Here is a 55578-nt window from a genome sequence, read left to right as displayed (position 1 = left end):
GGCGCCGCAGGCTCGGGCGATTGGACCCACGGTTGTCGCCAAGTCGCTGCGGGATGCACTCGAGGCCGACACCATCATCCTGGCGGTCCCGTTCGGGGAGCATCGCGAGGTTGCGAAGGCCCTGCCGAGCTGGACAGGCAAGACGATCATCGACGCGATGAACGCGTTTCCGGTCCCTGAAGAGCTGCACGGTCTCCCGTCCTCCGCCTTCGTCGCGAAGGCTTTCGCCGGCGCCAAGCTCGTGAAAGGTTTCAATCATCTGGGCGCGGCCAAGCTGGCCGCCGATCCGATCGTCGAGGGCGGCCACCGGGTGATCTTTCTGTCTGGTGACGACGAGGACGCGATCGCTCCGGTGGCGGCCATGGCCAAGCAACTAGGGTTCGCACCCGTGAAACTCGGAAAGCTCAACGAGGGTGGCGCGCTGGTGCACGCACACGGCCGCATTTGGGGTCCGCTCATCTTCCAGGATTTGTTCAAGAAGGAGCAGTAATCGATCGACGACCGTGTGATTTGGCCCGAGAAGTACGGTCCCAAAACGTCGAATTACGGTGACGGTGCATTCAACTCGCAAGCCTTCGTTGGCGAGCGATAGTTAAATGCACTGTCACCGTAATCCTCGATGATCGATCTGGTGCGTCACGCCTCCCCGGCCAACCCGCCCTGCGCGCTTCACCTGTCATCAGGCGCGTATTCGCGCGACCCGTTGGCTCCATCCGGGCTACGTTGCTAGTCAGACGGCTCGCGTTCGGCCAGCGGTTCGGTCAGTTCGAATCCCGGATGAAGCTGCGAGATAATCTTCAGCGCGGTGCTTTCGGGCGCGATCCCCGCGGGATGCACGCCCGACGCATCGAAATACTGATTGCCCAGCACCGCCACACCGCATTGCAGCTCCGGCACGACGATCACGATCGCTTCAAAGCCGCCTCTGCTCGTCGCGCCGTTCTTGGTGAAGACGGTATGGCCTTGCGTGTCGGTGGAAAGTTGCCAGGCGAGGCCCATGGTGACGCTTTTCTTCTTGTTCGCGCAGATGGGGAATGTCCCCTGGTTCTGCTGCGTGAGCGCGATCTGCTTCCCGATCGGCCCGTTCGGAGCCGCGATCTGTGCGGCAAGAAATTTGACCATGTCGTCTCCGGTGGACTTCAGATCAAAAGCCGAGTCGCCGGTCGGGGTATTGCGGTCGAACACGATCGGATATGGCGGCACAGAACTCTTGCTCCAATGCCCGATACATCCCTGCGCGATCTTCCAGGATGAATTGACGACGGCCCCGGTTTGCTTCATGTCGAGCGGACCGGTGACGTATTCGGCCAGGATCTCGTTGTAGTTGTGGCCCTCGTCTTTCGCAAACATCTGCGTGACCGCAAAGCCCAGCGTCACGAAGCCGATATTGGAATACTGCCAGCAGCCCGACGGCGCCATATCGTATTGATTCCACCACGCGACGAGTTCGCTGGAGGGCGGCTCATCCGCAAACAGTTGCTGGCTGTAGCCGGTCAAGCCGTCTCCCGGCTGCTCCGGCATGCCGGATGTATGGGTCGCGAATTGCTGGAGCGTGATGGCGTCCAGCACCGGCGTTCCCACCGGGTTCGGGCTGAAATGGTTGCCAGCGTTCAAATACGGGCCGACGGGGTTGTCAAGAAATGGCCCACCCGCCTCGATGGCCACCGCCAGCAACGTGCTGGTGAAGACCTTGGTCACCGATCCGATCTCGAACACCGTGTCGGTCGTGACAGCAAATGGCGCGGGCGACGAGCCGGCAACGCCCGATAGTCCCTTGGGGTAGACATAGCCCTTGGTGCCGAACGATTTTTGGTCATAGACCGCGATGCAGCAGCCGGGCGCGTTGCTGATAGTGAGATAATCTGCGGCCGCCTGCTGAACGATCTGTGCCGGACTTGTCGTCGCTTCGATCACTTGCTCGCTCATGTCGCCCTCTCGCCGGTGAAGATGCACGATGTTGACCCTTGGTTGCATCATCTCATATAATTCCGTCCGGCGCGAGTGAAATCACCGTTACTTTTTGTTTCAAGTTTGGTCGGTGACCGTTCGTCCGGAAAACAGCGTCACCAGACGTTGGCGTTCGCCGCGCAAGCGATGTGACGGATTACGTTTCGTTCATCCAGTCTTTCGGTGATGGTGTGTATCGTTGCAATACAACGGCAACGACCTCATGGCTCACGCAGCGTTGAGCCGGCGTGAGTGAGGATTGCATTTAACTCCGCCGTTGCTGCGCACAATTATCTGACGAGGCCAGGCTCCTTGGCCCCCTCAACAAAAACGGAGAAACACAATGACGAACGTCAAACTGTTGTCGGCTGCTTTGATCGCGGTTGCCATGATCGCGTCGCCGGCGATCGCGCGCGAAACCCACGCCATGTCCCGCCATGTCGCGGAGGCCAACGCCGCCGCGCCGTCCGAGCCCGTCTACGTTGACGGGCGCGCGTGCATTCCAGCACCGCGCGTCGGTTCATTCGCCACCGCGCCGTGGACCGGCGATAATGTTCCCTGCGAACCGGGTCCGTATTGATCGCGCCATCGCGCATCGATCGGTCGAGCTGCTTAGCAGTTCGACCGGCGCGGCGCCCCATCGCGACACGTAATGACATGGCAGGATTGCCGGGATGGCGGGTTAGCAACACGCAACCCGCCTCCTGCGCACCAATCCATGAAGTGGTAGATTACGCTTCGCCCCACCCTACGCGCTCATTGCTTGAAGCAATTCTCACGGTGCCATCTTAAAAAATGTGGATGCGGACGGTCAGACACGCGTTGCGGCCCAAACGCGTGTCCTGACTTGTTAATTATTGATCGTATGCCTTGCGGATCATTTGTCTGCCGCGAGATCAATATTTCCAAATTGTCAGCCAAGCTGATCAAACCGCGATCAAACATCCAATGGGCGGTCCCTGAAAGCGCGATCCCGTTGCTGACAATGTCCGGCCCGCCTGCCTCCACTGGCCGAATGTGTCCGGCAGCGACTTCGGCGCGCCCTCTTCCATTGATCAGTTTTAGTCCTGTGATCGCGCACCGTTCGTCGTAGGCGCGCAGAACCACACGCCGAAAAACCCGGTCGCGCATGATCCTCGACATGGTAACGCTTACACGGTCGCGTTGCTGGTCATATATGAAGGGCGCTTGTGCTCCTTCGCCAATATCAAGGGACGGCACGTCATTGTCGGAGCGCGGCAACAGAGGCACATCCTCCTCGAAGCCCAGTTCGACTATTCTGGCGAAATCTTCAGGTGAGAGCGGACGAACCGCAGATTGAGCCCGTCCGGAAATGCGTCCTTGCTCATTGAGAACACCTCGCTCTACTGGCCCCGATGCCCCGCTGAAGGGGACCGGGTTTGCGAAGTCGAGATAGGTTCCCGGGTCGATTAGCGCGAGGTACATCCCGGAAACGCCAGGATCGGGGATGACGTGACGAACCTTCGCGATCGCAAAGTAACCTTTTGTCTCGGCCACTTTGCTTGGCTCGTAGTAGACAATCCAGTCACCGACACAGGCCTGAACGCGGCGTAAATACTGGCCGGGGAATTGATACCTCTCCGCTGGGCTATCGTCGTAGATCGAGTCCGACCGATGAATGAATACGCCAAATCCCATAGCTTCTTCGGCTCGACCTCCCCGAATCTATCTGGTCTTCGTGGCAACGCTCCAAGAAGTTATCATGGGATTTGCTTTTGCGAGTGATCTCACTCCCACTCAATCGTCCCCGGCGGCTTGCTCGTCACGTCGTACACCACCCGGTTCACGCCCTTCACCTCGTTGATGATGCGCGTCGCGGTTTCGCCTAAGAATTTCATGTCGAACTGGTAGAAGTCGGCGGTCATGCCGTCGGTCGAGGTGACGGCGCGGAGACCGACGACGTATTCGTAGGTGCGGCCGTCGCCCATCACGCCGACGGTCTTCACCGGCAGCAGCACGGCGAAAGCCTGCCAGATCGCGTCATAGAGGCCGTGCTTGCGGATCTGGTCGATATAGACCGCATCCGCATTGCGCAGGATGTCGAGTTTTTCCCGGGTGATGTCGCCGGGGCAACGGATCGCAAGCCCCGGGCCCGGGAACGGGTGGCGACCGACGAACACTTCGGGCAGGCCGAGCTCGCGGCCGAGCACGCGCACCTCGTCCTTGAACAATTCGCGCAGCGGCTCGACCAGCTTCATGTTCATGCGCGCCGGGAGGCCGCCGACATTGTGGTGCGACTTGATTGTGACAGACGGGCCGCCGGTGAAGGAGACGCTCTCGATCACGTCGGGATAAAGCGTGCCCTGCGCCAGGAATTGCGCCCCGCCGATCTTCTTCGCTTCCGCCTCGAACACGTCGATGAACAGGCGCCCGATGGTCTTGCGCTTCACCTCGGGGTCGGTGACGCCTGCGAGCTCGCCGAGAAACTCTTTCGACGCGTCCACATGGACCAGCGGGATGTTGTAGTGGTTGCGGAACAGGTCGACGACGGTCTTGGCCTCGTCGAGCCGCAGCAGGCCGTGATCGACGAACACGCAGGTGAGCTGGTCGCCGATCGCCTCGTGGATCAGCACCGCCGCCACGGCGGAATCGACGCCGCCGGACAGGCCGCAGATCACCTTGCCGCTACCGACCTGGGCGCGGATCTTCTCGATCGCCTCCTCGCGGAAGGCGCGCATGGTCCAGTCGCCGGTCAGGCCGGCGACCTTGCGGACGAAGTTGCGCAAGAGTTTTGCGCCATCGGGCGTATGCACCACCTCGGGATGGAACATCAGCCCGTAATATTTGCGCGTCTCGTCCTGGATGATAGCGAACGGCGCGTTCGGCGAGGTGCCGGCCACCGAGAAACCGGGCGGCATCCTGGTGATGCGGTCGCCATGGCTCATCCACACCTGATGCTTTTCGCCGTGGCCCCAGACGCCGTCGAACAGCTGGCTGTCGGTCTTCACTTCGACATCGGCGCGGCCGAATTCGCGGTGATGCCCGCCTTCGACCTCGCCGCCGAGCTGAGCGGCCAGGGTCATCTGGCCGTAGCAGATGCCGAGCACGGGAACGCCGGATTCGAAGATCAGCTGCGGCGCGCGCGGCGAGCCGGTCTCGTGCACGGACTCAGGCCCGCCGGAGAGGATCACCGCTTTCGGCTTCATCTCCTTGAAGGCCGCCTCCGCCTTCTGGAACGGCACGATCTCGGAATAGACGCCCATCTCGCGGACGCGGCGGGCGATCAGTTGCGTCACCTGGCTGCCGAAATCGACAATCAGAATCTTGTCATGCGCCGAGGCCACCGTGGGCGCCGACGCGTCATGGGCTGTGTGCTGGGCTGTCATGGCAAGCAGATACGCGACACCGCCCGCCCCCGCAACCGCGCATCGCGGGGCGCCCACATTCTTCTTTGGGCATGGACAAATCGATATAGGTCAGTATTATTGACCTAATTTGGCCAGAACCAATGGGAGGAAACCGATGCCAGATTTTCACGAACCGTCCCGCCTCGCAGCGCTCGGCCACGACTGGATCGCCGCCTGGAACGCGCGCGATCTCGAGCGCGTGCTGGCGATGTATTCGGAGGATACCGAAATGGCCTCCGATCGGATCCCGGCGTTCGGCTTCGGTCCCTCCGGCACCGTGCGCGGCAAGGCGCAGCTGCGGGCCTATTGGAGCGCCGCGCTCGCCAAGCTGCCCGAGCTGCATTTCGAGCTGATCGACCTCTATGTCTCGCCCGACAGCGTCGTCGTGTTCTATCAGAACGAACGCGGCAAGAAGATCTGCGAGTATCTGAGGCTCGATGTCGAAGGCAAGATCAGGCAGGGTTCGGCGAACCATCTGGTGGGTTGAGGCTGCAGTCGAATCGTAGGGTGGGTTAGCCGATCGCGTCGGCGGTTGTTCAACGAGCCAAGGCCCAAGGCGTAACCCACCGAGCCACACGACGAGAAAGTTGGTGGGTGACGCCTTCGGCTAACCCACCCTACGATACCGAGCTTGAGGACCCCGCCCATGAAAATCCCGACCCTGCCCTTCACCGTCACCGACTGGAGCCAGGTCGAACCCACCGTGCATCTCGGCGAGACCGGGCAAGCGTTGTGGCGCACGCTCAACATCGGCGAGCTGCGGGTGCGGATGGTCGAATATTCGCCAGGCTATCTCGCCGATCACTGGTGCGATCGCGGCCATGTGCTCTTTGTCGTCACGGGCGAGCTCGACACCGAGCTGCGCGACGGCCGCAAATTCACGCTGAAGCCGGGCATGAGCTACCGGGTCTCCGATTTCGGCGACGCCGCGCACCGCTCATCGACCGCGACGGGCGCGACGCTGTTTATTGTGGATTGAGTAGATGTCATCCGTCACCCTGAGGAGCGCGTAGCGCGTCTCGAAGGGCGACGGCCCGGCTCCATCCCCATCTTCGAGGCTCGCAAGAGCTCGGACCTCAGGATGACGCCTGCGCATGGGGCACGCACTCACCGCCTCCGCGCCGCAACTTTCTTCACCTTGGTATCCGCCCAGCTCAGCGGCTTGCCGCTCTTCGACGGCAGCACGAGTTGCCCGACCGCCTGCCCGGCCTGGTCCAGCAGCACCGAATGCGCTTCGCCCCGCGCATAGAGATGCGCCTCGCCCCATTGCCTCAAGGAGACCACGATCGGGAACAGGTCGTGGCCCCGCTTCGTCAGCACATATTCCTGGTAGGCGGTGCCGTCGGAGGCCGCGACCTGCTCGAGCACACCAAGCTCCACCAGTTTGCGCAGCCGCGCCGTCAGCATGCCCTTGGCGATGCCGAGGTTCTTCTGGAAGTCGCCGAACCGGCGCAGGCCGTCGAACGCGTCGCGCACGATCAACAGCGACCACCAGTCGCCGATCGCATCCAGCGCGCGCGCCACCGGGCAGTCCGCCTTTGCGAATCCGGTCCGCTGCATCGCGCTCCACCTCCCTCGATCACGATTTCGATCTGGTCTTAAAATAGGACTAGACAGCCCCCGGCGCAACTGGTCTCATCATAAGACCAGATTGCGAATTGCAGCGGAGGCAAGATGACGAACCAGACCGTGATGAAGGCCCGGCCGGCGGAGGTGGGACCGGCTAAGGAGGATCACAAGGCGGGCCACGCAACGGCAGGTGCGCTGCCACCCGCCGTGGTGCTGCTGTTCGCGGTCGCCTGCGGGCTCAGCGTCGCCAACATCTATTTCGCGCAGCCGCTGCTCGACACCATGGCGCGGGATCTTGCCATCACGCCGGCCGTGATCGGCGGCATCGTGACGCTCACACAGATCGGCTACGCCTTCGGCCTGGTGCTGATCGTGCCGCTCGGCGACCTCTGGGACCGCCGCAGGCTGATCGTCGGCCAGACCGCGCTATCGGCGATTGCGCTCACGATCGTCGGCACCGCGCCGAACGCCGCGATGCTGCTCGCGGGCATGGTCCTGGTCGGGCTGCTCGCGGTCGTGATCCAGGTGCTGGTCGCCTACGCCGCGACGCTGGCCGCGCCGGCCGACCGCGGCCGCACCATCGGGACCGTCACCAGCAGCGTGGTGTCGGGCATTTTGCTGGCACGTTTTGCCGCCGGGGCGCTGGCCGATCTCGCCGGCTGGCGCGTGGTCTATCTCACGTCGGCCGCGCTGACGCTGGTGCTGGCGGCACTCCTGGCCCGCGCGCTGCCGCGCCATGCGCCGCGGCCGATGGCCGGCGCGTCCTACGCCAAATTGTTGCGCTCGACGGCCGCGCTGTTCGCCGAGGAGCCGGTGCTGCGCGAGCGCGCCGTATTCGCGTTGCTGATTTTCGCGAGCTTCAGCGCGTTCTGGAGCTCGGTCGTGCTGCCGCTCGCCGCGCCGCCACTGTCGCTGTCGCACACCGCGATCGGAATGCTCGGCATTGCCGGCCTCGCCGGCGCGCTGGCGGCGCGCAATTCCGGCCGCCTCGCCGATCGCGGCTGGGGCCAGCGCACCACCGGATTGTCGCTGCTGCTGATGCTCGCCGGCTGGGCCCCGATTGCCTGCCTGCACGCTTCGCTGTGGCTGGTGCTCGCCGGCGTCGTCATGATCGACTTCGCGGTGCAGGCGATCCACGTCACCAACCAGAGCCTGATCGTCGCGGCGCGCCCCGAGGCGTCGAGCCGCCTGATCGGCGTCTACATGGTGTTCTATTCGATCGGCAGCGGGCTCGGCGCGATCTGTTCGACGATGGCCTATGCCGCCGCGGGCTGGCTCGGCGTCTGCGCGCTGGGCGCTGCGATCAGCACCTGCGCGCTGCTGTACTGGGTCATCGTGGTGAGCAGGACGCCGGTGCCGGCGGGTGCGTGCTCCGAGGCGTAGGTTACTCAAGTCGTCATTGCGAGCGGAGCGAAGCAATCCATCGCGCCGCACGTGCGGAGCCATGGATTGCTTCGTCGCTACCGCGCAAAATTGCTTCGCAATTTTGTCGCGAGCTCCTCGCAATGACGGCGGAGAAAGCGTCACGCCTTCTTCAGCACCGAGACGAAGAACCCGTCCGTGCCGGTGCGGCGCGGCGTCATCAGCAGGCCCTCCGCCGATTGCAACGCGGCTTCCGCAAATGGCTCGGCCTTGTCCCATAGCACCGATGCGGTCTGCTCCGGCGGCTGCACCGAGAACTCCGGATGCCGCGCGATGAACGCCTTGACCTGCTCGCCGTTCTCCTCGGCCAGCACCGAGCAGGTGATGTAGGCGATCCGGCCGCCGGACTTGACCAGCGGCGCGGCGCGCGCCAGCACCTCGGCCTGATCCTTCAGCCGCACCTCGAGCGCGCCGGGGCGCATCCGCCATTTGGCGTCGGGATTGCGGCGCCAGGTGCCGGTGCCGGTGCACGGCGCGTCGATCAGCACGACGTCGGCGGAGGCCTTGATGTCGGACAGCACCTCCTCCTCGCCGCGCGGCGTGCGCACGTCGCAATTGTGCACGCCCGCGCGCGACAGCCGCTCATGGATCGGCACGAGCTGGCGCTTGTCGCTGTCGGTCGCGATCAGCCGGCCCTTGCCGTCCATCATGGCGGCCAGCGCCAGCGTCTTGCCGCCGGCGCCGGCGCAGAGATCGATCACCTGCTCGCCGGGCTTGGCCGCCGAGAACAAAGCGGCGAGTTGCGAGCCCTCGTCCTGGACCTCGATGGCGCCCTTGATGAAATCCTCCTCGGCATGGATGCCGGGATTGCGCGCATCGGCGCCGAGCTCGATGCGCAGGCCAAGCGGCGACCACGGCGTTTCCTTCGCACCCAGATGCGACAGCCGCGGCAGCACCTTCTCGCGCTTGCCGCGCAGCGTGTTGACGCGCAGATCGAGCGGCGCGCGGCTCGCCATCGCGGTCGCCTCCGCGGCGCGGTCATCGCCGAACACTTTTGCCAGATACGGATCGAGCCAGCCCGGATAATCGCCGGCGACATGCGCCGGCGCATCCTTGAGCGAGCGCGAGGCCAATGCAGCCTTCTCGGCCGCGGTCAGCGGATCCGGCGCAAAGCGGCCGCCGTCGCACAGCGCCGAGATCGTCGGGATGTCCATGCCGCGCTCGAGCTTGAGCACGCCCAGCACCCGCGACCGAGGGCTGTCGTCGTCCATCAGCCAGGCCGCGGAGGATTGCCGGCGCAGCACGTCCCAGATCAGGCCGGAGATCGCGGCGCGATCGCCGGAGCCGGCATAGCGGTGCGCGGTGCCCCATTCCTTCAGCGCTTTCGCGGCGGGAATGCGCTGTGCGTCGATGGTAGCGATCAGCTCGATCGCGGCGGAAAGCCGGGCAGCGGGGGTCATCGATCTCTTTCGGTTGGGCGCGTCAAATCAGCAGCAGGAGCTTGAGCGCGAAATACAGCCACATCGCCGCCAGCACCAGCACGCCGGCGAACCAGGCGAGCGAGCGCGGCCGCACGTCGTTGGAGGTGACGAATACCCCCGCATGGGCAAACCGCGTCACCACGAACACCCAGGACATCAGCACGATGAACAGATCGGCACGGCGCAGCGGCAGCGCAATGGCGATCAGGACATAGAACAGCACCGGCAGCTCGAACTGGTTGGCGAAGCAATTGCCGAGCTGGGTGGCGCGCTCCGGCCAGTTCGGCTGGCGCAGCGCGATATCGGCCATCTTGGTCTCACCGCTCGCCAGCGTCCGCGTGCGCAGCGTGGCCATCCCAAGCAGAAGCGCGAAGGTGAGTCCAATCTGGATGAAGACCGGCAGCAGAACCATTTGAACCGACATCAAGAATCTCCCTTAAGCCGGGCGTCCGGCCGCCTCTTAGCCGCCACGGCCGCTCCTGACAATGAAGCGCGCCAATAACGCGCCTGGGTCACCCATTGAACCATCATCCGAGCCCGGGTGACCAACTCCCGAGAATAATGGCGGTTTCAGTTCCTCACGGCTGACGCGATGGGCATCATCACCCCGATCCTGGACGGCGCGGCCCTGGCGGCCGCAGGCCTCGGCGATCTCGTCACTTCCCTATTGAAGGCGATCGACCCCGGCATCGGCTGGTTCGACGACGCGGCGGATGGCGGGCTCGGCATGGTGCTGTCGGGGCTCGCCGGCGTCGCCGCAGCGCTCCTGGCCGCGATCCTGCTCTCGGTCTATTTCCGCAGCGGCTATCGCTCGACGCGCGACATCCTCAGGCACAGCCTCGCCACGGCGCTGGTGCTCAGCCTGCTCGGCTATGCGGCCTACGACATCGGGCACGAGGCGCTCGCCTATCTCGGGCTCAACGCATTGCCAGCCGTGACGGGAACAAACCCGCCGAACACCGGGCTGCTCGGAGGTCGCGGCGGTCCGCCTGCCCTGCCCATCCGCGCGGACAAGCAGCTTGCGATCTAGCGACCTGCGCCGCCGGATCAAACAAGGCATCAAACAACGCATCAAACAGAGCGGCGAAGAACTCGCTGAAATCGTCATCGTTCCGACTTCGCGCCGACACTATAATTCGGCCGAAAGGATCGATGCATGCCCCAGTTTCGCCTGACCCAAATCTCCGACACCCACCTCGCGCGTCGCTTCAAGCCGCTCGTCGACAACTTTCATCGCGTCAGCGAGCACATCGACGCGACGCGTCCCGATCTCGTGCTCAACTCCGGCGACGTCGCGTTCGATGGGCCGACCAGCCGCGACGATCTGGTGTTCGCCAAGGAACTGCACAGCGCGCTGCCGGTGGATTGCCTCTATCTGCCGGGCAATCACGACATCGGCGACAATCCGACCGCGGTCGGCCCGGAGCCGGCGCAACTGCCGACCGAAGAGACGCGCCGCGCCTTCACCTCGGTGCTCGGCGAGGATCGCTGGCATTTCGACGCCGCCGGCTGGTGCTTCATCGGCCTCAATTCGCTGATCATGAACACCGGCCTCGACAGCGAGGCCGTGCAGTTCGACTGGCTCGCAGGCGCGCTCGACAAGGCCGTCGGCAGACCGGTCGCGCTGTTTCTGCACAAGCCGCTGTATCTCGACGTTCCCTACGATGCCGAGCGCGTCGAGACCGCAATCCGTTTCGTGCCGCAGCCGGCGCGCCGCCGCCTGATCGAGATGTTCGGCAAGGTCGACTGGCGCCTGGTCGGCAGCGGCCACGTGCACCAGCGCCGCGATTACACGTTCGAGCATGTCAGACAGATCTGGGCGCCCTCGGCCGGCTTCATCATCTCAGATGCGAGGCAGGAAGTGATCGGCATCAAGGAAACCGGTCTGGTCGAATACCGCTTCCAGCCGGACAGTTTTGAAGTCCGCCACGTCAGGGCCAAGGGCCAGGTCGATGTCGACCTGGACATGCTGCTCGGCAAGCAGCCGGCGTGAGCCGTCTCAGCTCCGCGCCGCGTCATGCAGATCCTGCTTGATGACGGTCAGCAGCGCCTGCAGCGAGTCCTTGTTCGGCTGTGCCGCCGCCGGCGTGGCCCGTATGCGCGGCACCTGCGGCATGAAGCGGACCGGCTCGGCGGCCGGCTCGTCCTCGACAAATTTTCCATGCAAGACGTCGTCGCGGCGGCCCATGACGAACATCGTCGCCCAATAGCCGAGGGCGAGGAGAATGACCCCGGAAACAATCGCTTCAAAAACCATGGCTACACCTGAAATATAGCCATATTGAATCAACTGCTCCGGGTCCCCGTCAAGCAAATGGGGGCCGAAAAGCCCCCAAAGGCCCGCCATTGTGGCGTTTTTGATACTCTGTTGCGGGGAACGGGAGCTGGAATGCCTCGTTTTGACGCGTTTTCTTAACGCGAACCGGTGCCCATCCCGGATCAAGTCCGGGACAGGCTTCGCTCGAAAACGCTATCGCTCAGGCCTTATCCGGCCCGATCCGGACCAGCTGCTTGCCGAAATTGGCGCCCTTGAGCAGGCCCATGAAGGCCTCCGGCGCGCTGTCCAGGCCCTCGGTCACGAACTCCTTGTACTTGACCTTGCCCTCGCGCACCCATTGCGACATGTCGCGCAGGAAGTCGCCATGCATGGCAGCGAAGTCGCTGACGATGAAGCCGCGGAAGGTCAGCCGCTTGGTCAGGATGTTGCGCATCATCGCGCCGGCCCATTTCGGGGCGTGCGCCTCGGTGTCGTTGTAATGCGCGATCAGGCCGCACACCGGAATCCGCGCGAACGCATTGAGCAGCGGAAACGCCGCGTCGAACACCGCGCCGCCGACATTCTCGAAATAGACGTCGATGCCCTTCGGGCAGGCTTCCTTGAGCTTGGCCGCAAGATTGGGATCGCGGTGATCGAGGCACTCGTCGAAGCCGAGCTCGTTCTTGACGTAGGCGCATTTGTCCTTGCCGCCGGCGATGCCGACCGCCCGCGCGCCCTTGATCTTCGCGATCTGCCCGACCGCCGAGCCGACGGCGCCGGACGCAGCCGCAACCACCACCGTCTCGCCCGCCTGCGGCTTGCCGATCTCGAGCAGTCCCGTATAGGCGGTCATGCCGGGCATGCCGAGCACACCGACCGCGGTCGAGATCGGCGCGATCTTCGGATCGATCTTGGCGAGGCCCTTGCCGTCGGACAGCACATGCGTCTGCCAGCCCGCGCGCGACAGCACGATATCGCCCTTGGCAAAGGCGGGATTGTTGGACGCGATCACCTCGCTCACCGTGCCGCCTTCCATCACGCCGCCGACCGGCACCGGTGCGGCATACGACGGACCGTCGGCCATGCGGCCGCGCATATAGGGATCGAGCGACAGCCAGATGGTGCGGAGCAGCACTTCGCCCGCGCCTGGCGTCGGCGGCGTGTAGTCCTCGAGCCTGAAATTGGCCGGCGTGGGCTCGCCATGCGGTCGCGAGGCCAGAACGATGCGCTTTCCTTGGGCGTTTCCTTGGGACATGTTTTCCTCTTGGGGTGGTTGGTTCGTGGCGCACACGTAGTCACGCAATCCAGCTCCCCGCAAGGGAGATGGATTTGCTGTTTCGCGCGCGCCTGTTTGAAATGTTGTTTGAAATGACGAGCGTCATGCCGGGAACATGCCGCGGAGCGGACCCGTCATTGGGCGGCAGTCCGCCTTGCTTCCGCGCGATTGCTAGTCAGCCGGGATGAAACGGAGGGTGCCTGCGCGACGCGTTGGCTTGCCGGTGTCGTTGGTATGATTGACGCCGTCCATGACAGGCACCTCAGGGAAATCGAATGGGCTTACGCCGTCGAGGCACGCCACGTTGACGGCATACAGGCTCTGGTTCGATCGTCGCTGATGATGCGTGTAGATTCCGCAGCGAGAACAGAAGAAGTGCTGTGCCGATCCGGTGTGGAAGCGGTAGCTTGTCAGCGCCTCCTCGCCCTGCAGGAACTTGATTCCACCCATCTCCGCCATGACGACGACGGCACCGCGCATCCGGCAGTAAGAGCAGGTGCAGCGGCGGATCGAACTGAAACCGTCGCTGAGCGTCGCCTCGAAGCGCACCGCGCCGCAATGGCACTGGCCGGCCCGAACGTTCGTGTCGCTCACCATGTCACCTGGGTCCCCTGTCAAGAGATTCCGGGATCGGTCCCGTGGACCGACCCGGAATGACGAACGAGGTGCTTACACCCCGCCCGGATAGTTCGGAGCTTCGCGCGTGATGGTCACGTCGTGGACGTGGCTCTCGCGCAGGCCGGCGCCGGTGATGCGGACGAACTCGGCCTTGTCGTGGAAGTCCTTGATGTCCTTCGCACCGACATAACCCATCGCCGCGCGCAGGCCGCCGGCGAGCTGGTGCATCACGTTGCCGACCGGGCCCTTGTAAGGCACCTGGCCCTCGATGCCTTCAGGGACCAACTTCAGCGTGTCCTTGATGTCCTGCTGGAAGTAGCGGTCGGCCGAGCCGCGCGCCATCGCGCCCACCGAGCCCATGCCGCGATAGGCCTTGTAGGAGCGGCCCTGCCACAGGAACACTTCGCCCGGCGTCTCGTCGGTGCCGGCGAGCAGCGAGCCGACCATCGCGATGTCGGCGCCGGCGGCCAGCGCCTTGGCGAGGTCACCGGAATATTTGATGCCGCCGTCGGCGATCACGGGCACGTCGGCCTTCTTTGCCGCCGCCACCGCATCCATGATCGCGGTGAGCTGCGGCACGCCGACGCCGGCGACGATGCGCGTGGTGCAGATCGAGCCCGGGCCGATGCCGACCTTGATGCAGTCGGCGCCCGCATCGATCAGCGCTTGCGCGCCGCCCTCGGTCGCGACGTTGCCTGCCACGACCTGAACGGCGTTGGAGAGCCGCTTGATGCGGTTGACGGCATTGAGCACATGCCGCGAGTGACCATGCGCGGTGTCGACCACGACGACGTCGACGCCGGCATCGATCAGCCGCTCGGTGCGCTCATAGCCGGTCTCGCCGACCGTGGTGGCGGCGGCGACACGCAGCCGGCCCTGCGCGTCCTTGCAGGCCAGCGGATGGGCGACCGCCTTTTCCATGTCCTTCACGGTGATCAGGCCGACGCAGCGATATTGGTCGTCGACGACGACCAGCTTTTCGATGCGATGCTGGTGCAGCATCCGCTTCGCCTCGTCCTGGCCGACACCCTCCCGCACCGTGACGAGGTTTTCGTGTGTCATCAGCTCCGAAACCTTTTGCCGCGGATCGGTTGCGAAGCGCACGTCACGGTTGGTCAGAATGCCGACCAGCTTGCCCGGCACGTTCTTGCCCGCACCGGTCACGACCGGGATGCCGGAGATGCCGTGATCCTTCATCAGCGTCAGCGCGTCCGACAGCGTGGCCTCGGGACCGATGGTGAGCGGATTGACCACCATGCCGGATTCGAATTTCTTGACCTGCCGCACCTGGGCAGCCTGGCCTTCGGGATCGAAATTACGGTGAATGACGCCGAGGCCGCCGGCCTGCGCCATCGCAATCGCCATCCGCGCCTCGGTGACGGTGTCCATCGCGGACGCCATGATCGGGATGTTGAGCTGGATCGCGCGGGTGACCCGCGAGCGAATATCGACTTCCGAGGGAAGAACGTCGGACAGACCGGGCTTCAGAAGCACATCGTCGAACGTGTAGGCTTCGCGGATAGCCTGAAATCCCGTGGCCATTGCCAACTCCTTATCTGCGGCCGCAGCCGCGAGGGTCTTACGGATGAGCGCTACCTGCGGCGACGCTCGCTGCGTCACCGTCGAATCGGCGCCCATCGGTGGGGTTGACGCTGGTCGATAGCATGGCGGCATGACGAATCAAAGTGTTTGCCAGCCATGCACAGGCTTTTTACGGGCCGGTTCAGCGGGCTCGGTAGCCTGCTTAGCGATATCCCTGCGGCGGCCCGTGCCGGCGGATCGCCTCGACCACCTCGCGGTGGCGCCGGTCCTCGCGCTTCATGTGGACCGCGATCACCGCATGAGCCGACGGCACCAGCAGCAAGACGTGGAAAAACAGCCCGAAAATCGCGCAAAACACGATCAGGACCAGATTGAAGATGGCCGAAAACGGCTGTCCGTTCAGGAGCAGCCCGATCGGCGGCAGCAGAGCGGCAAGGAGGTAGATCACGGCGCACACCTCGAGCGCTGGCGGATGCATAGCAGCGTCACGCTGGATTTAGGGCGTTTGCCCGGTTCCGCAATAGCGTGGTCCGGGGCAGGATGATATGGCCCGCTCGCCCGCCTTTTCAGCAAAGCTGTCCTATTTTGATGAACAAGCAACGCCTGATCCCGCTCATCGTCGCCACCGCGCTTTTCATGGAAAACATGGATTCCACGGTGATCGCGACCTCGCTGCCGGCGATCGCCGCCGATATCGGCACCAGCCCCCTGACGCTGAAGCTCGCGATCACGTCCTATCTGCTGTCGCTCGCGGTGTTCATCCCGGCCAGCGGCTGGACCGCGGACCGCTTCGGCGCCCGCATCGTGTTTGCCGGCGCCGTCGCCGTGTTCATGCTGGGCTCGATCGGCTGCGCGCTGTCCTCCTCGGTGACCGATTTCGTGTTCGCCCGCATCCTGCAGGGCCTCGGCGGAGCGATGATGACCCCGGTCGGGCGACTGGTGCTGCTGCGCTCGGTCGACAAGAGCGCGCTGGTCAACGCGATGGCCTGGGTGACGGTACCGGCGCTGATAGGCCCGGTGATCGGGCCGCCGCTCGGCGGCTTCATCACCACCTATTTCTCCTGGCACTGGATCTTCCTGATCAACATCCCGATCGGGCTGCTCGGCATCTTCCTGGCGTTGAAATACATCGACCCGATCAAGAGCGAGGATCCCGAACGTTTCGATCTGGTGGGACTGGTGCTGGCCGGCGTCGGCCTCGCCGGCATCGCTTTCGGGCTGTCGGTCGCAGGCCTCAATCTGTTGCCGTGGCCGATCGTCGCCGCGCTGGTCGGGATCGGCACGGTGTCGATGACGCTCTACATCATCCACGCGCGGCGCACCGGTTCGCCGGTGCTCGATTTCGGACTGCTGCGGCTGCCGACCATGCGGGCGTCGATCGTCGGCGGCTTCATGTTCCGGCTCGGCATCGGCGCGCTGCCGTTCCTGCTGCCGCTGCTGATGCAGGTCGGTTTCGGCCTGTCGCCGTTCCAGTCCGGTCTCGTCACCTTTGCCTCCGCGGTCGGCGCCATGGGCATGAAGACCCTGGCGGCGCGCATCATCAAGGCCTTCGGATTCCGCAACATGATGACCGTCAACGCGGTGGTCAGTTCGGCCTTCCTCGCCGCCTGCGCCCTGTTCACGATCTCGACGCCGCTGATGCTGATCTTCACCATCCTGGTGGTCGGCGGTTTCTTCCGCTCGCTGCAATTCACCGCGATCAACACCGTGGCCTATGCCGAGGTCGAGGCGCCGCAGATGAGCCGCGCCACCACCCTCGTCAGCGTCAACCAGCAGCTCGCGGTGTCCGCGGGCGTCGCGGTCGGCGCGTTCTCCGTCGAAACCACGCTGGCGCTGCATCACCAGACCGAGCTGTCCGCCGATGTGTTTGGACCGGCGTTCATCGTGGTGTCGCTGATCTCGGCGGCCTCCGCCTGGTTCTTCTGGCAAATGCCGGTTGACGCCGGCAACGAGATCGCCGGCCGCAAGGCGATCGACATCTCGAGCCGCAAGGGCGCCGAGAAGCGCGCTGCCGCTGATGCCGTCAAGGCAGCGACCGAGGACACCCAGAACGCGCGCGATCAACGGCTCGGCTAGTTGATCGAACGAGCCGTCTCCGAAGCACGGACACTGCAAGCCGCCGTCCGGTCACGGCCAGGCCCTTAGGGGTGGCCGGTCATTCCGCCTGGCTGTCCTCGATCCGGACGTTCAACAAGTTCGTATGTGGGAACGTGGGTCGCTTCCAGCCACGATTCCAGCGCAGCTCCGCAGACCGTGCAGATCGCGTCACCCGTATGCGGCACCAAGAACTTCTCTTCAGTGCGTCTGTACTCAGCGCCGCATTTGCATTGAACAATGGTCGCCATATGAGAGATATGCGCCTGCAATATCAGATTTTCCAGCCCCGCCAGAAACGGCCCCAGTGCGCGAAACACCAAGGCCGCCAACCCGGTGGGGGTTTTCTCCCGGTGGGCTTGGGGGGGCATTGGCCGGGAGCAATAGAGTCGACTCCGGCCAGGCGCCAAGGTTCCAACGGGTCGCGCTGAAATGTTGTTCTGCGCGCGAGATCAGCAGCTGGGGTGAGTCCCGTCTCCCTCCGTCAATGACAATCTCTACGATGACGGCTGCTGCTGTCCACGAAACCCCGTCGCCAGCACATAACGCTCGGAGGAATCCTGCCGGCTGGCGGACGGCTTGACGTGACGCACGCTGGCGAAATCGCGCTTCAACTGCCCCACCAGCTCGGCGTCGGCGCCGCTCTGAAACACTTTGGCCAGGAACGTCCCGCCGGGATTGAGCACCTCGCCGGCAAAATGCGCGGCGGTCTCGACCAAGCCGATGATGCGCAGCTGATCGGTCTTGCGATGGCCCGTGGTGTTGGCCGCCATGTCCGACATCACGAAATCGGCGCCGCCGCCCATCATCGCGATCAGTTTTTCGGGCGCGTCATGGTCGAGGAAGTCGAGCTGCGCGAACGTCACTCCGGGGATCTCGCCCATCTCCAGGAGATCGATCGCGACCACCTTGCCCTTGCCGTCGGCGGCACCGGTGCGCTTGGCCGCGATCTGGCTCCAGCCGCCGGGTGCTGCGCCGAGGTCGACGACGGTCATGCCCGGCTTGAGCAGGCGATATTTGTCGTCGATCTCGAGCAGCTTGAAGGCCGCGCGCGAACGGTAGCCCATCGCCTTGGCCTTGGCGACATAGGGATCGTTAAGCTGGCGCTCGAGCCAGAGTTTTGACGACAGTTTTCGCTTGCCGCCGCTCTTGACCGTGACGTGCAGCCGCCCGGTGGTGTCTTTCGCCATATTGCTTCTCTACTCCCTCGCCCCGCTCTTGCGGGGAGAGGGTCGGGGTGAGGGGCCGGTTCCGCAATGAGGATGAGAGATGCGCCCGTGGAGAGTCCCCCTCACCCGGATTGCATTGACATGCAATCCGGCCTCTCCCCGCGAGCGGGGCGAGGCTAAGGCAGCTCTAGCACGCCCGCAGCGCGCCGTCCTCGCGCATCATCTCGACCAGCATGCCCTCGCGCAGGCCGCGATCGGCGACGCGAAGCCGCGGCATCGGGAACGCGTTACGGATCGCGTCGAGGATCGCGCAGCCGGCCAGCACTAGATCTGCCCGCTCGACGCTGATGCAGTTGTTGTTGACGCGCGCCTCGTAGTTCATGCCGAGCAGCTTCTGGATCGTCGCGGTGACGTCGCCATCGTTCATCCAGATGCCGTCGATGCGGCGGCGATCGTAGCGCGACAGATTGAGGAACACGCCGGCGAGCGTGGTCACGGTGCCCGAGGTGCCGAGCATGTGCATGTCGCGCAGGTCCTTGCCGTGCTCGGCCGCGAACGGCGCGACGTGGCGGGCGACCTCATCGATCATCCGCGCATACATGTCTCTGGTGACGTTCTTGCCGCCGAAATGTTCGGCCAGCGTGACGACGCCGAGCGGGATCGACATCCACGCCTTGATGCGCGGCGGCGCATCGGGCACGCCGGGATCGCGCTCGATCCGCACCAGCTCGGTCGAGCCGCCGCCGATGTCGAACAGGATGGCGCCCCGCCCCTTCGGGTCGAGCAGCGGCGAGCAGCCGATCACGGCGAGCGTTGCCTCGGTCTCGCGATCGATCACCTCGAGCTCGATGCCGGTCTCGGCTGCGACGCGCGCGCGGAAGCTTTCGGCATTGCCGGCGGCGCGGCAGGCCTCGGTGGCGATCAGCCGCAGCCGGCGGGCCTTGCGATAGCGGATCTTGTCGCTGCAAATGGCCAGCGCGGCGATCGCCCGCTCGATTGCGGCCTCGCTGATCGAGCCGGTCGCGGCGATGCCCTCGCCGAGCCGGATGATCCGCGAGAAGGAATCGACCACGCGGAACCCGTCGCCGGTGGGACAGGCGATCAACAGCCGGCAATTGTTGGTGCCGAGGTCGAGCGCGGCGTAGACGCCGCTCTCCGCGGCCGCTGCAATCAGCCCTGACGGGGCTTCGCCGGCCGGAGGGCCGTCACAAAGCCGCACATAGTCATTCATCAAAACACTGTCTTTCCGCAGGACCCAAAGAGCAATCCAGGGGGATTCTTGGGGCCCGCCGAATAATTGTCCGTTCACGGAAACTTTAGCAGCGTCAAAGCCCTACGCAAACTCCGTTCACATTGGGTCCATGCCCAATCGGGCGTTGTCGTTAAGGGGGGCGTGCGTTATCTCGTCTGCGCCCCCAAACTCCAGCAAATCCGGGCATTTCAGGTCATTTTCGATGCAAGATCATACGCCGCCCGCCTCCCTCGAAAACGCTATCGCACTGCAAAAATACGGTGTCGGACAGCCTGTTCGACGAAAGGAGGACGACACCCTGGTGCGCGGCAAGGGCAAATACACCGACGACTTCTCCCTGCCCGGCCAGGCTTACTGCTGGATGGTCCGCTCCTCCCATGCCCACGGCATCATCAAGGGGATCGATACGGAAGCCGCCAAGGCGATGCCGGGCGTGCTCGGCGTCTGGACCGGCGCCGACCTGGCGGCCGCGGGCTACAACCCCTTCACCTGCGGCCTGCCGCTGAAGAATCGCGACGGCTCGCCGCTCAAGCAGACCAACCGCCCGGCGCTCGCGACCGACAAGGTGCGCTTCGTCGGCGATCCCGTCGCCTTCGTGGTCGCGGAAACCGCGGCGCAGGCTCGCGATGCGGCTGAAGCCGTCGAGCTCGATATCGAGCCGCTGCCCGCGGTGACGGACGCGGCCGAAGCGACCAAGCCGGGCGCGCCGCAGCTCTATGACAACATCCCCGACAATGTCGCGCTGGACTATCATTATGGCGACACCGCCAGGATCGAGGCCGCGTTCGCTGCCGCCGCGCACGTCACAAAACTCGACATCGTCAACACCCGCGTCGCCGTGGTCTCGATGGAGCCGCGCGTCGCGCTGGCGCATTACGACAAGAAAACCGAACGCTTCACGCTGCAGGTGCCGACCCAGGGGGTCTCCGGCAACAAGGCGATCCTGGCGCGCCTGCTCAACGTGCCCGCCGACAAGGTCCGCATCCTCACCGGCAATGTCGGCGGCTCGTTCGGGATGAAGAACCTCAACTATCCCGAATACACCTGCATCGCGCATGCGGCGCGCGAGCTCGGCCGTCCCGTGAAGTGGCTCGACGAGCGCTCGACCAGCTTCCTGTCCGACAGCCAGGGCCGCGCTCAGCTGATCCATGCCGAGCTCGCGCTCGACGCCGACGGCAAGTTCCTCGCGGTGCGGCTCTCCGGCTACGGCAACCTCGGCGCCTACATCACCGGCGTCGCGCCGGGCCCGCTGTCGCTCAACACCGGCAAGAACCTCGCCAGCGTCTACCGCACGCCCCTGCTCGGCGTCGACATCAAGACGGTCGTGACCAACACCACGCTGATGGGGGCCTATCGCGGCGCCGGCCGGCCCGAGGCCAATTACTACATGGAGCGGCTGATCGACGCCGCCGCCGACGAGATGGGCATCAACCGCCTCACACTGCGCAAGCGCAACTTCATCAAGCCGTCGCAGCTGCCGTTCCCGGCCGCCTCCGGCGTCACCTATGACAGCGGCGATTTCGCCGGCGTGTTCCAGAAGGCGCTGGAAATCTCGGACTACGAGAACTTCGCCAGGCGCAAGAAGGAGAGCAAAAAGAGCGGCAAGCTGCGCGGCATCGCCGTCGGCTCCTATCTCGAGGTCACCGCGCCGCCGAGCGGCGAGCTCGGCAAGATCACCTTCGAGCCCGACGGCTCGGTAAAGCTCACCACCGGCACGCTGGATTATGGCCAGGGCCATGCCACGCCGTTCGCGCAGGTGCTGTCCGAGCAGCTCGGCGTCCCCTTCGAGAAGATCACCCTCGAACAGGGTGACAGCGATCTGGTGCGCTTCGGCAACGGCACCGGCGGCTCGCGCTCGATCACCGCGACCGGACAGGCGATCGTCGAGGCTTCCGCGCTGGTGGTCGAAAAGGGCAAGAAGGCGGCCGCGCACATGCTGGAGGCCTCCGAGGCCGACATCGAATTCGGCCAGGGCCGCTTCACCATCGCCGGCACCGACCGTTCGATCGGCATCATGGAGCTCGCCGAGCGGATGCGCGAAAGCAAGATGCCCGAGGGCACGCCGGAGACGCTCGACGTCGATCACGCCACCAAGGAGACGGCGTCGACCTTCCCGAACGGCTGTCACGTCGCCGAGGTCGAGATCGATCCCGACACCGGCGTGACGCGGATCGTGCGCTACTCGGCCGTCAACGATTTCGGCACCGTGGTCAATCCGATGATCGTCGCCGGCCAGCTCCATGGCGGCGTCGCGCAAGGCATCGGCCAGGCGCTGATGGAGGAAGTCAGCTACGATGGCTCGGGCCAGCCGATCACCGGCTCGTTCATGGACTACGCGCTGCCGCGCGCCGGCGACGTGCCGTCGATGCTGGTCGGCGATCACCCCTCGCCGGCGAAATCCAATCCGCTCGGCACCAAGGGCTGCGGCGAAGCCGGCTGCGCCGGCAGCCTCGTCTGCATCGTCAATGCCGTGGTGGATGCGCTGTCGGAGTACGGCATCAAGCACATCAACATGCCGCTGACGCCGGAACGCGTCTGGCGCGCGATCCAGGACGCCAAGGCGAAGGCGGCGTAAGGCGCCGCTTCAGCATCACTCACCGCTGTCATCGCCCGCGCAAGCGGGTGATCCAGTATTCCAGAGACGTCAGCGATAGAACCGACAGGCTGCGGCGTACTGAATACCCCGCATGCGCGGGGTATGACACCTGTTGGTGCGGACGGGCTTTGCCCCTTCCCTACGCCGCAGCCTGCTCGCGCGGCTGGGTGATGGCGATGTGGTGGCAATGCGCGAGCGGCGTGCCGTTGCCGAGCACCAGCGCGTCGAGCTCGACGAAGCGGTGGCCCTTCTTGTCGTAATTGCCGGTCACCTTGGCGCGCGCGGTCAGCTCCTCGCCGATCTTGCCCGCCGACAACAGCTGCATGCGGGTGCCGACATGGATCCACGGCCCGAGGATCGCATTGTCAACCAGCACCTTGTTCATCACCCGCGGCAGCAGGCCGGGATGGCCGAGACCTTCGCGCAAGTAGATCGGGTCGGTCTCGCGGATATCGGCGAGATATTCCCTGGCGGCATCACCGGACCAGTCGCGCGGGATGGTGCCGAGCCACTTGCCCTCTTCATAGGACGACGCGCTGACCGGCTTGCGCTCGGCGACGGCCGCGACCTGCTTGTAATCGTCGAGCACAAATTTCGGCGCTGAGGCCGGCAGCGACGCGGTGCCGGTGGCGCAGAGCTCGCCGCGGCTATGGAGCTCGATCATGAGCCCATCGCCGGTTTCCTGTCCGGTCAATTCCGCGATCTCGCCGTCATAGACCGGCTTCACGAAGCGGGCCTCGATCAGGCCGCGTTCCAGGAAATCGCGGCCCCACTTCTCGACCGGCAGGTGCATCATGTAGGCCATCACATCGACGCCGGGCACCAGACCGCCGGAAAAGCCGAACTTCCGCGCCACGGTGTCGTCGTGGATCTTGTTCTCGGACAGTTTCGAGGTGTTGTACGCCGAGACGCGGTAGGCCTGCGATCCGGTCTGCGAGTTCATGGGGTTTTCCCTTATTTCCGTTGTTTTTCTGGTGACAATGGTAGTCGAACGAAAAGGCATGGCAAGCCTCTCGTTTTGCTCGCAATTTTCCGCGCCATGGAGTACACGCAGGCCGCGCCCGCCAACCACCAGATCGATGACTGAAACCCCTGCACAGACCCGCATCTATGTCGACGCCGACGCCTGCCCGGTGAAGGACGAAATCTACCGCGTCGCGATCCGGCTCGGGGTGCCCGTCAGCGTGGTCGCGGGCAATTTCATCCGCGTGCCGCAGGATCCCCTGATCGAGCGCATCGCTGCCGGTTCCGGCATGGATGCCGCCGACGACTGGATCGCGGAGCGCGCGCATGAGGGCGACATTGTCATCACCGCGGACATTCCGCTGGCGAGCCGCTGCGTCAAGGCCGGCGCCGATGTGATCGCGCCGAACGGCAAGCCGTTCACCGAACAATCGATCGGCATGACGCTCGCTGTACGCAATCTGATGACCGATCTGCGCTCTTCGGGTGAGATCACCGGCGGGCCGAAATCATACTCGCCGCGCGACCGCTCGAATTTCCTGGCGGCGCTCGACCAGACCATCCGCCGCATCCAGCGCCGTCGCGCCGAGCAGGCGCCGGCAAACGGGAATTAGCGCGATGGCCCCACCGCTCATCCAGCTCAAGGACATCAGCCTGACGTTTGGCGGCACGCCGCTGCTCTCCAGCGTCGAGCTGTCGGTCTCCGCGGGCGAACGCGTCTGCCTGATCGGCCGTAACGGCTCCGGCAAATCGACGCTGCTGCGCATCGCGGCCGGCCTGGTCGAACCTGACTCCGGCAGCCGTTTCGTGCAGCCCGGTGCCACCATCCGCTATCTACCGCAGGAGCCGGATTTCGGCGACCACAAGACGACGCTGGCCTATGTCGAAGCGGGCCTTGGCCCCGGCGACGACCACTACCAGGCGCGTTATCTGCTCGAACAGCTCGGCCTCACCGGCGAGGAAGATCCCGCGCACGTCTCCGGTGGCGAGGCGCGCCGCGCGGCGCTGGCACGGGTGCTGGCGCCTTCGCCCGACATCCTGCTGCTGGACGAGCCGACCAACCATCTCGATTTGCCGACCATCGAATGGCTCGAAGGCGAATTGGAGAGCCGGCGCTGCGCGCTGGTCCTGATCAGCCACGACCGCCGCTTCCTCACCAATCTGTCGCGCACCACCGCCTGGCTCGACCGCGGCCAGATCCGGCAGATCGAGCGCGGCTTCGGCGCCTTCGAGGCGTGGCGCGACGAGGTGCTGGCGGAGGAAGAACGCGAGCAGCACAAGCTCGACCGCAAGATCGTCAACGAAGAGCACTGGCTGCGCTACGGCGTGTCCGGCCGCCGCAAGCGCAACGTCAAGCGGCTCGGCAATCTCTTTGCGCTGCGCGATCAGCGCCGCGACTACCGCGGCGCCACCGGCAATGCCACGCTCGCCGCCGCCGAGGCCGAGAAATCCGGCCGCCTCGTGATCGAAGCGAAGACCATCACCAAGGCCTATGGCGAGCGCACGATCGTCGATACCTTCTCGACCCGGATCCAGCGCGGCGACCGCGTCGGCATCGTCGGCCCGAACGGCGCCGGCAAGACCACGCTGGTGCACCTTCTGATCGGCAACGATCCGCCCGATTCCGGTTCGGTGCGGCTCGGGGCCAATATCGAGATGGCGACGCTCGACCAGCATCGCGAGAGCCTCGATCCGAAGCTGACCTTGGCCGAGGCGTTGACCGGTGGCCGCGGCGACCACGTCATGGTCGGCGACAAGTCGAAGCACGTCATCGGCTACATGAAGGATTTCCTGTTCGCGCAGGAGCAGCGCGGCACGCCGCTGGAAGCCCTCTCCGGCGGCGAGCGCGGCCGCCTGATGCTGGCGCGCGCGCTCGCCAAGCCGTCGAACCTCTTGATCCTGGACGAGCCGACCAACGACCTCGATCTCGAAACCCTCGACGTGCTCGAGGACATGCTCGGCGATTACGACGGCACCGTGATCCTGATCAGCCACGACCGCGATTTCCTCGACCGCGTGGTGACGTCGGTGATCGTGCCCGAAGGCCAGGGCCGCTGGATCGAATACGCCGGCGGCTATTCCGACATGCTGGCGCAGCGCGGCGCCGACGTGAAGCGCGAGACGGTGAAGGCGGACGCTCCGGCCGAGGAGAAAAAGGAAGCCAGGGCCGCGGCACCCGAAGCGGCCCCCAGGCGCCGGCTTAGCTTCAACGAGAAGCACGCGCTGGAAACTTTGCCGAAGACGATCGACAGACTGCACGCCGAGATCGCAAAGCAGCAGAAGCTGCTCGACGATCCCGACCTCTATGCGAAGGATCGCAAGAAGTTCGATGCTGCTTCAGCGGCGATCGCCAAGGCGCAGGACGAGCTCGCCGCCGCCGAGGACCGCTGGCTCGAGCTCGAAGTGCTGCGCGAAGAGATCGAACAAGCATGATGCGTAGCATGGGTAGAGCGCAGCGAAACCCATCATGACGCAACGAAGGAATTCGATGGGTTTCGTTTCGCCCTACCCATCCTACGAGGCCGGAGAAGAGACATCATGACCACGCCCCTCGCCGCCAAGATCGCCAAGGAATACGGCACACCCTGCGCCGTGATCGACATGGACCGTGTCGAGCGCAACATCGCGCGCATCCAGAAGGCCTGCGACGAGGCCGGCGTCGCCAACCGGCCGCACATCAAGACCCATAAGAACCCGATGCTGGCGCAGCTGCAGATCAAGGCAGGCGCCAAGGGCATCACCTGCCAGAAGCTCGGCGAGGCCGAGATCATGGCCGACAGCGGCATCGACGACATCCTGATCAGCTACAATCTGCTCGGCGACGAGAAGATGGCGCGGCTCAGCGCGCTGCAAAGCAAGGCCAACGTCACCGTCGCGGCGGATAATTCGGTCGTGATCGGCGACCTGCCGAAGGCGGCAGCCGCGTCCGGCCGCCCGCTCTCGGTCGTCGTCGAATGCGACACCGGGCGCAAGCGCGCCGGCGTCGAGACCCCGGCCGAGGCGATCGCGCTGGCGCGCGAGATCGCCGGCTCCAAGGGCCTGAGCTTTGCCGGCTTCATGCTGTACCCGACCGAGACCGGTTGGGTGGATGCGCAGAAGTTCTACGACGAGGCGCTGGCCGGCGTGCGCGCCCACGGCCTCGATGCGACAATCGTCTCCACCGGCGGCACGCCGAACCTCGTCAATCTCGGCAGACTGAAGGGCGGCACCGAGCACCGCTTCGGCACCTATATCTACAACGACCGCATGCAGGTCGCCGCCGGCGTCGCCACCTGGGACGATTGCGCGCTGCATATCTATTCCACCGTGGTCAGCCGCGCCGGCCCGGAGCGCGGGATCCTCGATGCCGGCTCCAAGACGCTGACCTCGGACACCGGCGGCCTCGAAGGCCACGGCCTGATCCTCGAACATCCCGAGGCCAAGATCGCACGCTTTGCCGAGGAGCACGGCTTCCTTGATCTGTCCCGCAGCAACACGCGGCCCAATGTCGGCGACGTCGTGCGGATCGTGCCCAACCACGTCTGCGTCGTCGTCAACATGATGGACGAGGTGGTGATGGTGCGCGGCGAGGAGATCATCGGCGCGTTGCCGGTCGCGGCAAGAGGGAAGCTGCGCTAGCGACAATCTGTAGGATGGGTAGAGCGCAGCGAAACCCATCATGCTTCCGCGCGGATCGAAGTCGATGGGTTTCGCTTCGCTCTACCCATCCTACGAATCTACCCCCGGATCAGCGCCTGCAGCTCGCGGTCGAGCGCATCGCGAAACACTTCGATCGGCCGCGCCAGGCGGCCCGCGGGCGGGCGGTGCACGATCCAGGCGCGGACCGCCGGATTGAATTCCGCGATCTTCACGGTCTTGAGCCGGCTGCGGATCGGGCTTCGTTTCAACGCCACCGGCGTGACGAGGCCGATACCGAGCCCGCGCGCCACCAGCGACAGGCGCAATTCGCTGTCGAGCGCCTCGACCGCGATGGTGAACGGCAGATGCGCCGCATCGAAATGGCGCTTCAGCGTCTGGCGGAAACCGCAACCGTCCTGGTTGATCACCCACCCGGTCCGCGACAGCCATTCGAGGTCGACGAATTTCGGCGTCTTCATCTCGCGCGCGACGACGAACACCACCGGCTGCGCGCCGAGATCGGAGGCCACGAGATCGTCGGGCGGCGCGGTGCCGTCGGGCAGGCAGACCGCAGCGGCGTCAAGCTCGTTGCGGCTCACCCGCTCCATATGATTGGGCGACCAGCCCGAGACGACGCGCACCGCAAGCGAAGGGAATTCGCCGCGCACCGCATCGAGCGGTCCGGTCAGCCCCGCCTCCGACAAAAACGGCGTCAGGCCGAGCCTGAACTCGCCGCGTACCACGCCGTCATTGGCGACGCCTGACTTGAGGTCGTCGAGCATGCGCAGCACGCGGCGACCCTGCTCATAGGCCTCGATCCCCGCAGCCGTCGGCTTCAGCGGCTTCGACAGCCGGTCGAGCAGCTGCGCACCCAGCATCTCCTCGAGATTCTGAATCCGCCGCGTCACGCCGGGCTGGGTCAGGTTCAGCCGCGCTGAGGCCGCGACGATCGATCCGGTCTCCACCACGGCGACGAACGCAACAAGGTCATGGGTGTTCATAACAAACTCGCATATTCTTCATCAACTTATTTGAATTGTAGCATATTATGCCGATCCCCTAAAGGGGTCTCGCCACTCCGTCGCGAGGTCCCATGACGATTTCCGAAGCCACCAAGCTCTCCCCGGCGCGCGCCGTCTCCGTGCGTCCCCTGATCTGGATCGGCGCCATCACGACCGGCACCGTCGTCACCAATCTGTTTGCGCCGCAGATCCTGGTTGGCCTGATCAGCCGATCGCTCGACATGACCGCGCTGCAGGCCGGCCTGATCTCGACGCTGACCCTGCTCGGCTACGCGCTCGGGCTGTTGCTGCTGGTGCCACTGGTCGACCTCGTCGAGAACAGGCGGCTGATCCTGCGCACACTCGCCTGCGCCATCATCGCGGCGGTCGGCACCGCGATGGCGCCGACGCCGCTGATTTTGTTGGCCGCCACCTTCATCCTCGGCGCCTCCTGCGCCGCGATCCAGATGGTGGTGCCGCTGGTCGCCTCGATGGTGCCGCCGGAACGCCGGGGACAGGCGATCGGCGATGTCATGAGCGGGTTGATGATCGGCATCCTGCTGTCGCGGCCGATGGCGAGCCTGATCGCCGACAGTTGGAACTGGCGCGGCTACTACCTCACCTCGGCCGTGCTGATGGCCGTGCTCGGTGGCGCGCTGGCGCGCTACCTGCCGACGCTGCAGCCCACGACGAAGGTCAGCTACGGCCCGCTGCTGCGTTCGTTCCCAAGATTGCTGCGCGAGGAACCGGTGCTGCGCGTGCGTGCCTGGACCGCCGCGCTGGTGATGGCATCGTTCACCGCTTTTTGGGCCGCGGTGGCGCTGCGGCTGCCGGATGCGCCGTTCAAGCTCGATGCCAAGGGCATCGCGCTGTTCGCGCTGATCGGCGTGGCCGGGGCGGCGGCGACCCCGATCGCCGGGCGCTGGGGCGACCGAGGTTTCGCGCGGCCGTTGCTGATCGTCTCGCACCTTCTCATCGTCGGCGCGCTCGCGCTGTGCGCTTGGGCAGGCATGACCGAATCGCGGATCACGGCCCTCGCGCTGCTTGGCGTCGGCGCCGTGCTGCTCGATTTCGGCATCACCACCGACCAGACACTCGGCCGCCGCGCCGTCAATTTGTTGCAGCCCGAGGCGCGCGGCCGGATCAACGGCCTGTTCGTGGCGCTGTTCTTCATCGGCGGCGCGGTCGGCGCAGCCGCGGCGTCCGCGGCGTGGAGCTTTGGCGGCTGGACGGCGGTCTGCGCGGTGGCCGCCACGTTCGGCGTGCTGGGGTTCATGACCGACATCGCGACGAAGACGGGATCGGAATGACCAGGTTTACGCGGCGCGTTGCGCGAGCCAGTTCAACGCGCCCTTCCCCGCGGCGCGCCCCGTCGCAAACGATGCCTGCAACAGATAGCCGCCGGTCGGCGCCTCCCAGTCGAGCATCTCGCCGGCGGCGAAAACACCGGGTAGCCGACGCAGCATGAAGTGCGCGTCGAGCTCGTCGAACCTGATCCCGCCGGCGCTCGAGATCGCGCGCGCGATCGGCGCCACGCCCGATATCTCGATCGGCACCGCATTGATTAGCCCGGCCAGTTCAGCCGGCGGCAGCGCGGCCAACGATCGGCCGGAGACCGCTGCTGCCTCCTGCAACAGCCCGATGCCGACGGGCGAGAGCTGCGCCGCCTTGCGCAGGAAGTTGGAGAAGGATTGCTTGCCCTTCGGCTCCGACAGCCGCGCGACCAGTTCGTCGCGTGCAGCATCGGGCCGCAGCGCCACGCTGAGCGTCGCCGTTCCCCTGGCGAGCACCGCCTCGCGCAATTCCGCCGACAGCGCGTAGATCGCGCCGCCCTCGATCCCGGTGCGGGTGACGATCGCCTCGCCGCGCACGGTGTGCGGTCCGATCGTGAGGGCGACGCCCTTGAGCGGCTGGCCCTCAAACCGGTCACGAAAGACATTCGACCATGCGACTGTGAAGCCGGAATTGGCCGGTTTCATCGGCGCCACGGCAATGCAGTTCGCCGCGAGGATCTCCGCCCAGGCGCCATCCGAGCCGAGCCGCGGCCAGCTCGCGCCGCCGAGCGCGAGCACGACTGCGTCAGCGTTGGCCACGCGCGGGCCGTCCGGCGTCTCGAACAGCAGTCCGCCGCGCGCGTCCCAACCGATCCAGCGATGCCGGAATGCGAACGCAACGCCCGCGGCATCGAGCCGCCGCAGCCAGGCTCGCAGTAGCGGCGATGCCTTGAACGCTTTTGGAAACACGCGGCCGCTGGTACCGACGAAGGTCGGCTCCCCCAGCGCCTCGCTCCAGGCCCGTAGCGCATCGGGCGGAAACGCCTCGACCGCGGCCTTCAGGTCCGGCATCGCCTCGCGATAGCGCTTGAGGAAATCGGCCAGCGGCTCGCTGTGGGTGAGATTGAGCCCGCCGCGCCCGGCCATCAGGAACTTGCGGCCCGCCGACGGCATCGCGTCATAGACAGTGACCTGCGCACCGCCCGCCGCAAGCGTTTCCGCCGCCATCAGGCCGGCGGGACCGGCTCCGATGACGGCGACGCTCATGCTCAGAGCTTGATCCCGGCCCGCGCGGCGGCCTGGGCGACATACTTCTGCGTCTGCTCGAACGCGCCCTGCAACGCCTTCGCGGTCGACATATCGCTGATGTCCTTGAAGTGCGCGGCGACGCCGTCGGGGGTCCATTCGGATTGCGGCAGGTTGACGCCTTCGGTCTCCAGCACGCGGATCACCGCGAACGAGCCGGCACCTGCGCCCATGATGGTGCGGGTCGGCGCATCCTCCGAGAGCAGGAATTCGACCGCCGGCGTGATCGCTTCCGGCTTCATCAGCGCCAGCGCCTGCGGCGGCAGCAGCTCCTCGGTCATGCGGGTCGCCGCGGTCGGCGAGATGGTGTTGACCTTGATGTTGTTCTTGCGCCCCTCTTCGGCGAGCACGTTCATCAGGCCGACCATGCCGGCCTTCGCCGCGCCGTAATTGGCCTGGCCGAAATTGCCGAACAGGCCGGACGACGAGGTCGTCAGCACGATGCGACCGTAGTTGCGCTCGCGCATGCCGGCCCACACCGCCTTGCAGCAATAGAAGGTGCCGGTGAGATGCACGTCGAGCACCTTGGCCCAGTCGGCGACCTCGAGCTTGGTGAACGACTTGTCGCGCAGGATGCCGGCATTGGCGCAGAGCAGATCGACGCTGCCCCACTCCTTGGTGGCGCGCTCGACCATCGCGGTGACCTGCTCGAAGTTCGAGACGTCGGCGCCGTCGGCCATCGCGGTGCCGCCGGCCTTGCGGATCTCCTCGACCACGGTCTCGGCCGGCGACAGCGAACCGCCGGTGCCGTCGCGCGCGCCGCCGAAATCGTTGACCACGACCTTGGCGCCGCGGCTGGCGAGCCCCAGCGCGTGCGCCCGCCCAAGACCATTGCCCGCGCCGGTGACGATAGCGACGCGTCCGTCGAACCTGATTGCCATGCCGTTATTCCTGCTCTGACTTCCCTTCTCCCCTTGTGGGAGAAGGTGGCGCGAAGCGCCGGATGAGGGGTTCTCTCCACGGATGAGCACGCGGAGAGAAACCCCTCACCCGGCTCCATCTCGCTCCGCTCGATTGCGCCACCCTCTCCCACAAGGGGAGAGGGTGAGTGCCCGAGCGGCATGAAAAGGTTGGAGACTTTTGAGCAGCGATGGATGGCCGGGTCAAGCCCGGCCAAGACCCAAGAAGGCCAGACCCAAGTCGGCCACCGGGCGCGCTAGACGGAAGGGGTCATCGACCCGCAGGGTTTCAGGCTTTTGAGCAGGTGCCCGCTCCAGCACTCATGATGCTCCTGGGCGTAGCTCAGCGAGCCAATCACAATCAAACCGACTACGACAAGTCCGGCGACGATGTTCTGTACCATGGCTGCCACTCCCGGGACCGCACCGCCTCAACGGGGGCATGATGGACACCAGGGATCAAAGCCGTCAATGCGCTATGTGGATCGGTGGTGCAACGCACCACCTGTGAAGGCGGGTCGAGGCGGGCTCACTCCACCTCTCCCGCTAGCGGGAAAAGTGGAGCTACTCAACCATCCCTCAGCTGAAATAGATCAGGCCGAGCCAGTCTGCGACCAGCGCGGGCTTCTCTTCGCCCTCGATCTCGACCGTGACGTTGGTGCGCGACAGCAGTTCCTTCGGCTTCCGCAGCGTGGCTTCGGCCAGCACGAAGCGGCCGCGGACGCGCTTGCCCGAGCGCACCGGCGAGATGAAGCGCAGCTTGTCGAAGCCGTAATTGACGCCCATCGCGGTGCCCTCGAGCACCGGCATCACCTCGTAGGACATGATCGACAGCAGCGACATCGTGAGGAAGCCATGGGCGATCGTGGTGCCGAACGCAGTCTCCTGCTTCGCGCGCTCGGGATCGACGTGGATGAACTGGTGATCCTCGATTACGTCGGCGTAGGTGTCGATGCGGCCCTGATCCATCAGGTGCCATGAGGACACGCCGATCTCCTTGCCGACCATGCCCTGGTAGGTTTCCAGCGACACCGGCGGCTTCTTCCAGACTTCGTTCATTGGCTAACCTCCGCTAACCGGAGGTCCGCACCTTCTGCAGCTCCGGAAATTCTTCCTCGCGGAACTCGGCTCCGCGCAACGCATCGCTTCTGACATCGTCATGTTCGAGCCGGCGCAACTGCACACGACGGATCTTTCCAGAAATCGTCTTCGGCAGTTCGGTGACCAGCTCGATCTTGCGGATGCGTTTAAACGGTGCGAGCCGCGTGTGCAAATGTTTGAAGATCGACAGCGCCGTCTCCGGGGTGCGCTCGACGCCTGATACCAGCAATATATAGGCCTTCGGGACCGCCAGCCGGATCGGGTCCGGGCTCGGCACCACGGCAGCTTCCGCCACCGCATCATGCTCGAGCAGCACGCTCTCCAGTTCGAACGGCGAGATGCGGTAGTCGGAGGACTTGAACACGTCATCGGTGCGGCCGACGAAGGTGAGATAGCCCTCGTCATCGGTGAACACGACGTCGCCGCTGCGGTAGATCGCGCCGTCGGTGCCGATCAGCTTGCCGTCGTCGCCCTGATAGCCCTGCATCAGGCCCGCCGGCCGCTCAGTGCCGAGCAACAGCGTCACTTCGCCCTCCTTCGCGGCGTGGCCGTCATTATCGGTGACCTGGACGCGATAGCCTGGCAGCGGCCGGCCCATCGAGCCGACCTTCACCTTCTGCCCCGGCGAATTGCCGGCCAGCGCCGTGGTCTCGGTCTGGCCGTAGCCGTCGCGGATGGTCAGGCCCCAGGCCGATTTGACCTGGTCGATGATCTCGGGGTTGAGCGGTTCGCCGGCGCCGCACACTTCACGCAGGCTCATTTTGAAGTCCGACAGTTGCTCCTGGATGAACATCCGCCACACCGTCGGCGGCGCGCACAGCGTGGTGACGCCGCAGCGGCCTATGATCGAGAGCAGTCCTTTCGCCTCGAAGCGTGGCTGGTTGACGATGAAGATCGTCGCACCGGCATTCCATGGCGCGAAGAAGCAGCTCCAGGCATGCTTGGCCCAGCCGGGCGATGAGATGTTGAGATGAATGTCGCCGGGCTGCAGGCCGATCCAGTACATCGTAGAGAGATGGCCGACCGGATAGCTGCGCTGGCTGTGCCGCACCAGTTTCGGCTTTGCCGTGGTGCCCGAGGTGAAATACAGCAGCATCGGGTCGTCGGCCTTGGTCGGGCCATCAGGCGTGAACGCCTCGGGTGCCTTCGCCGCATCCTCGAACGGCAGCCAGCCCTCGTTCGTCTGCGCCGCGCCGACCACGATGCGCACGAGCTTGTCGCCGCCGAGGCCCACGAACTTCGCGACCTGATCCTGCGTGGCAACCACCGCCTTCGCCTTGCCGCGATCGAGCCGGTCGCGCAATTCATCCGCCGTCAACAGCGTGGTGGCGGGGATCACGACCACGCCGAGCTTCATCGCCGCCAGCATGGTCTCCCACAGCGGCACCACATTGCCGAGCAGCAGCAACAGATGATCGCCGCGCTGCAGCCCCTGCGCGCGCAGGAAGTTCGCGACCCTGTTGGAACGGCGCGACAGCTCGGCGAACGACAGCTTGGTCTCGTTGCCGCTGGCCGCATCGACGATCCACAGCGCCGGACGGTCGCGGCTGTCGGCATTGTGCGCCAGTTCGGCGTCGAACCAGTCGAGCGCCCAGTTGAACGGCACGGGATCCGGCCAGCGGAATCCCTTTACCGCTGCATCATAGTCGGTGCGGTGCTTGAGCAGAAAGGCGCGTGCGTCCTGAAATGTGGTCATGGGGTCTCACCGCGTTCACCGCCGTCATCCTGAGGAGCCGCGAAGCGGCGTCTCGAAGGATGGGCCACGGGCACCGCATCCTTCGAGGCTCGCTGGCGCTCGCACCTCCGGATCACGGACCCAACATTATTTCCCAGCGAGGCTCCGAACGTGCTGGATAATTCCGGAAAAGTCGACCCCGCCGTGGCCCGACGCGTCGAATGTCTTATAGAGCTCCTGCGCATGCTTGCCGAGCGGCGTCACCGCGCCGGCGGCATTGGCGGCGTCCTGCGCCAGCGTCAGGTCCTTCACCATCAGGTTGGAGGCGAAACCCGGCTTGTAGTCATTGTTGGCCGGCGAAGTCGGCACCGGGCCGGGAACCGGGCAATAGGTGGTCAGCGACCAGCACTGCCCCGACGAGGTCGAGGCGACGTCGAACAGCGCCTGATGCGACAGGCCGAGCTTTTCGGCCAGCACGAAGGCCTCGCCGACCGCGATCATTGAGATGCCCAGGATCATGTTGTTGCAGATCTTGGCCGCCTGCCCTGCGCCGCCGCCGCCGCAATGCACGATCTTCTTGCCCATGTTGGCCAGCATCGGCTGCGCCGCCGCGAATGCCTCGGCCTCGCCGCCGCACATGAAGGTCAGCGTCGCGCCCTTCGCGCCGCCGGTGCCGCCGGAAACCGGCGCATCGACCGAGGCGATGCCGTGCTTGGCGGCCAGCGCATGCGCCTGCTTGGCGCTCTCGACGTCGATGGTCGAGCAATCGATGATCAGCGTGCCCTTGGCCATCGCCGGGAGCACCTCGTTCCAGACGCCGAGCACATGCTTGCCGGCCGGCAGCATGGTGATGACGACATCGGCGCCCTTCACTGCGCCGACGCCGCTCTCGGCGATCGCGGCGCCGTCGCTTCTGGCCTGATCGCGGGATGCTGCGACCAGATCGAACGCGGTCACCTTGTGGCCGGCCTTGACCAGATTGGCCGCCATCGGCCCGCCCATATTGCCGAGCCCGATGAATGCGACGTTTGCCATGGGAAGTCCTCCGCTTGCGACGTTTCTATTTGCTGTCAGGAAATTTCAGTTCATCGGCGCCGATCTCGGCGAAGTAAGGCGCCAGCATCTCCGGCGTCACGTCCTCGATCCGGGTGGGCTGCCATTTCGGATTGCGGTCCTTGTCGATCACGGCGGCGCGCACGCCCTCGCGGAAATCGTCGCTGGCAAACACTTCGAGCGCCGCGCGATATTCGCGCACCAGGCATTCCTCGAGCGTCTCGGTGGCGCGCGCCAATCGCAACAGTTTCAGTGTCACCACCATGCCGCGTGGGGACTTCTCGCCGAGCGTTTTCAGCGTGGCCTGCGCCAGCTCGGAGCCATCGGCTTTCAGCGCGTCAACGATGTCCTCCATGCGTCCGCGCGCGAACCAGCTGTCGATTTTGGCCTGTAGTGCGGCAACGGGACCGGATTTCTCTGCGGTGGCAAAGCCTGCAATCAGCCGGTCGATCTCGGCCGAGTTGGTGCCCGGCGCAACCTTAGTCAATGCCTCGCGCAGCGCCGGAAGCTTGACGCTCGGCACCACGGCATCGGCGAACTTCGCATAGATCGCGTCGGGTCCGTTCATCGTGGTGCCTGTGAGACCAAAATAGGTGCCGATCTCGCCCGGCGAGCGCGACAGCAGATAGGTGCCGCCGACGTCGGGGAAGAAGCCGAGCCCGACTTCGGGCATCGCAAGCTTGGTTCGCTCGGTCACCACGCGGTGCCGGCTGTGCGCCGACAGCCCGACGCCGCCGCCCATCACGATGCCGTCCATCAAGGCGACATAGGGCTTCGGGAATTGCTTGATCCGCGCGTTGAGGATGTACTCGTCGCGCCACAGGATCTTGCCGAGGTCGCCCTTGACCTTCGAGCTTTCCCAGAGCGCGCGGATATCGCCGCCGGCGCACAGGCCGCGCTCGCCGGCGCCTTCCAGCACGATAACTGCGACATCAGGATCGGCTTCGAACGCGTCCAGCGCCCTGTCGATGTCGTGGAACATCTCCAATGTCACGGCATTGATCGCCTTCGGCCGGTTCAGCCGGATGATGCCGGCCGCCCCTTCCTTGCGTGCAATCAGGTCGCCTTCGGCAGCGGCCACGTCATTCATCGTGCGCCCTCGATCAATTTGCGCGACACGATCAGCCGCATGATTTCATTGGTGCCTTCGAGAATCTGGTGCACGCGAAGATCGCGCACGATCTTCTCGACGCCGTATTCGCTGAGATAGCCGTAACCGCCATGCAGTTGCAGCGCCTGGTTGGCGACCTCGAAGCCGACATCGGTGCCGAACCGTTTCGCCATCGCGCACAGCATGGAGGCGTCAGGATCCTTGCGGTCGAGCGCGGCCGCTGCCCGCCACAGGAAGGTGCGTGCGGCTTCCAGTTCGGTTGCCATGTCGGCGATCTTGAACTGCAGCGCCTGGAATTCGTCGAGGCGTTTTCCAAAGGCCTTGCGGTCTTTCATATAGGCCAGCGCCTTGTCGAGCGCCGTCTGCGCGCCGCCGAGCGAGCATGCCGCGATGTTGAGACGGCCGCCGTCGAGACCGGCCATCGCGATCTTGAAGCCGATGCCCTCCTCGCCGAGCCGGTTTTCGACCGGCACGCGCGCGTTCTCGAACACCACGGCGCGGGTCGGCTGCGCATTCCAGCCCATCTTGCGCTCGTTGGCGCCGAACGACACGCCCGGCGTCTTGCCGTCGACGACGATCGTCGAGACGCCGCCGGGGCCATCGCCGCCGGTCCGCACCATCGCCACCAGGAGATCGGTGCTGCCGGCACCCGAGATGAACTGCTTCTGGCCGTTGAGCACATAATGATCGCCGTCGCGCACCGCGCGGGTGCGCAGCGCAGCGGCATCGGAGCCGGCGCCCGGCTCGGTCAGGCAGTAGCTCGCGAGCATCTCCATCGTGCAGAGCTTCGGTAGCCAGGTGTGGCGCTGGGTGTCGTTGCCATAGGCATCGATCATCCAGGACGCCATGTTGTGAATCGAGATGAAGGCCGAGGTGGTCGGACAGCCCGTCGCCAAGGCCTCGAAGATCAGCGCGGCGTCGAAGCGCGTCATCGCCGAGCCGCCGACATCGTCCTTGATGTAGATGCCGCCGATGCCGAGGCCTGCTGCCTCGCGCATCACCTCGACCGGAAAGTGCTTCTTCTCGTCCCATTCGAGCGCGTGCGGCGCGATCTTTTCCGCCGCAAACGCCCGCGCCATGTCGCGAACCGCGATCTGGTCCTCGTTGAGAGCGAACTGCATCATTGCCTCGCCCTGAACGGACTTACTTCATCGTCGGGATCGAGAACTCCGCACCGTCCTTGACACCGGACGGCCAACGCGAGGTCACCGTCTTGGTCTTGGTGTAGAAGCGGACCGAGTCCGGACCATGCTGGTTGAGATCGCCGAAGCCGGACTTCTTCCAGCCGCCGAAGGTGTAGTAGGCGATCGGCACCGGGATCGGAACGTTGACGCCGACCATGCCGACATTGACCTTGGCCGCGAAATCGCGCGCCGCGTCGCCGTCACGGGTGAAGATCGCAACGCCGTTGCCGTAGTCGTGGTCGGACGGCAGCGCCAGCGCCTCATGATAATCCTTGGCACGCACCACCGAGAGCACCGGGCCAAAAATCTCTTCCTTGTAGATCCGCATGTCCTTGGTGACGTTGTCGAACAGCGAACCGCCGAGATAGAAGCCGTTCTCGTAGCCCTGCATCTTGAAGCCGCGGCCGTCGACAGCGAGCGTCGCGCCTTCCTTGACGCCGATGTCGATGTAGCTCTTCACCTTCTCGACTGCCTCGCGGGTCACCAGCGGACCGTAGTCGGCCGACGGATCGACCGAGGTGCCGATCTTGAGCGACTCGACGCGCGGGATCAGCTTTTCCATCAGCCGGTCGGCGGTGGTCTTGCCGACGGGCACAGCAACCGAGACCGCCATGCAGCGCTCACCGGCCGAGCCGTAGCCGGCGCCGATCAGCGCGTCGACCGCCTGGTCCATGTCGGCGTCGGGCATGATGATGGCGTGGTTCTTGGCGCCGCCGAAGCACTGGCAGCGCTTGCCGGTCTGCGCGGCGCGTTCATAGATATACTGTGCAATGGGCGTCGAGCCGACGAAGCCGATCGCCTTGATATCGGGATCGTCGAGGATGGCGTCGACCGCTTCCTTGTCGCCGTTGACGACGTTGAGGATGCCGGCCGGCAGGCCCGCCTCGATCATCAGTTCGGCAAGCATCATCGGCACGCCCGGATCGCGCTCCGACGGCTTGAGGATGAAGGCGTTGCCGCAGGCGATCGCGGGCGCGAACTTCCACATCGGGATCATCGCCGGGAAGTTGAACGGCGTGATGCCGGCGACGACGCCGAGCGGCTGGCGCATCGAATAGATGTCGATGCCGGGGCCGGCGCCTTCGGTGTACTCGCCCTTCATCAGATGCGGGATGCCGCAGGCGAACTCGGCGACTTCAAGGCCGCGCTGGATGTCGCCCTTGGCGTCGGGGACGGTCTTGCCGTGCTCACGCGCCAGCAGTTCGGCGAGCTTGTCGTAGTCGCGCTGCACCAGCTCGACGAATTTCATCATCACGCGGGCGCGGCGCTGCGGGTTGGTGGCGGCCCATTCGCCCTGCGCAGCGCGGGCGTTTTCCACCGCGGCGCGAACTTCGGCCTTGGAGGCCAGCGCCACCTTGGCCTGGACGTCGCCGGTCATCGGCTCGAAAACGTCGGCCGTACGGCCCGAGGTGCCCTTGACCTCCTTGCCACCGATGAAATGTCCGATCGAGCGCATGAATATCCTCCCTTGAAGACCTGAATCGCCGCTCCTCGCGGCGAGATCGCTTTACAAACCCTAATGACCCTGCATTTTATAGGATTCAAGTCCGATAAATTGCACCTTAGATGTGCGGAAATGCAGGATCAAGGCGGCGACACAATCGACTGGGACGACTTCCGTTTCGTGCTTGCCATCGTGCGCGGCGGGTCGGTGTCGGCTGCCGCCAAGCAGCTCGGCGTCGATCATGCCACAGTGATCCGGCGTGTCGACCGGCTGGAAGGCCGCCTCTCCGCAAAACTGTTTGATCGGCGCAAGACCGGCTACCTGCTGACCGAGGCCGGCCAGCGCGTCGCCGACAGCGCCGAGGCGATGGAATCGACCATCGTCGCCAACCAGGAGGCGGTCGGCGGCTCGCGCGCGCATCTCACCGGCACGGTACGGATCGGCGCACCGGACGGCTTCGGCAGCCATTTCCTGGCCTCGCGGCTGGTTAAGTTCACCGAGCGGTATCCTGATCTCGATTTGCAGCTCGTTGCCACCGCGCGTCTGTTCTCGCTCTCCAAGCGCGAGGCCGACATCGCGATCAGCCTGACCATGCCGAAGGAGGGCCGCATCGTCGGCCGCAAGCTGCTCGACTACACGCTCGGGCTTTATGCCGCACCCAGCTATCTGGCGCAGACGCCAAAGATCGTCGCACGTGCCGACCTGCCGAAGCACCGCTTCGTCGGGTACATCGAGGAACTACTGTTCACGCCAGAACTGGACTATCTGCCGCAGGTCTCGCCGAAGATCTCGGCCAAATTCCGCAGCGCCAACCTGATCGCACAGCTCAACGCCACCATCGCCGGCTTCGGCATCGCGGTGCTGCCGCACTTCATGGCGTCCGCCCACCCCGAGTTGCAGCCGGTGCTGCCCGACGAGGTGCGGATCTCGCGCACCTTCTGGCTCCTGATGCACGCCGACAGCAAGGACCTCGCCCGCATCCGCGCTGTGGCAGACTATATCTACGAGACGGTGGAAGCCGAGCGCGCGCTGTTTGCCGGGCCGACGTGACTAGCGCTGTCCCTCGAGCTCAGTTTGAGAAATGCCTTGGCAGTGTGGCGCTTCATCCTTAAACCGCATTTTGGACGGATCCTGAGTAGGGAGTAACACTGTGCCCGACCCGGAAAGTCTTCCAATCGATCAGATTTACGTGCCCGTTAAGAAACGGAAAACCCTCAGGCCTGAGCTCGTTCAAGAAATCGCGGCGAGTATTCTGGAAGTTGGGCAACAAGTCCCCATTCTCGTTCGGCCTGATGAGGGCCGACTCGTTTTGCTCGAGGGGTTACATCGGCTCGAGGCCTGCAAGGCGCTTGGCGAGACAACCATCATCGGAGTCTGGGGTTCAGCAGAGACTGCTCACCACAAGACGCTGTTGTCCGACGGAGCCGAGACAGAGGCAGAGCGGGACAAAATGGCGAGATTGAAGAAGCTGCGCCTCGAGAGAGAAGCTGCCGAGAGATCGTCGGCTTGCGCAGACGCGATCGTGGGAACTGAATCAGCCGAGCTTCGGTCGGCTCGCTCCGGAACGAGTATCAGACGAGGGCCGTCGGGCGATCCACGATCAAAAACGAGGACGCTATCGGAATGGCTCACACAACAAAAGCGCGATGGCGGTCGCTATTGATTATTGCCTCGGCCGTCAAGGTCGGAGGGAGCATGCGAAGGGCCGTCACTCCGGAAGCCTCGCGGGGCTGAGGCCTTCCAAAGGGTGCCTCATGCCTTCGTTGCCGACGAAAGCTAAACAGGGGAGATCCGGCGCCTCGTCGCAGGAACGCCCCTAATTCGCTCTGGCACGCGGCTTCTTCGTCACCGCCGTCCGGCCGAGCACCGCCTCGCGGCCCGCGCTCAAGATCTCGTCGGACATTTCGCCATTGCCTGCGATCCGCGACATCACGATGGTGCCCAGCATGGTCGCGAGCGTGGCCATCGCCTGCTTGCGCGCGGTCTTGCGCGGCACGTCCTGGATCTGGTCGGTGATCATGTCGATCATCTGGTCGAGCTTGAGCGCAAAGGCCTTGCGGGTCTTCGGGCTTTCGCGGGCGATCTCGGCACCGAGCGCCGGCACCGCGCAGCCCTGGCCGGGATCGTCGCGATGCACCGCCGACAGGTAGCCGTCGACGATGGTCGCAAGCCGCTTCTCCGGCGGCACCTCCGCCGTGACCTTGCGCCAGCGCTCGTTGGCGCGGTCCATGGCGTAGTTGAAGGCCTCGATCACCAGCGCCTCGCGCGAGTCGAAATGCGCGTAGAAGCCACCATGGGTCAGGCCGGCGTCCTTCATCAGGTCGGCGACGCCGATGCCATGGGCGCCCTTCTCGCGCAGCCGCGTCGCGGCCTTCTTCACGATCCGCGCGTGGGTCTCCTGCTTGTGTTCTTTCGAATAGCGCATGCCGCTCTCATGGAATGTTTCTAATCATACAATAACAGATTTGCGCCCGGGATGCTGCAGTTATTTCGCTTTTGGTTCCCCGCCGAGCATGGAAAACGTCGCGGTCGCGTGCACTGCAAGATTGCCCTTGCCGTCGCGGACAAAACCTTCGGCGTAGCTGGTCTGGCGGCCAAGCTTGATTACCTTGCCCTCGGCCGAGATGGTTCCCGAGCGCGCCGAGAGCGGGCGCAGATAGGTCAGCTTGAGGTCGAGCGTGACAGAGGTCTGCCCCGCCGGCAGCAGGGTCGAGATCGCGCAGCCCATCGCGGTATCGAGCAGCGCGGCGGCGGTCGCACCGTGCAAGAGGCCGATGGTGTTCTCGAGGCTCTCATGCGGCTCGAGTTCCATCACGATCCGCCCCTCGTCGACAACCGTCATGCGGAAGCCGATTAGTTTTGCCATCGGCGGCGGCGGCAAGGAGCCGTCGCGGATCGCGCGCATCGCCTCGATCCCGGACATCGGCATCGCCACCCTGGCGACCGGCCCGGGGGCCTGCCATTCCACCACGCGCGTGCGCGTCAGTTCGGGCGAATGCAGGTCTGGTGTCTCGGCGGCGGTCATAACGGCTCCATTTATATGATTACTATAATTCTATAGATCCGCGCCATGCAGCGCAACCACAGGGCCAGTGCCTTGACAGAGACGGGCTTTGTCCGGGACATGGCCGCCATCAATTCCTGCGCCGGGACCTTTCCAATGGACATGCTCAATCCCCACTGCGGCATCGACCGCGACAGCAGAGGCGTCGTCCGCCTCACGATCTGCAACGCCGGCAAGCTGAACATCGTCAGCTCGGCCGTGACCAACGGCGTGTGCGAAGGCTTTGAGCAACTCGCGGCCGATCCGACCATCCGCGCCGTGATCCTGGCCGGCGAAAGCGAGCGCAGCATGATCGGCGGCGCCGACATCAAGGAAATGGCGACGCTCGACCAACGATCCGCGGAAGCATTCATCAGCCGCCTGCGCGATCTCTGCGAGGCCGTGCGCAAGTTCCCCGCGCCGGTGATTGCCCGCCTGCCCGGCTGGTGCCTCGGCGGCGGCCTTGAGGTCGCGGCCGCCTGCGACGTCCGCGTTGCCGCGCATGACGCGATGTTCGGCATGCCCGAGGTCCGCGTCGGCATCCCCTCGGTGATTCATGCCGCTTTGCTGCCGCGCCTGATCGGCTGGGGCCGCGCCCGCTGGCTGATGATGACAGCGGAGAACATCGACGCCCCCACTGCGCTCGCCTGGGGCCTGATCGACACGGTGGCGAAGCCCGGCGGCCTTGATGAGGCTGTCGAGCACACCGTGAAGGCGCTGCTGGAATGCGGCCCCGAGGCGCTGCGCATCCAGAAGGACCTGCTGCGGCAGTGGGAAGAGCTGCCGCTGACCGAGTCGGTGAACCTCAGCGTCGGCGTGTTCGGCAAGTCGTTCCAGACCGGCGAGCCGCAGCGCCTGCTGCAGGGATTTTTGGATCGCAAGCGGTAATATTGACACCTTGTAGCCCGGATGGAGCGCAGCGAAATCCGGGACGCGTCATCTGCGGATCAATCTGCCCCGGATTGCGCTGCGCTCCATCCGGGCTATCTGTGCGCCTTACAGAGTGTTGACCACAAACCCCAGCCGACTAGTCTAACCTCCATCGCGAGACGGGGCGCTCCAGATCGAGAACGTCGATCGGAACATGCTCTCTCGCGGACCGCCGCGCGCGCGGCCAACAACAATCACTTTCGGGACAGACGCACGGGGTCACAACTCAAGAGCTGCAGGAGGACATATGGTCCAAAAGCGCAACGTTCCCGGTATCCGACCCTATGATGCTCCGGCTGGCGGCTGGGGCGCCCTCAAGGCCACTGCGATCGCAGTGCGCGACCAGATGGATCTGGTCGAGGCACCGATCACGCTGCTCCGCACCAACAAGCCCGACGGATTCGATTGTCCGGGCTGCGCCTGGCCGGACAAGGAGCACACTTCCACCTTCCAGTTCTGCGAGAACGGCGCCAAGGCCGTGACCTGGGAGGCGACCAGCAAGCGCGTGACGCCTCAATTTTTCGCCGACCATACCGTCACCGAGCTGCTGACCTGGAGCGACTTCCATCTCGAGAACGAGGGCCGGCTGACCGAGCCCCTCGCCTATGACGCCGCCAGCGACACCTACCAGCCGATCGCCTGGGACGACGCCTTCGCGCGGATCGGCGAGAGCCTGCGCAGCCTGCCCGATCCCAACATGGCCGAATTCTACACCTCCGGCCGCGCCTCGAACGAGGCCGCGTTCCTGTTCCAGATCTTCGCGCGCGAATATGGCAGCAACAATTTCCCCGACTGCTCGAACATGTGCCACGAGGCGACCAGCGTCGGGCTGCCGCAATCGATCGGCATCGGCAAGGGCACGGTGTCGCTGGACGATTTCGACCATTGCGAGCTGATCATCGCGATGGGCCACAACCCCGGCACCAACCATCCGCGCATGATGGGCACGCTGTGGGAGGTCTCGCGCCGCGGGGTGCCGATCATCGTGTTCAATCCGTTGCGCGAACGCGCGCTGGAGCGCTTTGCCGATCCGCAAGACCCGATCGAGATGGCGACCCTTGGCTCGACGCGGATCGCCTCGACCTACTACCAGCCCAAGGTCGGCGCCGACGCCGCGGTGCTGAAAGGCGTCATGAAGGCGCTGATCGAGAAAGATGACGCGACGCACGACGTGCTCGACCACGCCTTCATCACCGAGCACACCAACGGCTTTGCGGCGTTCGCCGCCGACCTGCGTGCCACGGCGTGGGAGGCGATCGAGACCGTCTCCGGTTTCACGCGCGCACAGCTCGGCGAGGTCGCCGCCGCCTATGCGAAATCCAATGCCACCATCGTCACCTACGGCATGGGCATCACCCAGCACAGCCGCGGCACCGATAATGTCCAGCAGATCGCAAACCTGCTGCTGTTGAAGGGCAATTACGGCAAGCCGGGCGCCGGCATCTGCCCGCTGCGCGGCCACTCCAACGTGCAGGGCAACCGCACCGTCGGCATCACCGAGAAACCCAACATCCCGATGTTCGAGGGCATCGAGCGCACCTTCGGCTTCAAGCCGCCGCGCCATCACGGCCATGACGCGGTCGCCGCGATGGAGGCGATCGACGACGGCCGGTCCAAGGTCCTGATCTGTCTCGGCGGCAATTTCGCCATCGCGCTGCCCGATCCCGAGCGTTGCGCGGCCGGCATGCGCAAGCTCGAGCTTGCCGTGCATCTCGGCACCAAGCTCAACCGCTCACATCTCCTGGTCGGCAAGCAGTCGATCATCCTGCCGGTGCTTGGGCGCACCGAGCGCGACATCCAGGCCTCCGGGCCGCAGGTCGTCACCGTCGAGGACTCGATGTCGATGGTTCACGCCTCGCGCGGCAAGCTGACCCCGGCCTCCGAAAACCTGCTTTCGGAATCGGCGATCATTGCGGGCATGGCGATGGCGACCCTGCCTTCGAGCAAGGTGCCGTGGCTGGAGCTAATCGCCGACTACGACCGCATCCGCGACGCCATCGAGGGCGTCTTCCCCGACTTCAAGGATTACAACGCGCGGATCCGGATTCCCGGCGGCTTCCGCCTGCCGCTGCCGCCGACCGAGCGCAAATGGACCACGCCATCGGGCAAGGCCGAATTCCTGATCTTCGACGGCCTCGAAGAGGATCCGGTCTTGTCGGACGAGACCATCCTCAAGCTCGCCACCATCCGCAGCCACGATCAGTACAATACCACCATCTACGGATTGAACGACCGCTATCGCGGCGTGTTCGGGCGGCGCGACGTGCTGTTCGCGAACGAGGCGGACCTCACCGCGCGCGGCCTCGCCCATGGCGATCTCGTCGAGATCGAGACCGCGCTGCCCTCGGGCGCGCCGCGCCGCCTCACCCTGACCGCGATCGTCTACGACATCGCCCGCGGCTCGGTCGCCGCCTACTATCCGGAAGCCAATGGCCTCGTGCCGCTCGACTATCAGGACAAGGAGAGCGGCACGCCGTCGTACAAGTCGGTGCCGGTGCACATCCGTCGCGCGAGCCAGGCCGCGCAGCGGCCTTCGTAGCCCGCATGATCGCAACGACATGCGAGACCATTCGCCCCGGATATCGCTGCGTTCATCCGGGCTTCCCAGCGAAATCGGGGCTGTGCGTACTCCTCACCTTGCATTGGCCGGCGCATGCACCGGCCACAGATCGGCGCGCCAGTGCAGCGCGATCGCGAGCATCGCGACGAAGCCTGCCGCCGCAAGCAGCGTGCCGGTCGCGGTGTAGCCGATCAGGTCGATCAGGCTGCCGGCCGCGAGCAGGCCGAGTGGCAGGCCGTAGATCACCATCATGCGCACGCCCATCACGCGGCCGCGCAGATGAGCGCTGGCATTGCGCATCAGCATCACGGCGGCGGAGATCATCGACATGCTCTGCGCGATCCCGGCCAGCAGCAAGCAGGCCATCGCCACCGGCATGGTCCTGAGCTCGACGAACACCAGGAGCATCGCGTACCAGGCGAGCGTCGCGCCGATCAAGAGCCGCGCGATGCGCACGCCGCCGGCCATGCTGAGCGTGATCGAGCCGATCAGCGAGCCCACCGCAAAACTCGCAGAGAGATAGCCGAGCCCGGTCTGGTCGGTATGGAAGATGTCGCGCGCGACGTAAGGCAGCAGGCCGTTGGTGAGCGGAAACGCGGTGAGGTTGGCCAGGAACGCGACGCAGAGCGCGGCGCGCATGCCCGTGCCGCTCCAGGCATAGACGATGCCCTCCTTGAGGTCGCGCAGTAGCTTTGAGCCCGGCACATCGCCCGCCGCGAGATCGGCTGCGCCGTGCGCTTGCGCCGGACGGCCCATGCAGAGCATCAGGATCGCGGCAACGAAATAGAAGCTCGCGATCCCGACATAGACATAGCCGATGCCGAGCGCCGCGAACAATCCCGCGCCGGTCAGTGCACCGGCGATGCGTGCCGAGTCCTGCGTCGTGCGCGCCAGGCTGATGGCGCCGACCAGCTGCGCCGGCGGCATGATGTCGGCGAGCAGCGCGCCGCGGACGCCGAGGTCCGACGGGCGGATCACGCCCATCAGCGCGACGATGATCATGACCTTCAGCGGCGCCAGATGGCCGGATAGCGCCAGAATCATGATGGTCCCGGCGAGCGCGGTATAGGCAAAGCGCATCACGGCGAGCAGATCGCGATGCCCCATGCGGTCGCCGATCATGCCGACCACAGGCGCGACCAGCGTGCCGACATATTGCAGCGAGGCCATCACGGTCAGCAGCAGCACCGAGCCGGTCTCGACCATGATGTACCAGCCGAGCACCAGCGTCTCGACCTCGAACGCCCAGGAGGTGAGCAGATCGGATGGCCATTGAAAGCGATAGCTGCGGATGCGAAATGGCGCGAGCGCGGAAGTCCGCGTGGTCCCGCTCAAGACGCGATGACGCGTGTCACGGCGTGTCCTGCCCTTTTTCTTGGTTTTTCTGGGTCTTGATTCTGGGTCTTGCTTCCGGATCTTGATCGCGGTCGTTGATTCTCTCTGGAAAACGCCTGTTTCCGCGAGCGTAGCGCCGAGCCTGCCGGTGTCAATCGAAGCCGCCGCATGCGGCCATGCGCGACGGCATCAGCGGCAGCGTGTTGCACTGCCCGCCTGGTTTCGGCCGGGAGCACGCTGCGGATCGGCCGCCCCTCCGCCCGGCGATTGTGCTAGCATGCCTGCTCCGAGACCGCGGAGGACGCCATGAACGCCTTCGAAGTTTTCGCAATCTACGTGACACCCTTTGTGATCATCGGGATCGCAATCAAGCTGCTGATGAAGCGCTACGCCGTCGACCTGCCCGACGTGCAGAAGCAGGCAGGCGCCGCACCGAAGCGACGGTTCTTGCTCGGCGCGTGGCGGTCGGAATAGGCCACATCGTGGGCAAGCCCGGACGCGCCGGCCCCCGCGGAGAAATTCTCAATCACTGAGTTGCCCACCGGCGCAAGCCCGCGCCGCAAAAATATTTCGCTTTATCCGAAAATCAACTCGGTGTATGGTTTGCCCGTCTCACCCGATCGAGGGGCGCTTCGCGGTCGTCACGAACGCGGCGTGGGATGCGGTGGACGCTGAGCGTGCGACTGACGAAGGCACGCGAAGCGGACGGTGAAGTCGTGTGGTCCTGACGCCCTAGCGGCCGGTGTCTCCTCGCAAGATGCAAAACGCGTGTTACGAAGACGGTGACAAGCAAGCCCAGTCTCGCCGGGGAGAGCACGAAGTAAGCCGTAACCCATCGCGCAGGGAAAGCCGGAGTCTCCGGTTACACCTGTGGTCCTACCCCCGAGCTTTCTACCTTTTGCTCGGGGCCCGTGGGTGCGATCGGCACCCGGCTTTCCCTGCGCCCTCTGTCCTCAGAGCGGCGGAATGACAAGCAAAGCTCGGACAAATCATGTCGCGAGAATGCGAAGTTGCGTCCTCATCTTCAACTGTCATCGCCCGGCTCGACCGGGCGATCCAGTACGCCGCGGCCTCTCGGCTCACGCACAGACGCCTCTGGACTACTGGATCACCGGCATGCGCGGGTGATGACACCGCGCTGCTTGATATCTTGACTTGCGCCTCATCCTCATCGTCGTCCTGGCGAAAGCCAGGACCCATTACCCCAAATGGGATTTGCTGCGCGACGCTGGGGCCACAATCCCGTTCGTCATCAAGTGCGGTGGCTATGGGTCCCGGCTTTCGCCGGGACGACGGTGGTGATTGCGGAACTATCCCGGCCCCTCCAACTCATGCGAACACGACATTTTGTCATAGGACGTGGAGTTGCATTTTTTGCATCGCATCATATGATGAGAATAATTCAATCAAATCCCCGGCATTGAAGGGAATCCTGCCATGGCAACCAGCGCCGATCCCGTCGTCATCCTCTCCGCCGCCCGCACCCCGCTCGGCCGCTTCATGGGCGAACTCACGCCGCTCGCGGCCCACAAGCTCGGCGCGCATGTGATCGGCGCGGCGCTGGAGCGCGCCAAGCTCGCGCCCGAGCGGATCGACGAGGTGTTCATGGGTAACGTGCTGCCCGCCGGCCAGGGCCAGGCCCCGGCCCGCCAGGCCGCGCGCGGCGCCGGGCTGCCGGACGCCACCGGCGCCACCACCGTCAACAAGGTCTGCGGCTCCGGCATGAAGGCGACCATGCTGGCCCACGACATCATCAAGGCCGGCTCGGCCGAGATCGTGCTGTCCGGCGGCATGGAGAGCATGAGCAACGCGCCCTATCTGCTGCAGAAGGCCCGCGGCGGCTACCGCGCCGGCCATGACCGCATCATCGACCACATGATGATGGACGGGCTCGAGGACGCCTACGAGACCGGCCGCTCGATGGGCGATTTCGGCGAGGCCACCGCGGAGGCCTATCAGTTCACCCGCGCCGACCAGGACGCTTTCGCGATGGAGACGCTGAGCCGCGCCCGCAAGGCGGTCGAGGGCGGTGCCTTCAAGGCTGAGATCGCACCAATCACGCTTACCGAGAAGGCCGGCCCGCGCGTCATCGCCAATGACGAGCACCCGCTGAAGGTCGATCCGGCAAAGATCCCCGGCCTGAAGCCGGCATTCCGCGCCAATGGCACAATCACGCCGGCCGCCTCCTCGGCCAATGCCGACGGCGCCGCGGCGCTGATCCTGGCGCGGCGCTCGCTCGCCGACCGCGACGGCCTGCCTGTTCTGGCCGAAATCAAGGGCCACGCCACCCACAGCCAGGAGCCGCAATGGTTCACCACCGCGCCGATCCCGGCGATCAGAAAGCTGCTCGACAAGGTCGGCTGGAGCGTCGGCGATGTCGACCTGTTCGAGATCAACGAGGCGTTCGCCGTGGTCGCGATGGCGGCGCAGCGCGATCTCGGCATTCCGCGTGACCGGCTGAACATCAATGGCGGCGCCTGTGCGCTCGGCCATCCGATCGGCGCCACCGGCGCGCGGCTGATCGTGACCTTGCTGCACGCGCTGGAGGCGCAGAACCTGAAGCGCGGCGTTGCCGCTTTGTGCATCGGCGGCGGCGAAGCCACCGCGATCGCGGTCGAGCGGGTCACGCACTAGTTCAAGACGGCTCCACGGCCGAGTCCGAAAACGAGGGAACAATGTCATTTTAGACATGGCTCCCTCGTGCCATATTGCGCATCACGAATAAGATCCTCATCGCTTTTCATCCGGGGCCCAATGATCTCGAACTGGCTTGCTTCCGCCCTCGCCCGCCGCAACATCCATTACGGCTGGGTGATGGTCGCCGTGACCTTCCTGGCCGCGCTGATCTCGGCCGGCACCGTCGGAGCACCCGGCGTCTTCATCGTTCCGCTGCAGAAGGAATTCGGCTGGTCCACCGCGGAAATCTCCTCCGCGCTGTCGATCCGCTTCATCCTGTTCGGGCTGATGGCGCCGTTCGCCGCGGCGCTGATGAACCGCTATGGCCTGCGCAACGTGACGCTGGCGGCGCAATTGATCGTGGTCTTTGGACTGTTGGCCTCGCTCGCCATGACGCAGGTCTGGCAGCTCATCCTGTTGTGGGGCGTCGTGATCGGGATCGGCACCGGCATGACCGCGCTCGTGCTCGGCGCGACGATTGCGACGCGCTGGTTCGTGGCGCGACGCGGCCTCGTGATCGGTATGCTCACTGCGAGCGTCGCGACCGGGCAGCTCGCCTTCCTGCCGCTGCTCGCGACCATCACCGAGCATTACGGCTGGCGTGTCGCGCTTGGCCTCGTCTGCGTCATGCTCGGCGTCGCCGCCTTTGCCGTGCTGATGGTGATGCGCGACCGGCCGAGCGACGTCGGCCTGCGCCCGTTCGGCGACGAGGGCACCGCGCCCCTCCCCGCGCCGCCGCCGGCCAATGCGCCGATCATGGCGGCCGCGCTCGGCACGCTGCGCGATTCCTCGAAGTCGTCGGTGTTCTGGATCCTGTTCGCGACCTTCTTCGTCTGCGGCGCCTCGACCAACGGCCTCGTCCAGGTGCACCTGATCCCGATGTGCCTCGACTACGGCATTCCGCAGGTGCAGGCCGCGAGCCTGCTCGCCGCGATGGGCATCTTCGATTTCTTCGGCACCATCATCTCGGGCTGGCTGTCGGACCGCTTCGACAATCGCCGGCTGCTGTTCTGGTATTACGGCCTGCGCGGGCTGTCGCTGCTGTATCTGCCGTACTCCGACTTCACCTTCTACGGGCTGTCGCTGTTTGCGATGTTCTATGGGCTCGACTGGATCGCGACCGTGCCGCCGACGGTGCGCCTGACCGCGCAGCGCTTCGGCGCCGAGCGCGCCAATCTGGTGTTCGGCTGGATCTTTGCCGGCCACCAGCTCGGCGCCGGCGCCGCCGCGTTCGGCGCCGGGCTGTCGCGCACGCTCTATGCGAGCTATCTGCCGGCCTTCTTCATCGCCGGCGCGCTCTGCGTGATCGCCGCGCTGAGCGTGCTGGCGATCTCGCGGCCGCAGCCCAAGGTCGCGCCGGAGGCGAAACCGGTCGCGGCCTGATCGAGCCTCGCCGCGTGCTACGCCGCGGCGAGACCGGTCGGTGCCGCCGCCTCTGCGACTTCCTTGTTGTAGTCATGCACGACGCGGCCGAACGGCAGCGTCAGGACGTGATGGCCCGCCACAAGGACATCATGTATTCGTCGCGCACCCGCTACAACACCGACGTCTACCGCAAGACCTACAATCTGCGCACCGCCCTGCACAACGCGCTGTCAAAGATTCCCGATGACCATCTGTCGGAAGACGAGCGTCAGCTCAAGAAGGCGAACGCGCGGCTGCCGGGGATCACGCTGCTGCAGCTGATCTATCAGCAGAAGGCCTATGAGGGCGACGCCAAGGACCACGAATTTTCCGGCACCTCGATGCGCGAGCATTGGGCGAGCGGACACGAGGACACCAAGCGCTCGCTGAAGCGGCGCGAATGGATCAAGATGCCCGAGAACGGCATGGGCATCGTGATCCATGACGTGCATCGCGAACCCGAGTAGATGAGGTCGTCATTGCCGGGCTCGACCCGGCAATCCATCCCGCTCCGAATGACTCACTCGTCCGCTGCTGCGGACGATGGATGCGCGGGTCGAGCCCACGCATGACACGTTGGGTTCGCGGCGACGGCCTTACGGCCGCGTCGACATGTTGCTCGGCGGGCCGGCCTTGCGGATCGGCTCGGCGAGACGCGCGAACTCGCAGAGCAGCGAGCGCGTCTTGCGCGGATCGATCACCTCCTCGACCCAGAACTTCTCGGCCGAGCGGAACGGCGAACGCAGCTTGTTGAGACGGTCCTCGATCTCGCGCAGCTTGGCCGCGGGATCGGCGGCCGCGTCGATCTCGGCGCGATAGGCGGCCTCGATGCCGCCCTCGAGCGGCAGCGAGCCCCAATAGGCCGACGGCCAGGCATAGCGCATCGAGAACCGGTTGGCCGGCTGATGCACCACACCGGCGACGCCGAACGCGTTGCGGATGATGATCGTGCACCACGGCACGGTGCTCTGGTTGACCGCCGCCATCGCCCGCACGCCGTGGCGGATGGTCGCCGACTTCTCCGCCTCGAGCCCGATCATGAAGCCCGGACAGTCCATCAGGTAAACCACCGGCAGATGGAAGGTCTCGGCGAAGTCGACCCAGCGGATCACCTTTTGGCAGGCGTCCGCGGTCCAGGAGCCGCCATAGTGGAAGGGATCGCTGGCGAGCAGCAGCACCGCCCTGCCTTCGATCCGCGCCAACCCGGTGATCACAGGCCGGCCGAAATTGCTGGCGACCTCGAAGAACGAGCCCTTGTCGACGACCGCATCGATGATCGGCCGCATCTTGTAGACTTGCTTGCGATTGCGCGGCACGGCCTTCAGCAGCGATTCCTCGGCACGTTCCGGATCGTCGGTGCAGGGAATGGTCGGCGGCAGATCGTAGACCGACGCCGGCAGATAGGACAGGAAGCGTCTGGCGTAGTCGAACGCCTCCTCTTCGGTCTCGACGGCCTGATCGATCGCTCCGGCGCGAGTCTGGATGTCGGCGCCGCCGAGCTCCTGCTTGGTCAGATCCTGACCCAGGCGCTTCACCACCGGCGGACCGGCGACGAACATCGCGGAGCTCTTGGTCATCACCGAGTAATGCGTGGCCGCCAGCCGGGCGGCACCGAGGCCCGCCACCGAGCCGAGCCCGAGCCCGACCACCGGCACGCGTGCCAGATTGGCGGTCGTGTACCAGTACCAGCGCGTGCCGCCGACACCGCCGGGCAGATTGGCCGCACCCCTGGTCTCGATCGTCTTCACCGAGCCGCCACCGCCGGAGCCCTCGATCACCCGAATGATCGGCAGGCGGAAGTCGTGCGCCATCTCCTCCGCCATCAGCGGCTTGGCGGAAATCGATGCATCGGCCGAGCCGCCGCGCACGGTGAAATCGTCGCCGACCACGACCACAGTGCGGCCGTCGACCCGGGCGCGGCCGAACACGCAGTTCGCCGGCGTCAGATGCTTGAGTTCGTTGCTCTCGTCGTATTCGGCGATGCCGGAGATGGCACCGACCTCGTGAAAGCTGTTCTGGTCGACGAGCTTGTCGATGCGCTCACGAACCGTGAGCCGGCCCTGGTCGCGTTGCCGCTTGACCTTGTCAACGCCTCCCATCTCCCGCGCGAACGCTTCGCGCCGGGCGAGGTCGTCGAGTTCCGGCTTCCAGTTCATTCATTGCCTCCGTCTTGATGATTTTGTTGTTGTTATGGGCGGCCACCGGAAGCGACTTGCGTTCGATCCGATTGCTGAAGATGTCGCCGTCGGCGCCTTCGAGCAGGCTGCCGACCGCGGCGGCGAGGTTGACCATCAGCGGCGCGACCTCGCGATGCAGCCGCTGCTCGTCATACATCGCCGAGAGCAGGCCGATCGTGGTGACCACATAGGTCTGGTATTGCGGTGACCACAGCGGCACCGCGACGCCGTTGATGTGCGGGCTCCACAGGCCGCAGGCGACGACGTAGCCGTGCTCCTGCAAATGACGGCGATTGGCCGCGATGCGCGGCGTCAGCATCTTGGCGCTGTCCGGCAATTCGCCTTCCATCTCTGATATCAGCGCATCACCGATCGCAGGATCGAGCGCTGCGGTATAGGCGTGGCCGGCAGCGGTGGTCGCCATCGAGATGCGGCTGCCGGTGGCTTCATGCAGGCCGAGAGCGTTCGCCGCGCGTGCGAACTCCAGATAGACCAGATGAAAACGGTCGGGGATCACGAAGCCCACGGTGCCGGGCAACTGGTCTGCGACATCCTGCAAGCGCAGCCGGATCAGGTTGCGCAGCTGCAGCCCCTTCATCATCGACGTGCTCATCGCGACCGCGCTCGGGCCGATGCGATATTTCTGATCGCGCGGCAGATAGACGAGCTGTCCCATCCGCGTCAGCGTGTGCGTCAAGCGCGACACCGTCGAACGCGGCAGGCCGCAGCGGTTCGAGATTTCGAGATTGCCTAGCCGCGCTTCGTGTCCCTCGAAGCACCGCAACACGTCGAAGGCGCGCGACACCACCTGGATGACATCGCCATCGCCTGTCTCGCTGGCGAGCATTCCCTGCCTGCTTAGCCTCTCCGAGCGCCTTCCCATTTTGTTTGGCTCCGTTCCGTCCCACGGAATAAAATTCCACTTGCAGAAGAAGCTACCTCAGGCAATCTGCCGCCACAACAAAAAGCCGTTCGCCGGATGAAATTTCCGCAAGACGGTATCGGAGAGTGGAATGCCAGAGATCAAGGTTGTGACCGAAGTTGCCGGGCGCGTTTGCGCGCTTCCTGTTGAGGCCGGCAGCAATATCGGCGATGGCGACGAGATCGCGTTCGTCGAAGCGATGAAGATGGAAATACCGGTCACGTCGACGACGGCAGGCAAAATCAAGTCGATTCTGGTCAGGATTGACGAGGTCATTGCCGAAGGTCAGGCCGTCGCGATCGTCGAGACCTGACCGCGGACCGTCCGGCCGCCCCCGCGGACCAAATTCCCACGTGCCTCGTTCTCGGACGGCCACTTCTCTGGAGCAGCGCTGCGTCGGACGGTGCTTTGCTTGCGAAACATTTCCGAGCGAAACGTTTCGCATAACGAAACAAACACCGAGCAATCGCTCGCTTTGTGATCATCGGTTCGGAGACCACAGCGGTCGAATGGCGTCCGATCCGGACCGGTCGCCTCACGCCTGACGTCGGTGCGCGCTCAGTTGCGCGCGTCCTGATTGCGTTGCACAACAGAAGGCGATGAAACGATCGCCTCCTCCCGTCACCGCCACCACCACGGCCTGGTCCAGCTCGAAGCCGCCGCTGCTGCGGTTTCTGCACGCTTGTTACGCAGACTTCCTGCCGGAAGCCGGCGGCGCGGTGGCCGACTACATCCCCGAGCTCGGCAAGGCCGACCCTGCCCATTTTGGCATCAGCCTCGCGACGCTCGACGGCCATGTCTATGAGGTCGGCGACACCAGGGTGCCCTTCACCATCCAGTCGATGTCAAAACCGTTCGTGTTCGCCTTAGCGCTGGACACGCTGGGCGCCGAACGGGTGGAGAGCGTGATCGGCGTCGAGCCGTCCGGCGACCCCTTCAATTCGATCCGGCTCAATGCCCAGAACCACCCGTTCAATGCGATGGTCAATGCCGGCGCGATCGCCTGCTCCGGGCTGCTCCATGCCGACAAGGGCGACGGCGCGTTCGACTATATCCGCCAGGCGCTCGGCCGCTTCGCCGGCCGCGAGCTCGACGTCGACGAGGCGGTCTACGCCTCGGAGAGCGCCACCGGCGACCGCAACCGGGCGATCGGCTATCTCTTGCGCACCAACAGCGTGATCACAGAAAACGTGCCCGCGGTGCTCGACGTCTATTTCCGGCAATGCGCCATCCTCGTCACCGCGCGCGACACCGCCGTGATGGCGGCGACGCTGGCCAACCGCGGCATCAATCCGCTGACCGGCGAGCAGGTGGTGACGCCCTACGCGATCGCGCGCACATTGTCGGTGATGACCTCGTCGGGCATGTACGA

52 protein-coding genes (2 of these 52 running past the window's edge) are annotated in these 55578 nt (G+C 65.1%); 23 read left to right on the top strand and 29 right to left on the bottom strand.

The genetic code is table 11. The features are described from left to right. Positions 1-490, top strand: the 3' portion of a protein-coding gene (locus AC066Y_RS19250; protein ID WP_478275327.1) for an NADPH-dependent F420 reductase. The gene continues 110 nt to the left of window position 1, outside the view; only the last 490 of its 600 coding nucleotides appear in the window; its start codon lies off the left edge, out of view; the stop codon is at positions 488-490. Between the two features lie 236 nt (positions 491-726). Here the strand turns inward: AC066Y_RS19250 and AC066Y_RS19245 are convergent, their stop codons facing one another. Beyond that, the gene (locus AC066Y_RS19245) at positions 727-1926 is read right to left on the bottom strand and encodes a serine hydrolase domain-containing protein (RefSeq protein WP_478275254.1); all 1200 of its coding nucleotides are present in this window, start codon (positions 1924-1926) and stop codon (positions 727-729) included. A gap of 364 nt (positions 1927-2290) precedes the next feature. Between AC066Y_RS19245 and AC066Y_RS19240 the strand changes: the two genes are divergently transcribed. Further along, a complete protein-coding gene (locus AC066Y_RS19240) occupies positions 2291-2527 on the top strand; it encodes a hypothetical protein (RefSeq protein ID WP_478275253.1) in 237 nt (78 codons plus the stop codon). A gap of 176 nt (positions 2528-2703) precedes the next feature. Here the strand turns inward: AC066Y_RS19240 and AC066Y_RS19235 are convergent, their stop codons facing one another. Both AC066Y_RS19235 and guaA read right to left on the bottom strand, forming a co-directional pair. Beyond that, positions 2704-3606, bottom strand: coding sequence for an HNH endonuclease (locus tag AC066Y_RS19235; protein WP_478275252.1), 903 nt, complete (start codon positions 3604-3606; stop codon positions 2704-2706). A gap of 89 nt (positions 3607-3695) precedes the next feature. Beyond that, complete coding sequence (gene guaA / locus AC066Y_RS19230; protein ID WP_478275251.1) at positions 3696-5294, bottom strand: glutamine-hydrolyzing GMP synthase; 1599 nt, start codon at positions 5292-5294, stop codon at positions 3696-3698. 136 nt (positions 5295-5430) lie between these two features. Here guaA and AC066Y_RS19225 point away from each other — a divergent pair, with 136 nt between their 5' ends. Then, positions 5431-5802: a nuclear transport factor 2 family protein gene (locus AC066Y_RS19225; protein ID WP_478275250.1), complete on the top strand. Its 372-nt coding sequence runs from the start codon at positions 5431-5433 to the stop codon at positions 5800-5802. A 159-nt stretch (positions 5803-5961) separates the two neighbouring features. Further along, a complete protein-coding gene (locus AC066Y_RS19220; RefSeq protein ID WP_478275249.1) occupies positions 5962-6294 on the top strand; it encodes a DHCW motif cupin fold protein in 333 nt (110 codons plus the stop codon). 128 nt (positions 6295-6422) lie between these two features. Here AC066Y_RS19220 and AC066Y_RS19215 read toward each other — a convergent pair whose 3' ends face one another. Continuing rightward, positions 6423-6875, bottom strand: a complete 453-nt coding sequence (locus tag AC066Y_RS19215) for a winged helix-turn-helix transcriptional regulator (protein WP_478275248.1) — start codon at positions 6873-6875, stop codon at positions 6423-6425. A 114-nt stretch (positions 6876-6989) separates the two neighbouring features. Here AC066Y_RS19215 and AC066Y_RS19210 point away from each other — a divergent pair, with 114 nt between their 5' ends. Continuing rightward, positions 6990-8267 carry an MFS transporter gene (locus AC066Y_RS19210; protein ID WP_478275247.1) on the top strand — a complete coding sequence of 426 codons (1278 nt, stop codon included), beginning with the start codon at positions 6990-6992 and terminating at the stop codon, positions 8265-8267. Between the two features lie 140 nt (positions 8268-8407). Here the strand turns inward: AC066Y_RS19210 and AC066Y_RS19205 are convergent, their stop codons facing one another. Further along, the gene (locus AC066Y_RS19205) at positions 8408-9706 is read right to left on the bottom strand and encodes an RsmB/NOP family class I SAM-dependent RNA methyltransferase (protein WP_478275246.1); all 1299 of its coding nucleotides are present in this window, start codon (positions 9704-9706) and stop codon (positions 8408-8410) included. 22 nt (positions 9707-9728) lie between these two features. Then, the gene (locus AC066Y_RS19200; RefSeq protein ID WP_478275245.1) at positions 9729-10151 is read right to left on the bottom strand and encodes an MAPEG family protein; all 423 of its coding nucleotides are present in this window, start codon (positions 10149-10151) and stop codon (positions 9729-9731) included. 168 nt (positions 10152-10319) lie between these two features. Between AC066Y_RS19200 and AC066Y_RS19195 the strand changes: the two genes are divergently transcribed. Further along, the gene (locus AC066Y_RS19195; RefSeq protein ID WP_478275244.1) at positions 10320-10757 is read left to right on the top strand and encodes a hypothetical protein; all 438 of its coding nucleotides are present in this window, start codon (positions 10320-10322) and stop codon (positions 10755-10757) included. Positions 10758-10883: 126 nt separating this feature from the next. Beyond that, a complete protein-coding gene (locus tag AC066Y_RS19190; RefSeq protein ID WP_478275243.1) occupies positions 10884-11720 on the top strand; it encodes a metallophosphoesterase family protein in 837 nt (278 codons plus the stop codon). Between the two features lie 6 nt (positions 11721-11726). On the opposite strand, the gene AC066Y_RS19185 is transcribed toward AC066Y_RS19190, so the two are convergent. The 5 genes from AC066Y_RS19185 to AC066Y_RS19165 all read right to left on the bottom strand — a co-directional run bounded on the left by AC066Y_RS19185 (position 11727) and on the right by AC066Y_RS19165 (position 15868). Next, positions 11727-11984 carry a hypothetical protein gene (locus tag AC066Y_RS19185; protein WP_478275326.1) on the bottom strand — a complete coding sequence of 86 codons (258 nt, stop codon included), beginning with the start codon at positions 11982-11984 and terminating at the stop codon, positions 11727-11729. 220 nt (positions 11985-12204) lie between these two features. Continuing rightward, complete coding sequence (locus tag AC066Y_RS19180; RefSeq protein WP_478275242.1) at positions 12205-13239, bottom strand: NADP-dependent oxidoreductase; 1035 nt, start codon at positions 13237-13239, stop codon at positions 12205-12207. Positions 13240-13431: 192 nt separating this feature from the next. Further along, the gene (locus tag AC066Y_RS19175; protein ID WP_092113193.1) at positions 13432-13857 is read right to left on the bottom strand and encodes a GFA family protein; all 426 of its coding nucleotides are present in this window, start codon (positions 13855-13857) and stop codon (positions 13432-13434) included. 72 nt (positions 13858-13929) lie between these two features. Continuing rightward, positions 13930-15420 carry an IMP dehydrogenase gene (guaB, locus tag AC066Y_RS19170; RefSeq protein WP_478275241.1) on the bottom strand — a complete coding sequence of 497 codons (1491 nt, stop codon included), beginning with the start codon at positions 15418-15420 and terminating at the stop codon, positions 13930-13932. Between the two features lie 202 nt (positions 15421-15622). Then, positions 15623-15868, bottom strand: a complete 246-nt coding sequence (locus tag AC066Y_RS19165) for a hypothetical protein (RefSeq protein WP_478275325.1) — start codon at positions 15866-15868, stop codon at positions 15623-15625. Between the two features lie 140 nt (positions 15869-16008). Here AC066Y_RS19165 and AC066Y_RS19160 point away from each other — a divergent pair, with 140 nt between their 5' ends. Beyond that, positions 16009-17496, top strand: coding sequence for a DHA2 family efflux MFS transporter permease subunit (locus AC066Y_RS19160; RefSeq protein ID WP_478275240.1), 1488 nt, complete (start codon positions 16009-16011; stop codon positions 17494-17496). Positions 17497-18011: 515 nt separating this feature from the next. Here the strand turns inward: AC066Y_RS19160 and AC066Y_RS19155 are convergent. Together AC066Y_RS19155 and AC066Y_RS19150 are read right to left on the bottom strand one after the other, a co-directional pair. Beyond that, positions 18012-18704 (bottom strand): RlmE family RNA methyltransferase, encoded by a 693-nt coding sequence (locus AC066Y_RS19155; RefSeq protein ID WP_478275239.1) that lies wholly within the window; start codon positions 18702-18704, stop codon positions 18012-18014. A 166-nt stretch (positions 18705-18870) separates the two neighbouring features. Beyond that, the gene (locus AC066Y_RS19150; RefSeq protein WP_342722501.1) at positions 18871-19914 is read right to left on the bottom strand and encodes a Ppx/GppA phosphatase family protein; all 1044 of its coding nucleotides are present in this window, start codon (positions 19912-19914) and stop codon (positions 18871-18873) included. Between the two features lie 223 nt (positions 19915-20137). Between AC066Y_RS19150 and AC066Y_RS19145 the strand changes: the two genes are divergently transcribed. Continuing rightward, positions 20138-22510 (top strand): xanthine dehydrogenase family protein molybdopterin-binding subunit, encoded by a 2373-nt coding sequence (locus AC066Y_RS19145; protein ID WP_478275238.1) that lies wholly within the window; start codon positions 20138-20140, stop codon positions 22508-22510. A gap of 160 nt (positions 22511-22670) precedes the next feature. Here the strand turns inward: AC066Y_RS19145 and AC066Y_RS19140 are convergent, their stop codons facing one another. After that, positions 22671-23474, bottom strand: coding sequence for a hypothetical protein (locus tag AC066Y_RS19140; protein WP_478275237.1), 804 nt, complete (start codon positions 23472-23474; stop codon positions 22671-22673). A 136-nt stretch (positions 23475-23610) separates the two neighbouring features. Between AC066Y_RS19140 and AC066Y_RS19135 the strand changes: the two genes are divergently transcribed. The 3 genes from AC066Y_RS19135 to AC066Y_RS19125 all read left to right on the top strand — a co-directional run bounded on the left by AC066Y_RS19135 (position 23611) and on the right by AC066Y_RS19125 (position 27112). Beyond that, on the top strand, positions 23611-24108 hold the full coding sequence (locus tag AC066Y_RS19135; RefSeq protein ID WP_478275236.1) for a YaiI/YqxD family protein: 498 nt from the start codon (positions 23611-23613) through the stop codon (positions 24106-24108). A 4-nt stretch (positions 24109-24112) separates the two neighbouring features. Next, positions 24113-25927 carry an ABC-F family ATP-binding cassette domain-containing protein gene (locus AC066Y_RS19130; protein WP_478275235.1) on the top strand — a complete coding sequence of 605 codons (1815 nt, stop codon included), beginning with the start codon at positions 24113-24115 and terminating at the stop codon, positions 25925-25927. A gap of 105 nt (positions 25928-26032) precedes the next feature. After that, positions 26033-27112, top strand: coding sequence for a D-TA family PLP-dependent enzyme (locus AC066Y_RS19125; protein WP_478275234.1), 1080 nt, complete (start codon positions 26033-26035; stop codon positions 27110-27112). Between the two features lie 98 nt (positions 27113-27210). Here AC066Y_RS19125 and AC066Y_RS19120 read toward each other — a convergent pair whose 3' ends face one another. Next, complete coding sequence (locus tag AC066Y_RS19120; RefSeq protein WP_478275233.1) at positions 27211-28113, bottom strand: LysR family transcriptional regulator; 903 nt, start codon at positions 28111-28113, stop codon at positions 27211-27213. A gap of 92 nt (positions 28114-28205) precedes the next feature. Here AC066Y_RS19120 and AC066Y_RS19115 point away from each other — a divergent pair, with 92 nt between their 5' ends. After that, positions 28206-29423 carry an MFS transporter gene (locus tag AC066Y_RS19115; protein ID WP_478275232.1) on the top strand — a complete coding sequence of 406 codons (1218 nt, stop codon included), beginning with the start codon at positions 28206-28208 and terminating at the stop codon, positions 29421-29423. A gap of 6 nt (positions 29424-29429) precedes the next feature. Here the strand turns inward: AC066Y_RS19115 and AC066Y_RS19110 are convergent, their stop codons facing one another. The 9 genes from AC066Y_RS19110 to AC066Y_RS19070 form a co-directional block, all read right to left on the bottom strand. Further along, on the bottom strand, positions 29430-30653 hold the full coding sequence (locus AC066Y_RS19110; RefSeq protein ID WP_478275231.1) for a BaiN/RdsA family NAD(P)/FAD-dependent oxidoreductase: 1224 nt from the start codon (positions 30651-30653) through the stop codon (positions 29430-29432). 2 nt (positions 30654-30655) lie between these two features. Next, the gene (locus AC066Y_RS19105; RefSeq protein ID WP_176531899.1) at positions 30656-31573 is read right to left on the bottom strand and encodes an SDR family NAD(P)-dependent oxidoreductase; all 918 of its coding nucleotides are present in this window, start codon (positions 31571-31573) and stop codon (positions 30656-30658) included. Positions 31574-31848: 275 nt separating this feature from the next. Further along, the gene (locus AC066Y_RS19100; protein WP_171947537.1) at positions 31849-31995 is read right to left on the bottom strand and encodes a hypothetical protein; all 147 of its coding nucleotides are present in this window, start codon (positions 31993-31995) and stop codon (positions 31849-31851) included. A 175-nt stretch (positions 31996-32170) separates the two neighbouring features. After that, a complete protein-coding gene (locus AC066Y_RS19095) occupies positions 32171-32650 on the bottom strand; it encodes a MaoC family dehydratase (protein ID WP_478275230.1) in 480 nt (159 codons plus the stop codon). 13 nt (positions 32651-32663) lie between these two features. Then, positions 32664-34388 carry an AMP-binding protein gene (locus tag AC066Y_RS19090; protein WP_478275229.1) on the bottom strand — a complete coding sequence of 575 codons (1725 nt, stop codon included), beginning with the start codon at positions 34386-34388 and terminating at the stop codon, positions 32664-32666. Between the two features lie 126 nt (positions 34389-34514). After that, complete coding sequence (gene mmsB / locus AC066Y_RS19085) at positions 34515-35402, bottom strand: 3-hydroxyisobutyrate dehydrogenase (RefSeq protein ID WP_478275228.1); 888 nt, start codon at positions 35400-35402, stop codon at positions 34515-34517. A gap of 25 nt (positions 35403-35427) precedes the next feature. Then, a complete protein-coding gene (locus AC066Y_RS19080; RefSeq protein ID WP_478275227.1) occupies positions 35428-36510 on the bottom strand; it encodes an enoyl-CoA hydratase/isomerase family protein in 1083 nt (360 codons plus the stop codon). After that, positions 36507-37652, bottom strand: coding sequence for an isobutyryl-CoA dehydrogenase (locus AC066Y_RS19075; protein ID WP_478275226.1), 1146 nt, complete (start codon positions 37650-37652; stop codon positions 36507-36509). Before AC066Y_RS19075 ends, AC066Y_RS19080 begins: the two co-directional genes overlap by 4 nt. Positions 37653-37674: 22 nt before the next feature. After that, positions 37675-39171, bottom strand: a complete 1497-nt coding sequence (locus AC066Y_RS19070; RefSeq protein WP_456723531.1) for a CoA-acylating methylmalonate-semialdehyde dehydrogenase — start codon at positions 39169-39171, stop codon at positions 37675-37677. 120 nt (positions 39172-39291) lie between these two features. Between AC066Y_RS19070 and AC066Y_RS19065 the strand changes: the two genes are divergently transcribed. Together AC066Y_RS19065 and AC066Y_RS19060 are read left to right on the top strand one after the other, a co-directional pair. Next, positions 39292-40209 carry a LysR family transcriptional regulator gene (locus tag AC066Y_RS19065; protein WP_478275225.1) on the top strand — a complete coding sequence of 306 codons (918 nt, stop codon included), beginning with the start codon at positions 39292-39294 and terminating at the stop codon, positions 40207-40209. A gap of 100 nt (positions 40210-40309) precedes the next feature. Then, positions 40310-40822, top strand: coding sequence for a ParB N-terminal domain-containing protein (locus AC066Y_RS19060; RefSeq protein WP_478275224.1), 513 nt, complete (start codon positions 40310-40312; stop codon positions 40820-40822). 153 nt (positions 40823-40975) lie between these two features. Here AC066Y_RS19060 and AC066Y_RS19055 read toward each other — a convergent pair whose 3' ends face one another. After that, complete coding sequence (locus tag AC066Y_RS19055; RefSeq protein ID WP_478275223.1) at positions 40976-41584, bottom strand: TetR/AcrR family transcriptional regulator; 609 nt, start codon at positions 41582-41584, stop codon at positions 40976-40978. 60 nt (positions 41585-41644) lie between these two features. Further along, on the bottom strand, positions 41645-42184 hold the full coding sequence (locus AC066Y_RS19050) for a PaaI family thioesterase (protein WP_478275222.1): 540 nt from the start codon (positions 42182-42184) through the stop codon (positions 41645-41647). A 135-nt stretch (positions 42185-42319) separates the two neighbouring features. Here AC066Y_RS19050 and AC066Y_RS19045 point away from each other — a divergent pair, with 135 nt between their 5' ends. Together AC066Y_RS19045 and AC066Y_RS19040 are read left to right on the top strand one after the other, a co-directional pair. Next, positions 42320-43090, top strand: a complete 771-nt coding sequence (locus AC066Y_RS19045; protein ID WP_478275221.1) for an enoyl-CoA hydratase — start codon at positions 42320-42322, stop codon at positions 43088-43090. A gap of 289 nt (positions 43091-43379) precedes the next feature. Beyond that, complete coding sequence (locus AC066Y_RS19040; RefSeq protein WP_478275220.1) at positions 43380-45671, top strand: FdhF/YdeP family oxidoreductase; 2292 nt, start codon at positions 43380-43382, stop codon at positions 45669-45671. A 93-nt stretch (positions 45672-45764) separates the two neighbouring features. Here the strand turns inward: AC066Y_RS19040 and AC066Y_RS19035 are convergent, their stop codons facing one another. Continuing rightward, a complete protein-coding gene (locus tag AC066Y_RS19035; protein WP_478275219.1) occupies positions 45765-47027 on the bottom strand; it encodes an MFS transporter in 1263 nt (420 codons plus the stop codon). Between the two features lie 306 nt (positions 47028-47333). Here AC066Y_RS19035 and AC066Y_RS19030 point away from each other — a divergent pair, with 306 nt between their 5' ends. The 4 genes from AC066Y_RS19030 to AC066Y_RS19015 all read left to right on the top strand — a co-directional run bounded on the left by AC066Y_RS19030 (position 47334) and on the right by AC066Y_RS19015 (position 51574). Then, positions 47334-47501, top strand: coding sequence for a hypothetical protein (locus tag AC066Y_RS19030; protein ID WP_478275218.1), 168 nt, complete (start codon positions 47334-47336; stop codon positions 47499-47501). A 963-nt stretch (positions 47502-48464) separates the two neighbouring features. After that, the gene (locus AC066Y_RS19025) at positions 48465-49661 is read left to right on the top strand and encodes an acetyl-CoA C-acyltransferase (RefSeq protein WP_478275217.1); all 1197 of its coding nucleotides are present in this window, start codon (positions 48465-48467) and stop codon (positions 49659-49661) included. Between the two features lie 120 nt (positions 49662-49781). Beyond that, complete coding sequence (locus AC066Y_RS19020; protein WP_478275216.1) at positions 49782-51086, top strand: MFS transporter; 1305 nt, start codon at positions 49782-49784, stop codon at positions 51084-51086. A 110-nt stretch (positions 51087-51196) separates the two neighbouring features. Then, complete coding sequence (locus AC066Y_RS19015; RefSeq protein WP_478275215.1) at positions 51197-51574, top strand: DUF3734 domain-containing protein; 378 nt, start codon at positions 51197-51199, stop codon at positions 51572-51574. Positions 51575-51703: 129 nt separating this feature from the next. On the opposite strand, the gene AC066Y_RS19010 is transcribed toward AC066Y_RS19015, so the two are convergent. After that, positions 51704-53263: an acyl-CoA carboxylase subunit beta gene (locus AC066Y_RS19010; RefSeq protein ID WP_478275214.1), complete on the bottom strand. Its 1560-nt coding sequence runs from the start codon at positions 53261-53263 to the stop codon at positions 51704-51706. Beyond that, complete coding sequence (locus AC066Y_RS19005; RefSeq protein WP_478275213.1) at positions 53193-54167, bottom strand: IclR family transcriptional regulator; 975 nt, start codon at positions 54165-54167, stop codon at positions 53193-53195. Before AC066Y_RS19005 ends, AC066Y_RS19010 begins: the two co-directional genes overlap by 71 nt. 130 nt (positions 54168-54297) lie before the next feature. Between AC066Y_RS19005 and AC066Y_RS19000 the strand changes: the two genes are divergently transcribed. After that, positions 54298-54519, top strand: coding sequence for an acyl-CoA carboxylase biotin carboxyl carrier protein subunit (locus AC066Y_RS19000; RefSeq protein WP_478275212.1), 222 nt, complete (start codon positions 54298-54300; stop codon positions 54517-54519). 286 nt (positions 54520-54805) lie between these two features. After that, positions 54806-55578, top strand: the 5' end (the start) of a protein-coding gene (gene glsA, locus AC066Y_RS18995; protein WP_478275211.1) for a glutaminase A. The gene runs 1087 nt beyond the window's last position; only the first 773 of its 1860 coding nucleotides appear in the window; it begins with the start codon at positions 54806-54808; the stop codon falls past the right edge of the window.

The organism is Bradyrhizobium sp. USDA3010, from assembly GCF_056429065.1.
This window is presented reverse-complemented; position numbering and strand designations above follow the sequence as displayed.

Excerpts from the sequence above, each read along its gene's own strand:
- AC066Y_RS19080 (WP_478275227.1), bottom strand. The coding sequence starts at position 36,510 with ATGAATGACGTGGCCGCTGCCGAAGGCGACCTGATTGCACGCAAGGAA.
- AC066Y_RS19020 (WP_478275216.1), top strand. The coding sequence starts at position 49,782 with ATGATCTCGAACTGGCTTGCTTCCGCCCTCGCCCGCCGCAACATCCAT.
- AC066Y_RS19185 (WP_478275326.1), bottom strand. The coding sequence starts at position 11,984 with ATGGTTTTTGAAGCGATTGTTTCCGGGGTCATTCTCCTCGCCCTCGGC.
- AC066Y_RS19110 (WP_478275231.1), bottom strand. The coding sequence starts at position 30,653 with ATGAGCGTCGCCGTCATCGGAGCCGGTCCCGCCGGCCTGATGGCGGCG.
- AC066Y_RS19100 (WP_171947537.1), bottom strand. The coding sequence starts at position 31,995 with ATGGTACAGAACATCGTCGCCGGACTTGTCGTAGTCGGTTTGATTGTG.
- AC066Y_RS19015 (WP_478275215.1), top strand. The coding sequence starts at position 51,197 with ATGGCCCGCCACAAGGACATCATGTATTCGTCGCGCACCCGCTACAAC.
- AC066Y_RS19025 (WP_478275217.1), top strand. The coding sequence starts at position 48,465 with ATGGCAACCAGCGCCGATCCCGTCGTCATCCTCTCCGCCGCCCGCACC.
- AC066Y_RS19115 (WP_478275232.1), top strand. The coding sequence starts at position 28,206 with ATGACGATTTCCGAAGCCACCAAGCTCTCCCCGGCGCGCGCCGTCTCC.
- AC066Y_RS19135 (WP_478275236.1), top strand. The coding sequence starts at position 23,611 with ATGACTGAAACCCCTGCACAGACCCGCATCTATGTCGACGCCGACGCC.
- AC066Y_RS19190 (WP_478275243.1), top strand. The coding sequence starts at position 10,884 with ATGCCCCAGTTTCGCCTGACCCAAATCTCCGACACCCACCTCGCGCGT.
- AC066Y_RS19000 (WP_478275212.1), top strand. The coding sequence starts at position 54,298 with ATGCCAGAGATCAAGGTTGTGACCGAAGTTGCCGGGCGCGTTTGCGCG.
- AC066Y_RS19065 (WP_478275225.1), top strand. The coding sequence starts at position 39,292 with ATGCAGGATCAAGGCGGCGACACAATCGACTGGGACGACTTCCGTTTC.
- AC066Y_RS19040 (WP_478275220.1), top strand. The coding sequence starts at position 43,380 with ATGGTCCAAAAGCGCAACGTTCCCGGTATCCGACCCTATGATGCTCCG.
- AC066Y_RS19155 (WP_478275239.1), bottom strand. The coding sequence starts at position 18,704 with ATGGCGAAAGACACCACCGGGCGGCTGCACGTCACGGTCAAGAGCGGC.
- AC066Y_RS19120 (WP_478275233.1), bottom strand. The coding sequence starts at position 28,113 with ATGAACACCCATGACCTTGTTGCGTTCGTCGCCGTGGTGGAGACCGGA.
- AC066Y_RS19180 (WP_478275242.1), bottom strand. The coding sequence starts at position 13,239 with ATGTCCCAAGGAAACGCCCAAGGAAAGCGCATCGTTCTGGCCTCGCGA.
- mmsB (WP_478275228.1), bottom strand. The coding sequence starts at position 35,402 with ATGGCAAACGTCGCATTCATCGGGCTCGGCAATATGGGCGGGCCGATG.
- AC066Y_RS19045 (WP_478275221.1), top strand. The coding sequence starts at position 42,320 with ATGGACATGCTCAATCCCCACTGCGGCATCGACCGCGACAGCAGAGGC.
- AC066Y_RS19140 (WP_478275237.1), bottom strand. The coding sequence starts at position 23,474 with ATGAACTCGCAGACCGGATCGCAGGCCTACCGCGTCTCGGCGTACAAC.
- AC066Y_RS19125 (WP_478275234.1), top strand. The coding sequence starts at position 26,033 with ATGACCACGCCCCTCGCCGCCAAGATCGCCAAGGAATACGGCACACCC.
- AC066Y_RS19145 (WP_478275238.1), top strand. The coding sequence starts at position 20,138 with ATGCAAGATCATACGCCGCCCGCCTCCCTCGAAAACGCTATCGCACTG.
- AC066Y_RS19090 (WP_478275229.1), bottom strand. The coding sequence starts at position 34,388 with ATGACCACATTTCAGGACGCACGCGCCTTTCTGCTCAAGCACCGCACC.
- AC066Y_RS19235 (WP_478275252.1), bottom strand. The coding sequence starts at position 3,606 with ATGGGATTTGGCGTATTCATTCATCGGTCGGACTCGATCTACGACGAT.
- AC066Y_RS19055 (WP_478275223.1), bottom strand. The coding sequence starts at position 41,584 with ATGCGCTATTCGAAAGAACACAAGCAGGAGACCCACGCGCGGATCGTG.
- AC066Y_RS19130 (WP_478275235.1), top strand. The coding sequence starts at position 24,113 with ATGGCCCCACCGCTCATCCAGCTCAAGGACATCAGCCTGACGTTTGGC.
- AC066Y_RS19160 (WP_478275240.1), top strand. The coding sequence starts at position 16,009 with ATGAACAAGCAACGCCTGATCCCGCTCATCGTCGCCACCGCGCTTTTC.
- AC066Y_RS19215 (WP_478275248.1), bottom strand. The coding sequence starts at position 6,875 with ATGCAGCGGACCGGATTCGCAAAGGCGGACTGCCCGGTGGCGCGCGCG.
- AC066Y_RS19030 (WP_478275218.1), top strand. The coding sequence starts at position 47,334 with ATGAACGCCTTCGAAGTTTTCGCAATCTACGTGACACCCTTTGTGATC.
- AC066Y_RS19070 (WP_456723531.1), bottom strand. The coding sequence starts at position 39,171 with ATGCGCTCGATCGGACATTTCATCGGTGGCAAGGAGGTCAAGGGCACC.
- AC066Y_RS19005 (WP_478275213.1), bottom strand. The coding sequence starts at position 54,167 with ATGGGAAGGCGCTCGGAGAGGCTAAGCAGGCAGGGAATGCTCGCCAGC.
- AC066Y_RS19240 (WP_478275253.1), top strand. The coding sequence starts at position 2,291 with ATGACGAACGTCAAACTGTTGTCGGCTGCTTTGATCGCGGTTGCCATG.
- AC066Y_RS19175 (WP_092113193.1), bottom strand. The coding sequence starts at position 13,857 with ATGGTGAGCGACACGAACGTTCGGGCCGGCCAGTGCCATTGCGGCGCG.
- AC066Y_RS19050 (WP_478275222.1), bottom strand. The coding sequence starts at position 42,184 with ATGACCGCCGCCGAGACACCAGACCTGCATTCGCCCGAACTGACGCGC.
- AC066Y_RS19200 (WP_478275245.1), bottom strand. The coding sequence starts at position 10,151 with ATGTCGGTTCAAATGGTTCTGCTGCCGGTCTTCATCCAGATTGGACTC.
- guaA (WP_478275251.1), bottom strand. The coding sequence starts at position 5,294 with ATGACAGCCCAGCACACAGCCCATGACGCGTCGGCGCCCACGGTGGCC.
- AC066Y_RS19205 (WP_478275246.1), bottom strand. The coding sequence starts at position 9,706 with ATGACCCCCGCTGCCCGGCTTTCCGCCGCGATCGAGCTGATCGCTACC.
- AC066Y_RS19010 (WP_478275214.1), bottom strand. The coding sequence starts at position 53,263 with ATGAACTGGAAGCCGGAACTCGACGACCTCGCCCGGCGCGAAGCGTTC.
- guaB (WP_478275241.1), bottom strand. The coding sequence starts at position 15,420 with ATGGCCACGGGATTTCAGGCTATCCGCGAAGCCTACACGTTCGACGAT.
- AC066Y_RS19225 (WP_478275250.1), top strand. The coding sequence starts at position 5,431 with ATGCCAGATTTTCACGAACCGTCCCGCCTCGCAGCGCTCGGCCACGAC.
- AC066Y_RS19195 (WP_478275244.1), top strand. The coding sequence starts at position 10,320 with ATGGGCATCATCACCCCGATCCTGGACGGCGCGGCCCTGGCGGCCGCA.
- AC066Y_RS19075 (WP_478275226.1), bottom strand. The coding sequence starts at position 37,652 with ATGCAGTTCGCTCTCAACGAGGACCAGATCGCGGTTCGCGACATGGCG.
- AC066Y_RS19150 (WP_342722501.1), bottom strand. The coding sequence starts at position 19,914 with ATGAATGACTATGTGCGGCTTTGTGACGGCCCTCCGGCCGGCGAAGCC.
- AC066Y_RS19210 (WP_478275247.1), top strand. The coding sequence starts at position 6,990 with ATGACGAACCAGACCGTGATGAAGGCCCGGCCGGCGGAGGTGGGACCG.
- AC066Y_RS19095 (WP_478275230.1), bottom strand. The coding sequence starts at position 32,650 with ATGAACGAAGTCTGGAAGAAGCCGCCGGTGTCGCTGGAAACCTACCAG.
- AC066Y_RS19105 (WP_176531899.1), bottom strand. The coding sequence starts at position 31,573 with ATGGCAATCAGGTTCGACGGACGCGTCGCTATCGTCACCGGCGCGGGC.
- AC066Y_RS19245 (WP_478275254.1), bottom strand. The coding sequence starts at position 1,926 with ATGAGCGAGCAAGTGATCGAAGCGACGACAAGTCCGGCACAGATCGTT.
- AC066Y_RS19220 (WP_478275249.1), top strand. The coding sequence starts at position 5,962 with ATGAAAATCCCGACCCTGCCCTTCACCGTCACCGACTGGAGCCAGGTC.